Below are 47,843 nucleotides of genomic sequence, written 5' to 3' on the forward strand. Positions count from 1 at the left end.
CTACTCGAACAAGCCGGCCACTCCGACGCCGCCCACGACGCTTACCTCCGCGCCGCCCGGACCACCGCCAGCCTGCCCGAACAGCGCTACCTCACCCGCCGCGCCGCCCAACTTCGGAAGATCTTTCGCGCTAGGGCGGCGTGTCCCTAGATCACTGCCTGAAGTTGTTTTCCGGCCGGCTGGAAACTACGGGCGGTCCTAACCGTCCTACGACAACGTTCATGGACGATGTGAGAAGTAGATTGTCAGCTCCGTCGTAACGGCGCGCGAATGCCACGCTCAACTCGCTGACCGCCCCTGCCCGACCCAGGGCAGGACCCGATGCAGCTTGGCGGTCGGGGTCACCGGGTGGCGACGGCTCCGTGCATTGGCGATCGAGTCGGGGTCGAGGCATAAGGGTCGGGGTCGCTCAGTTCCGGGCGCCAGTCGCTGAGCGGCACCAGGCCGGGAGGCATCAGCGTCATATCGCCGAACAGCGCCATGATTTCCTCGTCGGTTCGGGCGGTGACTTCGGTGGCGGCCTGCGTCCGGTAGATGCCCTTCGCCGCGGACACGCTCAACTCGCCGAAAAGGTCGGTCACGTCCGCGCTTGCATGAGAGATGACTATGGCGCTTCCCGGCACGAGCCGATCCCTTATCGGTGCAACGACATCGGTGACGCGGTCGGGGATCATGTGGAGCACCGAGCAGTAGATCAGCGCCGTGGGCTGGTCCAGGTCGATCACCGTAGCGAGGTCGCTGTCGGTGAGCGCGTCGAGGATCAGCTGTGGGTGAGTGAGGTCCGCCTGGACGGCGTGGCAGTGTGGGTTGTCGATCAGAATCTCGTTGGAGGCGACGACCGCCACAGGGTCGATGTCGACGTACAGCACCCGGCTGTCGGGGGCGATCGACTGGGCGGTCTCGTGCACGTTGCCCTGGGTGGGGATACCGGAGCCCAGATCGAGGAACTGCCGGATTCCCGCTTCGGCGAGTACACGTACCGCGCGCTGCAGGAACAGCCGGTTTGACACAGCCATGTCGGCGGCTTGAGGAAGGGCCTGCAGGAGCTGTCGAGCGGCCTCGCGGTCGGCGGGGAAGTTCTGTTTGCCGCCGAGGAGGTAGTCGTAGATCCGGGCGGTGGTGGCCCGTCCGCTATCGGCTGTGCCGGTCACGTCTATACCTCATCGTGGACGACTTTTCCCCGCATTAGCGCCCCGAGGTCCGCGCCCTGCTGCGCTGCGATGACTGGTGCAGACTGACACCGAGCAGTTGGACCATTATGTCGAACCGGTCGGTCGGCGCCAGCACGCGGCCGCTGAGATACAGGCCGATGGCCGAGGGACCAGCCCGTCTTGGCGGCAAGTTTTCGATAGGCCAGTGGCGAGTCACCTCGTCTGCGCGCCTCTCGCCGGCGCAGCTGACGCAACACGCTGGCCAGCTCGGTGATGGTACGCGGAGCGACGCTGTCCGGGCCGATGATCACGTCCTCATTGGATTGGCCTGCCATGACTACCCCGCGCCCCTCGGTAGGTCCTGAAGTGATTCTCACACGTCCCGCATGTCCAGTCGCGTCCAGCGGTGTCCAGGAACGCCGTCATCAGCGGAACCATCGGCGCATCCTCATCCGCGTCAGCTTCGCCAGCCGTCCCACCGGCGACTCGGCTGGTCAGGCAAGCGGGAGGAGAGTGCCCGTCGTGAACGAAAGATCGGAAGAAACGATGCACGATTCACAATGGCGCAGGCGTGACCTGGGCCGGCTGGTTGGCGCGGCGGGTATCAGCGCGTTGGCCGGCGGCGCCTTCGGGGGCGTGAGCTCGCCACGGCCGGCACGGTCGGTGCCGCCCGTGTTCCAGGCGACCGGTCTCTCGGTGGCGGCACTGCGAAGCTTCGACGACACCATGGAAAGCTTCATGAAAGCTCGGCAGATCAGCGGCGGTCAGCTAGCGGTGACCTATCAAGGCCGACTGGTGTTGGCCCGCGGCTACAGCTACGGCACCGCAGGTGCGCTGACGGTGCGCCCCACCTCCCTGTTCCGGGTGGCCAGCGTATCCAAGCCGATCACCGCAGCGGCGCTCGCCCTCGCGGCCGGGGACCTGCTCGACTCGCCCGTCACCTCCACCACCTCGGTACTGTCGGTGAACCCGCCGTTGGGCCAGACCCGTGACCCCCGGATGTTCCAGGTGACGCTGAAGGATCTGTTGCTGCACACCGGCGGCTGGGACCGCGATATCTCGGGCGACCCGATGTTCAAAGACCACGAGATCGCCCGGGCGTTCGGGGCGTCGCTGCCGATCACCAACAATCAGATCATCAAGTACATGGTCGGCCGCCCGCTGGACTTCAACCCCGGCAGCCGGTACGCGTACAGCAACTACGGCTACATGCTTGCCGGCAGGGCGATCGAGGACCTGAGCGGCATGTCGTACCAGTCGTACGTGCAGCGTAACCTCTTCGATCCGCTCGGCATCACCCGGATGAGGCTGGCTGACACCCTCACCCCGCGCGCCGACGAGGTGCCGTACCGCTCCCAATACACCGGCGTTACGGTCATGGACAACTCGGGTGCCACCGTGCCGCAGCCGTACGGCTACTTCAACATCAACAACATGGCGGCCCATGGCGGGTGGCTCGCCTCGGCGGTGGATCTGGTCCGCTTTGCCACGCTGTTCGACTCCGCCAACGGCGTACTGAGCCAGGCGAACCTGGATCGGATCTTCGCAATACCGAGACTGGGCACGTCGGATGGGGTCTACTACGGCCTGGGCTGGCAGGTCCGCTTGGTGAACGGCGGCGCGGCGGGTCGGAACACGTGGCACAACGGCAGCCTGCCCGGGACGCACTCGTTGCTGGTCCGGACGTACCACGGGATGAGCTGGGCGGTGCTCTTCAACCGGCGGGACGACGCCTCGGGACTGAGCTACGACGCAATTGACCCGGCGTTATGGAACGCGGCCGGGGCGGTGACCAGCTGGCCGAGCCACGACCTCTTCCCCGCCCACTTCTGAACGGGGGCATGATTCCGCTTCTGCCACGGGTCCCCGGGTCGCGGTCGCGGCCCGGGGACCCGGGCTGGACGCCGACCGGTCGGGTGGGAAGCGTGTACGACCCTGTTGCCAATTCTGGTCGCATCTTCATATCAGCGAGACCTGCGACAACATTCCCAACGTCAGCGGAGACGACGGTAGACAACCGCCGAACCTGATCACCAACGTGGTCACCACCCACGCCGCTGTCGCGGACTCCGCCATGACCATCCCGATCCACCACGACCTGGCCGACCGGGAGTTGCTGCCCGCCGAGCATCCGATGGACGCCGGCCACGCCTCCGCCCCGCACATCCTCGCCTGCCGAAACGAACACGGGGTGCGGCTGGTGACCCCGGTCCGCGCCCACCCTTCCCAGCAGGCCCGCGCCCGGACCGGCTCCCACCGCGACGCGTTCACCATCGACTTCGACCGCGAACAGGCCATCTGCCCAGGCAACAGGGTCGTACAGATGTTGCTGTCGTGCTCATGAGTGATGCGGGGCGCGATCCAGTACTCCCCATTCCCCTCGGCTGCGCCGGGCGGCGCGGACCAGCCGTTCGCGGACCCGCTCCGCGTCGGGATGGTCGAGGTCGTCGAGGATGCGCAGGGCGCGCTGCCAGGTGCGCGTGGCGCCCGCCCGGTCGCCCAACGAGTATCGGCTGTCACCGAGCCGGCGACGCCTTCCTCGGCAGCCTCGCCCTCGACCTCGCCCGCCAGACCCCGCTACCCGAAGCCCTCACCACCGCCGTCCACGCCGGCTCCCACGCCGTCCAACACAGCCGCGCCCACACCGCGACACGCCAAACCCCCTGATCGGGACACTCGTTCGAGGCGGGAAGGGCACCAACAACGCATGCGTAGCCACGACCTTACCCCAGGACGGATGATCAGTGTGGTCTTCGACCACGGCGACGACTTCTTCACCGCCCTCGCTGACGCCTGCCACGCCCACGGCATCAAACAGGGCTACATCCCCATGTTCATCGCCGGCCTGTCCACAGCCAAGATCGTCGGCACGTGCCGACGCCTCGACAACCCCGACGCCCCCGTCTGGACACACGTCGACCTCACCAACGTCGAAGCCCTCGGCGGCGGCACCATCGCCTGGGACGACACCAACCAGAAGATTCTCCCCCACATCCACCTCACGGCCGGACTCAAGGAACACAGCGCCACCGCCCACACCAGCCACCTGCTGGACGCCACCGTCCAATTCCTCACCGAAATGCTGATCATCGAGGTCAGCTCACCGGCCATGCACCGGCTACCGAACACCGACCTGTACGACGTACCGCAACTCCACTTCGGCTAACAATCCCGAACGTGGCCCACGGAGGAGGGCACAGATGCCCCGCCACCCCGACACCGTCATCACGCCCAACAGCCTGCTCATCCAGGCCCGCCAGCGCCTGGCGTCCCCGCGACGGCCCGGCCAGCACTTGTCCCGAGCCGAACTGGCCGACGCCATCAACGCCGCCCTCGACCGCCTCTATACCGGGCGAAGCCTCACCGCCCACTACGTCGACCACCGCTGGGTCGGCAAACTCGAACGCGGAGAACACCGCTGGCCCAGCCACGAACGCCGCGCTGCCCTCCGCCAGGTGCTCGGCGCCACCACCGACACCGAACTCGGCCTCTACAGCCCGCGACGCACTCCGGACGCCATCCGATCTGGCCACGTCCAGGACCAACCGGCTACGCGCCGGCTACCCCACGTCCACGTCAGTGGCAAACTTCTCGACGGCGATCCAGAGGCATGGCTACATGCACTCGACGAGTTCACGAACCAACCTATGCGTACCTGGCCTCAACTCAGAGGCCGTGTGCAGGAGCACCTCGAAGTCCTCGATCATCTCCAGGGCGGCCACGTTCGCCCGCACCTTGCACGGGTCGATGCCCGCTGGTCGGAGTTCATGAGTTGGATCGCCGACAACACCGCCCCGCCCGAAGGTTGGGCGTGGCTTGACCGATCGCACTGCCGCGCGATCGAGGCTGACGACTCATCGCTTGTCGCCTACACGCTCATGCGACAGAGTCAACGCGCCCTCGACAACGGCGACGTCCGCGCCGCGATTGTCTTCTCGCGCCGCTCCCTGGCACCCAGTTCGGTACCCGCCCGCACTCGCGCGCTGTGCCTTACTCGCGTGGCCGAAGCACTGGCTGCCAGCGGCGACGACGAGGCACGTACCGCAATCATCGCAGCCCGACGTGAGCTGCCCGACGCAGGCGCCAACGCGGTCGATGAAGACGACTTCGCCCGACACTGCGACCCGCGCTACGTTGCCGCAGTTGACGCCCGCTGCCGGCACTTGCTCGGTGACCCGGCATCCGCCACCGCGATCTTCGAGGAACTCCTCAGCGACCAAGCCGCCATCACACCAATCGACGCCGGGCTCTGGCACGCCCACCTCGCCGAGTGCTACCTGCACCACGACCCAGAACGCGCTGTCGACCACGGAATGCGCGCGCTGCGACTCTCGGACGAGACCGCCTCCTACCGTGTCATTCGCGCTACCCACCCTCTCGCGATAGCGCTGCGCCGGCACAGCGCCCTGCCCTCAGCCCGGGCCTTCATTGACAGGCACCGCACCGCGGTGACAACCCAGTGACAAGATGACCGCATGGACCTGCTGCCGCTCATAACCAGCACCGACGTCGCCGCGAGCGCACCCGAGGTAGCCGTCCTGCCCGTCGGCAGCTTCGAACAGCACGGTTCGTTTCTGCCGCTGACCACCGACACGATCGTCGCCACCGCAATCGCTGCAGCCATCGCGCGACGGCACAACGTCCTGGTCCTGCCGCCGATCACCCTGTCTTGCTCGCACGAGCACGCCGGCTGGGCCGGTACCGTCAGCATCAGCCACCAAACCCTCTCGGCGATCATCGAGGACATCCGATCCTCGCTCGCCGCGAGCGGAATCACCCGGCTGGCCATCGTCAACGGCCACGGCGGCAACTACGTTCTATCCAACATCGTCCAGACCGCCAATGCCGTGACGCCCGGCTCGATGACGCTGTTCCCGACCCGCACCGACTGGGCAAAGGCCCGGCAAGACGCGCGCTTGGACAGCGACGCCCACCACGATATGCACGCCGGTGAGCTGGAAGTGTCCATCCTGCTGCACGTACATCCCCACGCGGTCGGCGAGGACTTCACCACCGGCGACCACACCGCAGACGACCGACCGATGCTGCTACTCCACGGGATGAGCGCGTACACGAAGACGGGCGTCATCGGCCGGCCCTCAGCAGGCACCGCAGCCAAGGGCCAAGCCCTGCTGGCAAGCCTCGCGCAGTCGTTCGACGACCATCTCGCCGCCCTGCTGAGCCAGGGGTGACGGAACAGTCCGACACGACCCCCGCGAAGGAGGCGAGAATGCCGCGCCGCCCGCCACCTGTCGGTGCAGATCCGAGTGCAGAGGCTGGTTACGGCCGCAAGTGCAACCCCGGTGCCGAGTTCGGTATGCGTCCGGCGAGTCGCTGCCTACTCTGGCGACGGCCCAAGTCCGTGACGTTGCGTAACGGGATGTTGCTGAGTCGCCCGTTCTCTCGACATGCGGATCTGCCGATGTGCGCTCACCTGATCATTCGGACGTGGTCGCATCGAGACAGTCGTGTCGCCGATCACCGTCGGACCCCAGCCTGACCCAGCGCGACGCCAACAACCGGTACCACCGGATGAACGGCGGCCGCGAGCCAGTAGCCGACGTGCGCGCTCTTCGGGACGTTGCGATAGCGGCGTTGCCCGGCGGTGCAGTGGCCGTTCGTGCTTCCTCCGGCCACCGGAGAGTGTGGCTTGTTCGGGTCTGCCGGTCGCGGGGCGTGGCTCGGGACCGCAAGCGGGCGATGTAAGCGCCCGGGCCGGCGCGGCACCAGCACCGTTGCACCATAGTCAGACAATCTTTATATTGGCGGTCATGTCGAAGGCCATGCGAGAACCGACGTTCTGGATCCTGACCGCGCTGGTCGATCAACCACGGCACGGGTACGGCGTGATCCAGACGGCCGAGGCACTCTCCGAAGGCCAGGTCAGGTTGCAGGCCGGCACCCTCTACGCGGCGCTGGACCGGTTAGCCGCCCAAGGACTGGTCGCGATCGACCGAGAGGAGACCGTTGAAGGGCGTCCTCGGCGCTACTACCGCCTCACCGACGGCGGCGCGGCGGCACTCGCTGAGGAGACAGCGCGACTGGCCCGCAACGTTCGCACCGCATCGCGGCTGCTGAACGCCTCACGGCCTGGCCCGGCGTTCGCATGAGCCGCCGCCTCGCCACCCCATATCGCCTGCTGCTGCGCGTCTACCCGAAGGGCTCACGTCGCGGAGAACTGGCAGACACGCTGCTCATGGCTGCCGAGGCCGGACACGTCCGGCCCGGCCCCATTGAGACGCTCAACTTGCTTCGGCAAGGCATGCGGGCCCGACTCGGTCGTCCACTCAGCAGAGGCGTGGTCGTGCTGGCAATCTTCGCCTCAATCTTCTCCGGCTTTCTGAGCGCGTCGCTGGCGAACCGTATTGGTTGGGAGGCTGCGCCGGCGCTCCCAACCGGCGCAGCGCGGACTCAGCTGGCCGAGATGCTCACCCCAGGCTTATCGGCACAATGGTACGAAAGGTCGGACGACCCCTTCCACAACAACGGCGGTGAGACCGATGCGGCGTCGGTCAGCTACAGCACCGATCGAACGCCTGCAACCGAGGACGTCGACGCCTATCTAGCCGGCCTGCAGCAACGCCTGGAGGCGGCCGGCTGGACCGTCACCGACACCTACTCGACCAGCCCGACCGACATCGAAACCGGCGCCCGGCGCAACAACTCGCAGGCGTTGACCGCACGCAACGACGCACTCGTGCTGTCGTTCGAGGACTACTTCGACGCAGCGTACGCCGAAGGCGGGCTCAGAGTCTCGATCTACCGGGCGGAACCGCGCTGGCTCACTGGTTCGACGCTCGCCGTCGGCCTGCTCGGCATGCTGGCCGGATGGCTGCTAGCCGGCTGGGCCAGCCGCCGTCTCGAGCACCGTCCGTTGGCTGCTCCTCTCGCGGCCACCGCCGCCATTGGCGGTCTCGTCTTGCTGATCCCCGCCTGGCTGCTCGGTAGTCTGCAATTCCTGGGCACACTGTCCGACACGGCCGTGCCTGACTCGCCGTTCTGGCGTGGCCTGGTGCCCACCGACGAGTTTGGCGGCATGGCCTACCCCGCCGGGGCGGCGATAACAGCAGCCATCGCCGTGGCCGTGCTCTGCCCGCCCCGGCCCGCACCCGCCACCGACCCCGGCTCAGCCAGTTATCTGACCCACGAGGCCAACCTCGACCAAGATCAGAAGTAGCCGCCGAACGGGCGCGGCGTCGCGCCAGGACGCCGATCACCATCTGCGGCGGCCCGCTGACGCAGCCGGGCGGCCAAGCGGGATCGTTGCCGTAGGCCTCGTCGCCGGTCGCCCACCGGCACTGCATCGCAGCGGCTACCGCCGTGTCCACCCACATCCGACAGCCGCTTCCGCTAATGCAGACGGCGCCGGTGTTGAACTCGTACGGCACCGACCAGCAACGGATCGGTCCGGCGATCGCGGCAGTCGGACGAGCAGTGGCTCCCTGACTGCCTTTTCCGATTCGGCGCAGCCACACTGGGTGATCGCAGCGCGACTCGACAGCCTCTGGCAGTCCCGGAGAGGAAGCCACAACCCCGGCCGTCGGGTGTACGGTCGCAGATGTGTCGCGCCGGCGCGGTGCTGACCGCTCTGGTTCTGGGCGGGCAGTCGCTGCGATGCTACGTTCGATTGAGCTCGACGGCATACTGGCTGCTCATGGAGGGCTCACCGTTGATCTGGCGTAGGGTGTCGCCGCTGCAGGCGTAGCGCTCGTCGGACAGGTCCGCGGTGAGGGGGTCCTCCCCCCTGACGGAGCCGTTGACCTTGATGGTGACGGTGCCTGCGCGGGCCACCTTCTCGTCGTCGTAGCGGATGACGCCGTTGTCGGTGTGATAGCGGGCGGTGATGCTGCCCGTGGTGATGACCTCCACGAGGTGCCCGCCGACGATCGCCGTTTCGGTCACCCCGGTGCCGGTGTCCAATGTGGCGACGCCCTCGGCGGTAAAGGTCTGGATGGTGCCGCTGCTGGTGAAGCGGGCGGGATCGAACCCGATCGCGGTGTCGGTGCGATGGGAGGTCTCACGCCAGGTGCCGATCAGGCACGGGTCGATTGTGGGAGCGCTGGGCGGTTGTCCAGGATCCGGTGGCGCGACGGCGACGCTGGGAGCCGCACCCGGTGTCCAGTCATCGATGTTGTCCGGCACTGCTACCGCGGCGGCGGCGATGACGAGCGTGCCAAGTGCGCCGAGCACCCCTGCGGCGAGCCGTCGCCGGTGGTGACGGTCGGTTACGGGGGCGGTTGGCGGAGTAGGCCGAAGGCGCCGCCACAGTGCGGCGATCCCGGCGCTGATCAGTGCCACGGGGATGGCCGCAGCGGCCCCCCAGACGAGGATGAAGTGCAGGTGGACGTCGACATGTTCGTCGGGGAGAAAAAGCATCGGGCGACAGGAGTTCGTCTTCGACGACGCCACGAGGTTGATGCAGCTCGATACCGCCCAGCTGACGTAGAGCCCGGCGGTGGACAGGACCGCGGTGGTCGTGACGGTCAGCGGAACGAGGACGGGGCGCAGCCGGGTGGCCATTGCCGCGACCACGGCGGCGGCGACGGCTTGGAGCAGGGCCGCGACGGCCAGGTAGGTACCCATGTGAACGAACGGGAAGTGCAGGAGCACCTCATCGTTGATCTCGTCCGGGATTCGTCGCACGTCGGTGGGCAGGACGGCCTGGGCCGCATAAGGAATCGCGATCGCGGCTATGACCGCCACCAGTCCCGCGATCGCGCCGACGGCCGCAGCGCGGCGGAAACAGACGGATTGCCGGCTGTCGCGGTGTCGTCGGCTCAGCAGGACGGCGGGTACGGCCCACAGCAGGACCATGCCGAGCGACGCGAGCGGTGTCTGCCTGGTCCTCAGCAGGGGTTGGTAGACGTAGAGGCCGCCGATCGTGTCGGCGAGGGTGCTGTACCACTCGATCGCCCAGCCGGTCGCCGGCCAGCCCTGGCCGTGGAACGTCATGAACAGGTTGGTGCCGTAGCCGTAGAAATACCAGAGTGCGAACATCGGGGCGCCCACGGCCACGGCGGTCGCGGTGACCACCCTGGCGGAAACTGCGCGGTGTCCGCCGGTGCTCGACTCGTCGAGCGACCTTCCTACCGAACGTGTCCACGCCGAGATCAGCAGGAACCCGGTGACGAGGAGCGTGGTGTTCACCGCGAACGCGACCGGACCGGCGGCGAACCCGCCCAGATTGGTGTCGGCGGCCAACAGCGACAGCGGCCCGCCGGTGGCGAACCCGGCCGCGACGGCGATCGGCAGGAGCACCGCGTCACGCCGGGACGGCCCCTGACCACGGTGGGGTGCGTCGACCTGGCGCAGCGCGCTGACGAGCGCGCCGACCAGCAGCGCGCCGGCCGGTAGCGCGAGCAGCACCAGACCAATCACGAGGTACCTCCCCATGAGGTTTCCCACGAAGAGGCTGATGTTGTTCAGCACCAGCGCGGTGACCAGCCCTAGACCGGCCAGTTCCCATCCGCTGGTGCGGGCCAGACGGTCGGGGTCGTCCATCGCCGCGACCCGGCGCCGGGGGTCCGGGTGGGTGCCGAGGTGGGCGCCGTAGCCGCGCCATCGCCGCGGCACCGGGAAGCGGCTGACCTGCGGCGGCCAGGGCAGGGACCTCACCACGCGGCGTAGCGCACCGTCGGTGCTCTCCCAGCCGGCGGCGACCACATCGGCGTGGAGTTCACGGCTACGAAGGATGGCGTTGCGGGCCAGGTACACCACGGCGGTCAGGAACAGCAGGGCGACAAGGCGGTGGAGCAGCTCCCTCGACGAGGCGGGGTCACCTGACCACGACCATTGTTGCGGTCGGCGCAGCACGTCCGGGTTCAGCGACAGGGCGATCAACGGCGCCACGAGCGATGCCACGAACGACCACCAGATCGCGATGGTGAGATAGGTGCGGTCGACGTCACGATTGTGCAGGTGCCCCAGCTCGTGCCGGATGACGGCGCGAAACCCGGCCCGGTCGGTGTCATATCGCAGCAGAAGTCCGACGTCAAGACACACCCGACGACGTCGGGGCAGGCCGAAGGCCTGCCCACCGTGGGTGCCCGCGTACGGGGCCAGCAGCCACAGCGGCGGCCGGGGCAGGCCGGCCTGGCGGGCCAAACCGTCAAGCTCCGCCAGCACGTCGGCGTTGCCGGCACTGGCCAGACGGGTCAGTCTGCGGCGACGGCCCAGCCACCACGGGTGCAACGCGTACAGCATCCCGGCCAGGACGAGCTGCGCCAACAGCCCGAGACCCACCCACTTCGCCTGCTGGTGGAAGAACGGCTCCATGCACTGATTGGTCAACCATCCCCGCACCAGCACGCTGTCCGAGAAGGTGAGCCGAAGAGGTGCGACGGCGGCGGTGATCCCGTCCAGACACGGATCGACCCGCTCACGGTTCAACCGCTCCAGCGAGGGCGTCGCCACGTGGATGACGCTCAGCGCGACGACGCTGGACGCGAGCACGGCAGCGATCAGGGTGGCGAAGCGGATGTCCGTCCAGGGCCGCAACGAACGCGCCGAGGCGGATCTCCGCACCGCCCGACGCCGACCGACGTCCTCATCGGCGGTGGCAGTCACTGCGGCGGTACTCCGGTGATGCCATCTCCCACCACCGCGGCGGCGATCAGGTCGGCGCGTTGCGGTGACATCTTCGCGTACCGCACCAGCGCCTGCGCCACGATGCTGCGGACCTGCGCCCACTGCTCACCAGTCAGCTGCGGCACCGCCGGGTCATCCGCCACCGCATCCGGCTCTTCCGCTGGCCGCCCGTCCGGCTCCATCGGCAGGCCGAGCAGTCGACGCACACCCCTGCGGGAGGCCGCCGAACACCGGTCGACCACGTACGCCACCACTTCGGCCGACGCGGCGAGGAACACCGGAGTGAGCAGCTCCTCCACCCCCGGCAGGCCGAACTTTAGCTGATCACCACCGCCGTCTGCACCGGAAAGCGCCCGGTGCGGGTCGGCGAAGTACGCCGCACGCAGCACGTCGAAGACCCGTCGCTCCGCCATCACCTGCGCCGGCTCCACCGCGGCGGCCCGCTGCAACATGGCGTACGCCACCTCGGCGACCAGGTGCTGATCCGTCGACTGTCGCGCTTTCACGCCACGCCATCCCATCGATCGATCATTGACCTGGTACCAACGCGGCCGGGAAAACAGATGTCCTCGCTCAGCATCGCCACACCGTAAATGCCTACAGTCACCATCCGCACCCGCCGCCCCTGTCGGCTTACCGACCCCATGCATCGACGAGCCGACCGAACGGCTACCCGCCGGGTGCGACCCTTCGGGTAAGGAGCGATCCGGTAACAGCACGAAGGCCCCTTCACCTCACCGGGGCTTGATTGGGGCGGTGTTCTCCGCCCGCGTCGCGATCAACTGGGCCGGCTGACCTCGAAGATGTCGCAGCGCGGCGAGCACCGGCAGCGAAAGCCGCTCCGGAGCCTGGGTGACCAGTCGCCAGATTTGCACCGCCGACAGCGTGATCCCGCGCTCGGCCAGCAGCGGGACCAAGTCGGAGGCGCCGAACAGCCCGTGCGCGGCCATGACCTCGCGCAGCCGCTACTGGTAGAACACCTGCCGCTCAAAACTCCTAACGAATTGATGTTGGGCGTAACCGGCTGGACGTGAGGCTCGTTCTGTCTGAACGTGAGGAGGGGTGAGCGGCCGCCGTGGGTCGTCTCGGACGATCTGTGGGCCGAGATCGCGCCGCTGCTGCCACCCCGTCCCCCTCGCCGGCAGCGGTTTCCGGGCCGTAAGCCGCTGGATGATCGCAAGGTGTTGTGCGGGATCCTGTTCGTGCTCTACACCGCGAACAGCCGAGGATCCAACCGACCCGATGCCACCAGCGGCAACGCATCGGCCGGAATCACCCTCTGACGCCCCCCGGCCGACCGTGTGACGAACCGCATCTTGGCCCGGCCACGCCCGGGCTCGACCGTCACGCGCCCGCCACCGGAGACCGTAACCCTGTCGCCGGTCACAAGCGTCACCACACGCGCCGAGCCCGCAGTGCTCACCGCAGCAGACGGCAATAATGTGGCCGCAGCCGGCTGAACCGCCCAACCTAACGGCAGCCCGAGAGCGACCGCCATAAGGCAACCACCCAGCTTTGTCCTGAAACGCATGAATCTCCCACCACTCGTCGGGGTTCCCTCACCTCCTTTGTGTCGCCGATCTCCGAATGCTTACCGGTAGTGAGCCGCCAACCTGTTCAGCCATCAGGACTCTTCGACGTCGAGCGGGGCTTGGGCGGGGCCGACCCGAGCGTGAAGGGCTGGCAGATCATCGGGGCTGACCGCTCGCTCACCAGCCTGGCGCGATCAGATCCAGGCGGCGCCGCTCCCGCGGCACCCGGAAGAAGACCCGCGCGCCGACCTGCTTCCACCAGGCGTTGCTCGTGCTCGTCTCGTTCCGCAAGCAGGAAGACCTGACCCTGCTGGGCGCCGGTTTCGGGATCTCCCGAACGACCGCGTACCGCTTCCGCGACGAAGGCGTCGCGGTGCTCGCCGCCCAAGCCCAGGATCTGCACACGGCGCTGCGGCGGGTCGCCGCCGACGGCTGGTCGTACGTCATTGTCGACGGCAAGCTGTTCGACTGCGACCGGCTCACCGAGACCACCCTGTCGGGCAAGGGCGAAACGATCGACGCCGGGTACTCCGGAAACCACCGCGACTTCGGCGCGAACATTCAAGCGATGCGCCCCGACGGGCTACCGATCTGGACGTCGCCAGCGATGCCCGGGTACCTGCACGACACCAGCTGCGCACGCGAACTGGGGATAACCGCCGTGCTGAACTGGTCCGCCGAGATTTACCTGCCGGCACTGGCCGACTCCGGCTACGAAAGTGCAGTTCACGGCATCAAGACACCGATCAAACAGCCTGCTGACGGTAGCCAGCTCGCGCCCGACAAGCGCGCCTACAACCGCCTGCTGCGCGGCCTGCGCTGGCAGGGCGAACGGGGCTTCGCCATCCTCATCGGCCACTGGAAAGTGCTGCGCCACGCCACGGTCAGCCCACGCCGGATCGGTGACATCGTCGTCGCCGTGCCGGGCCTCGGCCATCTGAGAGCCCTTCGAATAACCTGGGGAGTCGGTAGGCTGGAGACACCGGTCGATCTTTGTGCGGGCGCGGGCGGCGTGTCGCGCTGACGTGAGGCGGGGCCGTCAGGTACGAGAACTGGCGACCAAACCGTCATCCCCGACCCCAACGACCCCGCTATGAGTTTTTACCTTGTCGCCGGCGCCGGCGCATCCACCGCCGCCATGCCGGCTGGCCGGCACCTGCCCACGCGGCGCCCGCGCCGCTACCCGTCGGATACCACCGACACCGAGTGGGACATCATTGCCGGCTATCTCCAGCCGGCGGCACCACGGCCCGAGGCGGCCGGCCTGTGTGCTACCCGCGCCGGGACATCGTCGACGCCATCCGCTACATAGATCGCACCAGCTGCCAGTGGCCGGCGCTGCCGGCGGACTTTCCGCCCTGGCCGACCGTCTACCACTACTTCCGCACCTGGACCCGCGACGGCACCTTGACCCGGCTGCACAACGGACTGCGCACCGAACTACGCCAGGCCGAGGGCCGCAACGCCGATCCCACCGCCGCAGCGGCGGACTCCCAGAGCGTGCGGGCGGCCGAGATGGTCACCCGGTCCGGCCGGGGTTACGACGCGGGCAAGAACGTCAACGGCCGCAAGCGACACATCGTGGTCGACACCACCGGTCTACTGCTCGTCGTGCTGGTCACCGCCGCCAACATCCAGGACCGCGACGCCGCCCGCCTCCTGCTGGCCGCCGTGCGGACCTGCTTTCCCCGCATCCGCAAGCTGTGGTGCGACGGCGGCTACAGCGGACAGCTTGTCACCTGGGCACAGACGACCCTCGGCCTCACCGTGGACATCGTCCGCAAACTCGCTGGCCAGGTCGGATTCCAGATCCGACCACGCCGATGGGTAGCCGAGCGGACCTTTGCCTGGATCAACCGCTGCCGGCGCACCGTGCGCGACTACGAAGCCCTGCCCGAACACCACGCCGCCATGGTCCAGTGGGCCATGGTCATCATCATGACCAGACGCCTGGCCCGCTACCGAACCCGGCCCCGCCAACCCTCCCGACGAGCAGCATGACCGGTTATTCAAAGGGCTCTAAGTGCCGGACGGCGTCCCCACCCGGCCCGAGTTCTCGGCTGTGGACTCCTCGCCCGCCGGATCCCGGGTCAGGGCCGCGACACGCTGCCGTAACTGGGTCGTGAGACCGGTATCCCGAACCAGAACGGTGATGCCGCCGCCGATGAACGCCACCCCAAGGCCGATGCCTGCTGCGCCCATTAGCAGGTTGATGGCGGTGTCGGTGGTGTTGGTAGTGAGGACAGCGGCGATGGTCAGGGCGGCGGCGGTCAGGGTGGTGTAGGCGGCCCAGGCGGCCGGGCCGACGGCGGCGGCGATCGCGGCGAGCAGGGCCAGGGCGAGCAGGGTGCGGGCGGTGTGGCGGACCAGGGACGCCCGTGGGGGAAGCCGGCGCAGTGAGGCGGCGGCGGACAGGATCGCGCCCGCGGCGGTCGCGGCGGCCACGCCCCGGTAGCCGACGTCGTTGCTCAGGACGTTGATGCCCATGCCGCTGGCAGCGCTGAGCAGTACCACGGACAGTCGGCTCCGCCAGTCCGGGCCGGTGCGTGGCGCGTCGGGTTCGCCGTTGGTGCTCACCCTGTCAGCATGACGTAAGCGATCGAGCACGACCGCACTGCGACCACAGGCCCCCGCTTGCCGAACGAGTCCGCGCCCGGATTGTGGCTTTCGGGACACACCGGGATGGTTCTACTGGTGCAACTGCCCCGGGCGGCCGCCGGCACCCGCTCACAGCGACTCACAGCCCAGGTCAACCCGCATGTCGTCTGCCAGTTGATGTGGGGCATTGCCAGCGTGTCTGAGGCATGGCGCGGTTTCTGCCATTTAAGTTGAGGCACTCTGATGGAGCGCGTCGGCGAGGCAGGTGGCGGTGCAGGCTGCGTGGGCGGTTTCGCCTGCGAGGTCGAGTGGTGGTTCGAGCTGTCCTATGTCGATCCGGCTGGCGTACGTCGTCGGGAGTCGTTGAGTTCCTGCTGGAGCGCCGCGTTCGAGCGTGCTGGCGCGGTGCGCCGGTTCACGTCGCGGCTGGGTCAGCGCAGCTTCTCCGGCTTGTGGTTCTTCGCTTCCAGCGGCGAGCATGTCGGGTTCGAGTCGTGGCTGGAGCGTGACCGGCTGATGGCGCTGGACGCGAGGCCCGGCACTCGCACGTTTCACCAGCGAGATCCGGCGCACCGTCAACCCCCACTACGAGTGGCACGCCTGGCCGCACTACAACAAGTTCCCACCCATCACCCAATGGATCATGGACCAGATCGAGGCCGTCCGAAACCCCGGGGACCACCGGCTCCAGCGCAGACAGACGCCGCCCGAGCACTACCAGCCCACCGTTGAGGTCCCGAGGCCCCGCCGAGCCTCCCGCTACACTGATGCTTCGCCAGCGGGGCAACGATGAAGGCGCTCAGCCACATGAGGCGTCCGGTCGGGACGGGTGCGAAACGCCGATCACGCGACGAGTTCCTTGAGGAAATACACCAAGCTCCACGTCCAGTCCGGCTGCACGATCGCGCCACGCATCGGCCTGCCGCAACTGCCGGTGGTGATCTGGCCCGAACCATCCAACAACGACGAGCAGGACGAGCGCAACGGGCTGCACTGGAAGACCCGCGCCCTCGTCGACTGGGCAGACGGCCGCCCGTTCGCCTGGATCGACGACGAAATCACCGACATCGACCGGACGTGGGTGTCGGCACATCACCCCGGACACGCCCTGCTGCATCGAGTCCACCCCCGCCAGGGCCTCACCGACGCGGACTACACCGCTGTCACAGACTGGCTGCACCAGCCCCGCGACACACCGCCACACGCTGAGGCTTCAGCCTGCCGCAAGCCAGGGACGGAGAGTCAGGAGCGAAGAACTGAGTATGCCGTTGAGCGATTAACTAACCTCCGGCCGACGCTGGAGGCCGCAGCCGCGTTGGCGTTGAGGTATCGCGGTGCTGGGGTGTCGGGTTCTCTACCGCAACGCTGACCCATGGAGCCACAGCTGGTATCGACGGGAGTGTCGGGAGTGTGGAGGGGGCAGGGTGGACACGGACTGGCTGGTGCAGTTGGCTACCTCGGGGGCAACGACGTTGGTCGGCGCGGCGGCCACCGACGCCTGGCAGCAGGCCCGCCTCGGGTTCGCGCGGCTGTTGGGCCGCGGTGACGCCGGGCGGCAGGAGCTGGTCACCGCGCGACTGGACAGACTGGCGAGCGCGGTGGAGCAGGCGGATGCCGCCGAGCGTGACCTGGTCCGTCAGCAGCTCTTGCCGGCCTGGCAGGCCCGACTGGCCGATCTGCTGGAGGAGGACCCTGCAGCCGCCGCCACGCTGAGCGGGCTGCGCGACGAGTTACAGTCCCAGTTGCCGGCGGTGCAGCGGCAGTGGGTGCAGCACATCACCGCATCGGCAGCGGGGGCTACCGCTCAGGGAGTGATGTTTGGCAACATCATCAACCAGCCCGCCCCACCGGCCGCCGACCGGCCCAGACCCCGGCGGTGATCACCCTGCAGAGTCCAGCAATCCAGAACGTTACCGCCGTTGCCGGGTTCGCCTACGGGGCGATCGGCGCCGACATTCACGTCTTCGGCGACGGCAGCCCGGTCTATCTGCTGGAGACACACCAACCGCCACCGATGCTGGACCGGGTCTGGCTTCGGGAGTTGCCAAGCCGGATGCTCAACGCGCGTTCACAGGTGGTGACGTTCACGGGCCGGCGACGCGAGCGCGACGAACTGGCCGTGTGGCGCGAGGGTGGGCCGCGGTTGGCGGTACGGTGGCTGCACGCTGCGGGCGGGCAGGGCAAGACCCGCCTGGCCGACCGCGTCGCGGCGGACGCCGCCGAGCAGGGGTGGAAGGTCATTGTCGCGGCCCACGGAGTCGGTGCTGTTCAGCCCTCCCCAGGTAGCCAGGACCTTCGCATCAGCGGGCACCGGGGCGTGTTGCTGGTCGTCGACTACGCCGACCGGTGGACCACCAGCGCCCTGACCTGGCTGCTGCGCAACACCGTGCTACACCAGCCCGACGTGCCGGCGCGGGTGCTGCTGGTGGCGCGCACCACGACAGGCTGGCCGGCCCTGCGCGCCGCGCTGCAAGACCCACGGGTACAGGCGGGCACCTCCGAACAGCCACTGGCCATCCTGGCCAGCGGCAACGCTCGGCAGGCGATGTTCGCCGCGGCCCGGAACAGCTTCGCCGCCGTTTACGACCTCGACGACCCCGTCGCGATCGCCGCACCCGCCGACCTGGCCCGACCAGAGTTTGGTCTGGCCCTGGCCGTGCAGGTCGCCGCGCTCGTCGCCGTCGACACCCACGCCACCGGCGCATCACCTCCCAACAGCCCGAGCCAGTTGACCGAATATCTGCTCGATCGCGAACAGCAGCACTGGGACCGCCTCTACGAGGGCCGAACCCGTGGCCTGGACCACCACACCCCGCCCAGCGTCATGGCTCGTACGGCGTTCACCGCCGCGCTGACCGGCCCGCTGCCGCATCCTGATGCCGTCGCCCTGCTCGACAGGGTGGAGAAAGAGCTGCCCGCCGAGCGGATCCTCACCGACCACACCCGCTGCTACCCCCCGGTCGGCCGCAGCCGCGACAGCGTGCTGGAACCGTTGTTCCCCGACCGGCTCGCCGAAGACTTTCTCGCCCTCACCCTGCTCGGCCACCCGACAAGCCAGCCCGGCCACAGCTGGGCCACCACCCGCCTCAACCAACTGCTGCCGGCCCCACCGGTACGGCAGGGCAGGACTGGCGCACCCGAGGACCCCGCCTACCTCGCCCGGACCATCACGTTCCTCACCGCCGCCGCGGCCAACTGGCCACACCTCAGAGCCGCCCACCTCTACCCGCTGCTGCGTGCCCGACCCGAACTGGCCCTCGCCGCCGGCGGCGCCACCCTCGCCACCCTCGCCACGCTCGCCGACGTTGACCTCGCCGTCCTCGAAGCCGTCGAGGCGCTCCTGCCCACCGAACGGCACATCGACCTCGACATCGCCGCCGCCGCGATCAGCACCACCCTCACCGCACACCGCCTCGACGCCACCGACGATCCCGCAGCCCACGCCCGCCTGCACGCCGCCCACGCCATGCGCCTGGCCAACGCCGGTCTGCGGGAGGAGGCGTTGGCCTCGGCCGAGAAATCCACCGCCATCTACCGGCATCTGGCCGAGGCCGACCCTGCCGCCCACCTGCCCGGCCTCGCCAGTTCCCTGGGCAACCTCGGCGTCTTCCTGTCGCTACTCGGAAGGTACGAGCAGGCGCTGGATCCGGCGAGGCAAGCCACCGACATCTACCGTCAACTGGCATTGATGAACCCGGCGGGCTGGCCCGGCCTCGCCGGATCGTTGAGCAACCTCTGCGTTCGGCTAGCGGAACTTGGCAGGTTCACGGAGGCGCTCGGCCCGGCGAGGCAAGCCACCGACATCTACCGTCAGCTGGCGCTGGCGGACCCGGAACGCCATCGTCCCGGTCTCGCCAGAGCCTTGAACAACCTCGGGGTCCGGTTGTCAGAACTCGGAGGATTCGCAGAGGCGGTGCTCCCGACGAAGGAGTCGATCTACATCTGCCGGGCTCTGACCGAGGTCAACCCAGACGCCTACCTGCCCGATCTTGGTGATGCGGTTACCAACCTCGGCGTGTATCTGGCGCAGCTGGGACGGCCGGAGAGGGCACTACGGCATGCCGAGGAAGCCGTCGCCATCTTCCGGCAACTGGCAGAGCGCAACCCACAGGCATATCGGCCCAACCTGGCAAAGGCACTGCGCAATCTGGGTATCACCCAGGCTGGCCGAGGAAGCCGGGATCATGCCTTGAGCCGTGCTGCGGAAGCCGTCGGCCTGTACCGCGAGTTGGTCAAGGCCGATCGGACCGCCTGGTTGCCCGACCTCGCCATGTCATTGGGTGCGTACGCATGGGTGTGTGTGACCGTAGGAGCCGAAGACGCCGAGCTCAAGCAGGCGTTGGAGGCCATCACCGAAGCGGTGGAGCTCTTCGGCCTGCTCGCCGAGCACCTGCCACGGGCGTTTGAGGGACAGGTCCTCTCGGCGTGCCGGACGCGTGCCGACGTGCTCGACAAGCTCCGCCGTACCGACGAGGCGACCGAGTTGCGCCGTCAATTCGGTCGGGGTCGATGAGGACAACCGGTCGGTGGTGTTCATGCCGCGCGGGCGCGGATCGCTCGACCTGGCCGCCCCGCTCGAAGCTGGCGTACGTCCTCTCCGGCCGATACAGGTCCTGGACATCGCTCGTCGCGGCAGCGGTAGAGCCGGTACCTGCCCATGTCGATGCAGAGCTGGGCGGACGATCCGTCACACGGAGCGGCTATCGATCGATGCGGACGAGGCGCCAGCGGTTGTCGGCGCTGCCGTTGTCGGATTAATACTCCAGCCGCATCTGGTGGAGTTGGCGTCTTCGCTGGTAGTGGGCGGTTTTGGCGCGGTGTTGGTGTCGGCGTCGCCATCGTGACCATCGATGGATGTAGTCGAAGGTTCGCGTCGTGGTGATCAGGTGTGCCAGGAGACGGCGGACCTCGCCGAGGGTGAGGGGAATGAGGCCGTCATCGGATTCGGTGCCCCCTTTTTGGCGTGGGCGGCGGTGACGGCGAGGTAGGCGTGGGCGCACAGAACGAGTGTTATGTGCCGGTACCAGGCGTGTACCGGCACACCTGGTAGTGGTCGAGGCCGACTTCGGTTTTGGCGGTTTGGAAGCACTCCTCGATCGCCCACCGGGATCCGGCGATGCGGATGAGGTCCTCGTCGGGTGTGCCGGCGGGGCCGAAGCACAGGTAGTAGGCCAGGTCGGTGGGGTCGGTGATGCTGCGGCGGATCAGCAGCCAGTGACCGTAGCTGTTGGTGGTGCCGGGCAGGGAGGCCACGGCCCAGTCGTAGAGTCGTGGTCCTTTGGCGCCGTCGCCGCAGCTGCGGCGCTTCCACGCCAGGGCCGGCGCGTTCGCGGCCAGGACGTCCGGGCGGGAGTTGCCGACCGTGGTCGGGATCCGCTGGTTGCGGGGCACGGCGACGACGTAGCCGACGCGCTGCTGCTGCAACCACGTCCGGAACTTGGAGTCCTGCCCGTAGGCCTCGTCCGCGGTGATCCACCGCGCGGGCAGGCCGGCGGCGATGGCGCGTTGAATCATCCGTAGGCCCAGCGCGGGCTTCGTGGCGAACTCGACGCTCATCGCGACGCCGGCTTCGGCGCGGCGGGCGGGGTCGTCGCACCAGCCGCCGGGCAGATACAACTCCCGGTCGATTAACGTCCGACCGGCCGGGCTGGCGTAGGCGAGGAACACCCCGAGCTGGCAGTTCTCCGTCCGCCCGGCCGTGCCGGAGTACTGACGCTGCACCCCGGCCGACTTGACCCCCTTCTTCAGGAAGCCGGTCTCGTCGACGATCAACACCCCGTCGTCGTGACCGAGGTGCTCGCTCACGTAGGCGAACAGGTCGTCGCGAACAGCGTCCGGGTCCCACGCGGACCTGTTGAGCAGCCGTTGCATCCGATCCGGGGTGCTGTCGCCGGCGGCCTCGGCCAGGGTCCAGCCGTTCTTGGTCGCCAGGGGCGACAACAACCCGACCAGATAGGTCAACGCCTGCCGGCGCGGCTCCGCCCGCCCGAAACGATGCGCGAACCGCGCCAATGATCATCCAACCCTGCCCGCCAGCCCACGATCTCATCGATCAACACAAGCACGGGAGCCTGCCCGCCCCCTGACCGACCACAACAGACAGACAGTGCGACCATGCAACCCATCCGCCGAATAACATCGACATCTGCAGCTACATGGCCGACGCAACACGAATGCCGATCATGCCGATGAGCTGCCAAAACTTCAGACCAGGCAAGTGCTGCTGGAGTACTAACCCCAGTAACCGACGGCCTGCCGGCCCAGTGCCTGTTGGCCGGCAGTGTTGGCGTGGCAGCCGTCGGCGACCTCGCTGTTGCGCAGCGTGAACACCCCGGGATAGCGGACGTTCTGGCTCGAGTCGGCGGCGGCCTGCTTGGCAAGACGGTCGGTCAACTCGGGGCCGCCCGAGCCGGACAGCTGGCACACGTTGCCCTGCGGGTAGAGCGGCTGGCCGGAGATGTAGATGGTGGCGCCGGGGGCGGCATGCTGGCGGGCGTTGGCGATGAGTCGCTTGACCTCCTCGTAGGTAGCGCCGCTCTGGGCGAAGATGCAGATCTGCACCCACACCGCCGTCGGCCGACCGAACCGGGCTGCCTGCTGGTCGAAGCGCTGCCAGGCGCTGGAGTTGGGGTTGGTCCAGGACTGCACCACCAGGCCGCCGGTCCCGTACGGGCCCCACATGCGCCGGCCGCCGACAGCGACGTACCCCTGCGCGACGTTCTCCGCCATCGAGCAGCCGATGAACCCCATCGAGTTCGCCCCGCCGGTGGGCGGCGGGCTCGTCGGCGGTGCGGACGTCGGTGGCGGGCTCGTCGGCGGCGTACTGGTGGGCGGCGCGGAGGTGGGAGTGACGCCGCCGGTGCACACCGTGCCGTTGAGCGAGAAGCTGGACGGTGTCGGGTTGTTGCTGTTGTTCCACGAGCCGTTGAAGCCGAAGCTCGTGCTGGCGTTGGTGGCCAGGTTTCCGTTCCAGCCGGCGTTCCGGGCGGTCACCTGCGTCCCACTCTGGCTGACCGTGGCGTTCCACGCCTGCGTCACCTGCTGCCCAGCGCTGAACGACCAGGTCAGCGTCCAGCCGCTGAGCGGATCACCAAGGTTGGTCACGGTGACGTTGCCGGTGAACCCGCCGGGCCACTGTGAGCCGACCGAGTAGCTGACCCGGCAACCGGCGGCCGCGGCCGCCCCGGTCACCGAGACCGCACCGACCGCGGCGATCACCGCTAGCGGCACCGCGACGGCGACAAGAGAACGGAATCGAGATAAGCGCATTTTTCCCCTCCTCAACTGCGTACTTCCGGACGTGAGATGAGATGTGAGCGCTGGCACGACAACGCTGGGCGTGAGTGGCGACTCACCCAGCAGGTCGATGTGCTCCTGTTGCCTCCGACGTCACCCGTTGAGCATCGAAAGCCCGACCCGGCCGCGTCGAGCACCGTCCCAACCTGTCTCGCGCAACCCAGGATTCCATCGAAGACTGTCACTGAACAGTACGACGCCATACCGGCGGCAGTCAACGAGACTGTCGAATGACATGCCTTCCGTGCGCGCACCAGTCGGCGCTTCCCCTGGGATCTTCGAACAGTGGCTGGCGAGCAGGTTGCTCGTTGCCGCGGCGTACCGCCGCCCTGCCGTCGAACGTCATGCCCTAGCTGCGGCAACAGCCGACGCCGCTGTCCGCATGGCGAACGGCGGTTTAGAATGCGTTGATGACTCAAGCCCGCACCGATGAATCGACGCACCCGCACGAACGTGGGCATGCCTGAGCTACCCGAGATCACGACCCCGGCCGCTGCGGAGCGGTTCGGAAACGCCTCTGAAGAGAGGTTCGCCTTCTCCCGCCGGTACGCGGCCGGCACTGGCGGGGTCCGCGGTCTGTTGATCACGGTGCTGGGCGACCACGTGCGGCCAGCCCGACAGCCCGCACCCACGTCGGCATTCATCGATGCATTGGGCCGTCTCGGCGTTGAAGAGAACGCCTGCCGGCAGGCGCTGCTGCGCGCGTCCGCGGACGGCTGGCTCGTCGCCCGGCGGGCCGGCCGGTATACCTGGTGGCAGCTCAGCCCGGCGTTCGAGCAGTTCCTCGACCTCGGCGCTTCGCGCATCTTCGGGTTCACCGCCACCCAACCACGCTGGGACCGCCGCTGGCTGGTGACGCTGGCCCGCGTACCAGAGTCCAACCGCGCCGGCCGCCACCTGCTGTACACACGGATGCGCTGGGCCGGATTCGGCCGGCCAGCACCCGGCGTGTGGATCTCCACCCACACCGACCGCATCCCGGAGGCCGAACACGTCCTGCGGGAAGCCGGTGCCCAGGCCCAGATCTTCCTCTCCGAGTACATCGCCGGCGACGACCTGCCCACTCTCGTCCGTCAGGCGTGGGACCTCGACGAGCTGGAACAGCGCTACGAGCAGTTCATCGACGAGTTCACCCGCGCACCCTCCGACGACCCGATCGTGCGGGTCACCCGGCTCGTGCATGCCTGGCGCCTGCTCGCCCTCGTCGACCCCGCCCTCCCCGAAGAACTCCTCCCCAAGAACTGGAGCGGTACCCGCGCCGCCAAGCTATTCCATCGCCAGCACGCCAAATGGGAGCCGGCCGCCACCCGCGAGTGGGGACGAATGAGCCGACGGGCAGGCCACAAACCCTGAAAGTGGAGTGCCAAGGTCTCGATCAGCACTTCCGACGCGGCCAACCTCGAGGCGATGGACACAACGACGCGTCGGCCCTGGGCCCTGTCTCAGGCCGCGTTGAAGTGTCTGTACCTGGTGACCCGATCCCTGAACCCCACCGGAGCAGGCAGAACCCGATGGACGATGCGCGGGAAACCCGCGTTGAAGGCCTTCGCCATCACCTTCAGCAACCGCTTCACCGCCGCTGAAACCTACTAACCAAGATCGCCGGAAACACCAACTTGTTGGATTGGTGGCGGAGATCAGGGTCTGCAGCCATGATCCCCGAGGTTGTGGTCGGGGTCGCTCGGGAAACACCTGCCGCCCACGGGCTGGCCCTCGAACGGCCTGCGCCCCGGCCACAACCGCCGGCGAGAGTGGCTCGAGAGAGGTCTGTTAAGCCCAAAGTTGGTCTGCCCTCCTCGCCGGATCCTCCCTTTCCGGTCCTGCAAGGAGAACCCGTGCCCGCCGCAACATCACCAACGCCCCGGGTCGTCATCGCGATCGATCCTCACAAGGCGTCCTGGACCGCCGTCGCGGTCGACAACCGCCTTCAGCCACTGGCCGCGATCCGCGTCGAGGTCAACCGCGACGGCTACCGGCAATGACGTCGCTTCGCCGGCCGCTGGTCACATGCCGTCGGGGCGGTCGAAGGCGCCACCGGCCTCGGCGCCACGTTGACCTCTCGTCTGGCAGCCGACGGTGTCGACGTGGTTGATGTGCCCGCGAAGCTCGCCCGCCGCGTTCGGATGCTCTCCACCGGGCACGGCCGCGCCGACGACGTTTGGCACGTCGATGTCAGCGACCACCGCAACGCCATCGCCGCCTACCGTGACGCTCTCGGCTACGTGAAGCTCAGTCCGTGACCGCCGACGACACGCCCGGCGGACGGCTACGCCACCTGGCCGACTACCTGAACCTCGACTGGCACTGGCTGCAAAGCCGCTGCGCCGACCTCGGCCAGTACGGCTTGGCCGGCCTCGCCGAGCCCTGCAGCCGGCTGCTCTCACTCGGAACCAGACACTGGTCCGGGTCCAGATCAACAGGACGAAGCGCCAAAGCTCCGCCACGGCGACACGCCGTCTCGGTATGCAACCGCGAGAGCAGGCTATCGAGCGCCGGATCGTCGCCTGTACTGGCCGCCACAGCGTTGATCTCCGCCAGCCGAACGTCCGCCACCGCCCGCCGCGTGCTCGGCAAACGACGCGGCTTCGCCACCTTCAACGCAGGATTGTCCGACGCCGCGATGAAACCATCAGCGACCGCCCTCCTGTAGAGACAACGCAGCGCGGCAACCAGGTGCTCCGCTGCGCTTCGACCTCCGCGGGCATTCCGACGAGCCACCACATGCGTCTTGACATACTCCGCCAAACGCTCAATCTCCGACGGTGTGGGCTCGTTCAGCCTCCGCTGTCCCCAGTGCTCCACCACGCGTTTCCAGTAGGAGCCGTAGGCTCGCCGCGTACCCCGCACTGACCGCCGCTGCCACGACCGGAACGTATTCGACGAATGTCGGCGCCAACGGGCGCTTCGCCGACGCTTCGATGAGGTCGGCCGCCGAGATGCCCATTCTTGCGAGCAGCAGTCGAGCGGCATCCAACTCAGCCGAGCCTGCCGTGCTCTGACTCATCCCTGGCCCCCACCAAGAGCCGCAGTGTGCGCCTGGACGATCATCCGGTCCAGGGCAGCCGGTGGGTGCACAACAAGAACCCCGGCGGTGGGATCCGCCGCCAGCAGCACCCGCTCACCTGCCTTCAGACCGCACCACCTCCGGACAGCCGCGGGCAGGTGCAGATGGCACTGACCAGTGAGGGTGAAGACACCCTGCGAGCTCACCCGCACGACGATGAGCCCGGCGTCCTCATGAATATGAAGACGGGTACCCGACGTCCAGCCGAGCGCGCGGACGATCACCCGGTCGGCGATTCGACCGCTGATGTCGACGGCTGCCAAGCCATACACCATGACACCCACGCGTGGCATCGGAAGATCTGGCAGCGGCAACGGCGCACGACGTAGCGAGCCGTCTGGTCGCCGGCCGCCCCCACGGATTCGCCCCGGCCGCGCAGGAGGCACCAACGCGGCGACAGTCGCGTCAGGCATGGCGATCAACCCCACCGCAAACAGTCCCGATGGAGACCGCCACAAGGGCAGCGAACCCGTAATCAAGCGAGCTTGACCACGGGTTCGTCAGATACAGCAGGGATGCTTCAAATCTGTGTCCGAGGGGGGATTCGAACTCTTGGGCGCATCATTTGTGCACCATTCTGAGTGCTCATGCTCATAGGTTACGGTACGGCCAGGATTGGTTCAATCCCAAACTCCACATCACCGTGCGTGAGCATGGATGGCAGCTCAGACTAATTAGGCAAAATGCCTTGCGCAGCGGCTCGCTCCGCCATCGACCGGCCAAGATGAATGTGCAGCTATCCCCTATGGCCGCTCAATCAGGCGTCCGCGAGCCGCCGCTAAACATTTCTGCCTTTGGTGCTCTTCAGCCGGCCGACGTGCCTACAGCCGTAGCCCTCGGATTCTTCGCGCTGGGTGCACGAGGTTCACCGCCCATGTTCGAGGTCTGCGCTGGTCAACCGGCCGACAAGCGGTGGGGCCTGCTGGCGTACGGATCTCTTGAGGCATGTCGAGTACTCGAGCGGCCAACCTTAGCCTCGGTGTCATGTTGCGGTGGCCGCCAAGTCGTTCAGGGCCGCGTTGATCACGGGCCAGCACATGCTGAGGGTATCTCGGTCTGGAGCGTGGCCGATCTTCACCTGGGCGTTGGGATGCACGAGGTTGCGGTATTCGCGGAGTTTTCCAGCGAAGCCGCGGACGTCGGCTTGTATCCACTTTTCTCGGTGGGCGGTCTCGATCAGCTCGTGCAGGGTCCACTTGTCGAGAGGTTTTTGTGTGTTGGGCGTGCGGGCCTTGACGGCGTCGAGGAGAACGCCTTCCAGAAGGCTGCCAAGCATGATGATCGCGCTGGCGTAGGCACCGTTGCGGTCGCAGATACGTGCCTCGTTGAGCCGACTTTCAAGGACGATCGCGAGGTCGGCGTCGCGGACGATGTCTGCCATGGCCACGTGGAGCATGACGTCTGGCGACTGTTGCTCTTGGTCCTCTGGCTGCTTGTAGGGCCGAATGACAGGTCGTCCCTGGCTGTGTGCGATCTCGAAGCCTTCGATGGCGAGGATGTTGTTGAGTAGCTCGGTGACCTCGGCGGCGGCCAAGGGCTCGTTGCGATGAACGTACTCACGTCGGTCAGCAAGGCGGCAGACGAGCGCGTCGATGGCCCCGGGTGTGTCTCGACGTTGACGGAGCTGGTTGGTGAGCCAGCTTCGGCGCTGTTCGCCGTTGTAGGGCGCGACGTTCTCCCAGCCGGCTTGTTGGAGAAGCTTGGGCAGCTCGGCCCCACGTCGATACACGGGGTAGTCGTCGCCACCACAAGCGATTCGGGCGATCTCATCGAGGGTGTTGTCGTCGATACTCTCGAGCACGCGGGTCTCCTAGAGGTCGTCTTCGTCATCGGACAGCGTTGTGGGTCTCCAACGTGGCTGCTGGCGTGGTGCTGCGGGCAGTGAACGGGGTTCGATGCCTCGTTGCTGTAGTTGCTGCCAGAGTGGTTCGAGGGCGGCAGCGGGGTCGTGCAGGTATTCGCTGTCCCGGATGCGAATGAACTGCCAACCGGCTCGGCGTAGTTCTCGCTCGCGGTGTAGTTCCTGCTGGACCTGCTCGGGTTGTCGGTACCGCGAGGGTGTGTCGCACTCGACGGCCAGCCGGCCGTTGTCGCCGACGACGACAAGATCGATGGCTCGGTGGTCGACGGGGTAGTGCGGGACTACGGCGTAGCCGCGGCGCCGCAGCTCCAGGAAGACGCGTTGCTGCAGCAGGCAGGCGAAGGGTTCGGTGCGGGTGTCGGGGGTGACGTCATCGAGCTCGGGATCGACCGTGAAGGTCGCCGGAGGGTGGAGCATGTAGGTCAGCAGGGAGTGGCGAAGGTCGGTGGGGTTCAGGCTGTTAGGGGGTACCGAGGTGAACAGCCAGAGTTGGTCACGGGCGCGACTGGCGGCGACGTTGTACCGACGCTGCTCGGTGCGGCCGGTGAGAGCCGTTCTGGCCTTCGTCACGACCATGGACAGCAGAACGATGTCGCGTTCGTCGCCTTGGAAGTCGGGTGGTTGGCCAACTCGAATTTGTCGGTGGCGTATGTCGGCCATGTCGATGCGCTCGTAGAGCAGCTTCTCAAGGATCTGAGTCTGTTTGCCGCTCTGCAGCGCGATGATACCGATGGTCTTGTTGCGGCATATCGGGTCGTCGATGATCTTTTGAACGTGATCGATGATGGCGCTGGCTTCGACCTGATTGCGCAGGGTTGCCCGTTATCCCTCTTCCATGGCGTCGTTGACCTGCACGACTCTGAGAGGGTCGAGGCGGTCGGCCCCGAACTGACGGAGTGGGATAAGTCTGCCGTCGTAGAACTGCGCAGAGGACCATCCGATGATTTCGGGCATGCATCGGAAGTGTTCGGAGAGTCGAACGACATCGGAAAAGCGGGTGGCTAGGAGTTCGTAGAGATTCGAGGTGGGGAGGAAACCGTTGCGCAGGTTCAAGGCCATGTCGGCTAGGTGCCGGTCTAGGCTCTCTTGCACGGCCTCGGAGTCGTTGTTTCGGTAGTTGGCACCGGGTGCGCACTGCTTCTCGTCGCCGACGACGATGACTCGTGGTGCCAGCCACAGAAGGAAGAGGTTGTCGACGCTGGCTTGGCTGGCTTCATCGACGATGACGACGTCAAAGGCGTTGGGTCGTGGCGTGATGGTGTCGATCACGGCTGATAGGGGCATGACCCAGGCGGGGACGGCCTGCTGGGCGTTCTTCATCGCTTCGAACGCTGCGGTGAGGTACCGGTCCTTGTTCTTGCCCTGCCCTCGGCCGTAGGCGCCCATGTTGGTCTTGTAGGACTGGAGAGCTTGACGCTGTTCTTCCGTTATATGTTCCAGGCAGTGTTGCAGAGCCTGTTTACCAGCTAGCTCTGCAGTCACGCGGTTAAGTTCTAGTTCAACATCGCCGATGCGCTGCTCGTGGATCTGCTCGGTATCTGTTGGCCGGATCATCTGGTGGTAGGCCGCTGCTGCGCCCCAGGCCCACGACGCTTCGAGGTCGTTGAGGCGGTGTCCCCAGGTTGGATCGTCGAGGTTCTCGCTTATCTGGGTGGCGAGCGCCGGGTGGGCGGCGGAGAGTCTCTGAAGCAGTTGTTCGCAACGCTGTTGTGAGTCCTTGTCGCTCCTGGCCAGATCAAGCTGTCGGCGGGCGGCAGCGTAACGGTCGATGTCGCCGCAGCCGAGAGCGACGCTGAACTCGGCGGCTTCGGGGGCGACGTCTGGGTTACGGCGCCATGTCTGCATTGTGTTGGTGAGCTCAGTCATGGCCTCGGACGCTTGCCGTGCCCCGGTGACAGTCGTTCGGTTATGGCCAATGCGGACGAGGAGGTCCCAATCTTGCGGGCTGCGGACTGCGAAGCGGATTCCGTGGCTGCGTAGCAGGCGCTCCACTGTGTCCCGCGCTGCGGCGAGCGTGCGCAGGGCCGAGGCGTTGTGTGAAATGTCGTGGAGGTGTGCCACTCGACGGCGGAGCGGCCCGTGGAACGTCGGAACGCCGACCTGGGCCCATGCTTCCAGAGCCGTGGTGACGGCTGTTTCGGCCTGAAGGAAGGTGGACAGCGCGGTCAGCTCTGAGGTGGTGGCGGGCGGGGCGCCGTCAACCGTGCAACTTTGCAGCAGGTCGGTGGCGTCGAGCTGGGCGCGTGGGGGCAGGTAGCGGCGTAGGCGTCGGCCATTGACCAGGTGCCGTCGCAGACGCTTGGCCTGGCCCGAGAGGCGGCTGAGGTGGGCTGCGGTCAGGGGTGTGGTGCCCAGATCGATGTCGCAGTCGTTGAGCGCCGTAAGGGCACGTACGTGGGGCTCCACCTCTCGCAGTTCGGCGAATAGGGCCTCCCAGTAGGCCGGGCTTTGCCGGGTTAGGAGCGCTTCGGCGGCTCTGCGTCGCCAGTCTGCGGGGTCCCAGTCAGTGATCGCGTCGGGTAGGCCGCAGGATGCCAGGGCATCGGTGGCAACCGCGACGTGGCGCTGAATTTCAGCAAGGGTGGCGTCGTCGAGGGTGGTGAGTGACCAGGCGGTGGCGGTGTGGTCGGCGCCGAGGATCCGCTCAGCGTGAGCGATGGTGGCGATCGTGGCGGCGACGTCCGCGGCGTGTGGAACCTGGTCGGGGTCGGGAATGAACTGCTGGGCTCGTGCGGCGCGTTCTGGTGTGGCGGAGGTGAGAAGCTGCCACAACTGTTGGGCCTGGTCGTTCGACAGGGGCGCATCCCCGCAGGCGCCGGTGGGTAGGGGTTCGATCCAGCCGTGCTGATCGCGGCCGGCGTTGATTTGTTCGACGATTTGCGCGAGCGTGCCGCCATAGCCAGCGGCGATCGGCGGGTGAATCGTGTACTCCTGTTCGCGGATCACGCCCAAACCCCGGATCGTCTGCTCGAGCTGAGCGCTCAGGCTGGCGCGCTGTTGCCGAAGTTGGGTGATGTCGCTACGTAGCTCGTCGACGGTGATCGTGGAGGACAGCTCCGACAGCGCGGTGATGCTGCGGTCGAGTTCGTCTGTTCCTGTCCGTTGCATGCCCGTCATGAGTACACACAGTTGCCGCACCGACTCGGGTAACTTCTCGCGGAGCACGCGCAGCGCTTGGTCCTTCTGGCTCGTGATGAGCAGCCTCTGGCCGTCGGCGAGCAGCGCGCAGATGAGGTTGGCGATCGTGTGTGTCTTGCCCGTGCCTGGTGGGCCCTGCACGACGACGGTCGTGTCGTCGCTGAGCTTGGCCAGCACCCTGCGCTGCTCTCGGTTACTGGCGAGAGGAAACAGCGGGTCGTCGCTGTTGACCGGGCGATCCCGTCCCGCGCCCTTGAGCCAATTGCAGCGTTCCGTTGCCTCGATCGGGGTCACGAGTTGCGCCAGCCCGAGGGGGGTAGGAGATTCCGCGTCCTCAAGGCTGTCAGCGATGGTGCGGTAGACCCGCTCCAGTCCCTTGCGGTCACGGCGGCGGAGGAACAGGGCTGGGGCGAGGGTCAGCCGTGTCGTGTCGGCCTCGTCGAGGAGCGGAGGTTCCCACCGGTCGTCAGCAAGGTGGAGAGCACGGTCCCAGCAACGGCGCCGCCAGAGTTGCAGTAGGCGCACCACCTCCGGCGAAAAGGGGTGCAGCTGCGCTCCCGTATCGAACCAAGGAGATTCGAAGGGTTTGGCGCGGTATCCGTCTTGAGACGTGAGAAAGTCTTGGTCCTCGATCTTCATCCGCTGGTCGAGGGACAAGGCGACCTGCAGGCTGTCGGTCGTCGGGTCCTCAACGATGGCGGCGTTCCAGACCAGCAGGTGCCGCCGAACGGCCCAGCGGCCAGCGGCGCTGGAGGTAAGAAGACCGACACCGAGCACAAGCTCCTCGGCATCGCCGCGTTGCTGTGCCAGGCGCTGAAGTCGCTCCAGGTAGGTGTAGGTCGCGCGCTGCTCCCCCACGCGGCGCTCCTGCTCGGCCCACTTCGTCCACACGGCGAGCCAGTCCTCGTACTCCCGCCGAAGGGAATCGGAGATTGCCGGACCTGTTGCTGCACGCCCACTGTCGTTCGTCACGAGCTGGAGTGGCGGGCCTTCGGCATCGCCGTACTCCGTACCGTCTAGCAGGTCACGAAGCGCTGTTGGGGGTACAGGTGGTTCCGGTGGCGGAGGATAGGCGACCTGCATGATGACCGGTCCGCGGGAACGCGCGTTGTCTTGCGGCAGCCTACGAAACCAGTAGGTGTTGGCCTCGTCGATCGCGTCGCGATTCGGCCGCTCGCTGCTCTTGACCTGCGCGAGCAGGTGCGCCACGAGACCTTGGGTCAGACGTCTGACGGTAGGACTTGTCGGGGACACGGGGTCCGGCACTATGCCTCCTCGGGCTCGCCCAGCCCAACAGGATGCACGCAATCAACTACTGAAGGCAACCATCTGCCGGAAGTGAGACATCTGGCGACTCAACCCAGTAACAGGGCGCAAGTCTTCCCCGGCGGTGCCGCACTTTGCCCCGACAGGGCCACCGCCCGGAACCCGCCACCGGCCTGCCGCACCGCTCTGCGGGGCACAACTAACACGAGGTCTCGCCCAACCGCGCAGGAAGGCGGGGTTCGCATCATAGGCGCTTCCAAGCCATACTGAGGACATGCGTGCCACACGGCGGCGTCGACCACTGAGAAGATCTCTTACGAGTCCTCCCGCGAACGTCGAGCTTGCCCAGCTCGCCGGGAACGTCCGATATGTGGGCAGCAGCGAGCACAAGAGTTACCCCTCGTTCGCCGGACAGCCACGGCTACGCGCAGATGCGAGCAAGTGCGATCCGCGCCTAGCAGACCCAGAGGAGCTGACCGCGTGGCTGCAGGCCGCCATAGCGGCAGGCAATGTCGGCGAGCCTTGGGAAGGTAACTACCCCCGCTATGTCTGGCATCGCCAGTCCGAGGTTGTCTACGAGGGTAGGCTGGTAAACCAGGAGCTCGGCCAGTACAAAGGCTACCCCCTCGAGCCGGATCAGTACCCAGAGGGGCTGAAATGAGTGAGTATCAAGATATAGAAATAAGGTGGGAGTGGCTGGCGGCGCCGAGTGTCAAGGCCGCCGAGCTAAGAGCAACGTGGGCTCGTCTTGAGATTCATGTCGGCGGCGAAACGCTGACTTTGGTCGAAGACAAGGAGTCTGGCAGCTCCCGCAGGTCAATCTACTGCTCCTTGTACCCTCTGGCTGAGTGGATCGCCTTCAACTGGTGGTTCCTAAGAGCCCACTCCAGGCCGGCGTCCACCCTGTCGAAGAGCCGCTCTTATGTAGGGTCGGCCTCAGATCACTATCTTCAGCGACAGCGACACAACGTCCGGAGCGCAGGCGACGGATTCCTCTGGCCCAATCTATTCATCCTTCCCGAAGGGGGTACGACACGCCTCGTTTGGCGTGCCGACCCCCCGGACGCCGCTAGCCAAGTGATTCGATTCCTTACCAGCGGCGAAGTCGTTATTGAAAGCTCTCTGTTACAGCAACGCCTTACCGACTTCGTTGAGGTGGTGGTCTCGCGGCTTACCGAGACGGGAATCCGGGACACACAACTGCAAGTTGAATGGGCGGCCATTCAGAGCACGGAACCGCAAGAAGCAGCCTTCTGCCTAACTTCCGCGCGCCTAGGCCTTGACCCCTATTCGGAAGCGGAGAAGTATGAGGCAGATATTCTCCGAGCAGCAGATCAACTGGATGATCAGTTGCTTGACGACTTCATGGATGTGGTGCAGCCAGACAAAATTTCGGTAGCCCTAGAGTGGGTAGCTGCCGCGCAAGAGGAAATTCGGCGGCTTACCGCCCCAGCCGCCGATCAAGTAGAGGCGCTCAGATCCGAGTTGTCCCCGAGCCCCGAATGGTCCCACCTTCGCCCTTGGGAGAGAGGGTGGGCGCAAGCGCGTCGGGTGCGAGGAACTCTTGGGATCGATGCGGCGGATCCGTTTGAGCTACAAGGTATTCTCCGGGCCTCCGCTATTGCAGTGCCCCCGAGAGGGCTGCAGGCACTTGGTGGCAAGGACCCCGACACGCCTGCGTTGGTCATCGTAGGCAATCATCAGCCCGAGGCAGCAAGGCGATTCACCATCGCGAGAGCGCTGTGGCATCTACTTTGGCAAAATGAATCCCGGTTCTTGGTTACAACGGCCTACACGGACCTGCAGAAGGTGGAGCGGGCGTTCGCGGCCGAACTGCTCGCGCCTGCCGAGGGAATCGCCGGACAACTTTCCGTTGAATCCATTCACCTAGGGGCCGAGGAGCGTGAGATAGAGGAACTTGCGAGGAAGTATCAGGTTTCGCCGATGATTGTGCAACATCAGCTTGACAACCAAATCTTGCGGTGACCGCTTGCCATCGGCAACAGCTTCCACACGTCTCCGAACTCAAGTTCCCGATGATCGGTGTTCGTTAGGTGCTCGCGTCGGGCACTGGCTCGCCACCTCACCGAGCCTGAGTTGAGCCTCCTCCGACAATATCTGCATCCGACCATGGTGGTCCGTCGCTGCGCCAACCGCTCGGCGTCAACAGATGCTCATCGACCTGCACGCCCACCTCCGCAGCGAACCGCACGCTCACCTGCTCCCGATAGTGATCCAACAGCACCCCCGCCGCTAACATCCGCCCCTACGGCATGTTCATGGCTGGTACGCGCACCGGCCGGTTCTTCCTTTAGCACGACAACGGCAAGGGAGATCTGCCTCGGGTGCTGCGCGAGCTGGCGCCTACGAACTTGTGCCAGAACGCCACCGCGAGGCCATGGACTTGAATGTCAACAATCAAGCGGCTCGCCGGCCTTGAGCCGGAGGACCCGCCGGCGGCCGTCAGCCTGATCTTCCGGCGTTCGACGACCTCGCGGCAAAGTGGGACGCCCGGTATCCGGCGGTGATCCGCGGCGGGTGTCGTTCGTGCCGGCCAGCCTGGCCAGAGCGTCCGCCCGGTGCTGCGTCTTCAGTTCGTCTCTGGGGGTCAGCGCCTCCCCCAGCGCCCGAATCTCCTTCCGCCTGACGGAGATTGCCAGCCAGGTCAGCTCTGGTTCAACTGACATGGGGTGGTGTCCGAGGTTGAACGCCCTAGCCGGCGGATCAAGTCAGCTGGCGGCGACGCCGAGGCCATCCTTGGTTCGGGCGCCAATCGCCGTCTTTCTAGGATGGATGCGCAACGCGGAGCGGAGGGGCTGTTGACCATCGGTGCAGTCGAACGCCACGTCCAAGGCGCGGACGAGGAGCACACGCCGCTGGACGGCGACGGCTTTCTCGACATCGGCGCTGCCGCCAGCATCACGCCGGCCGGGGACCTCGCCGGACGTCCGGGAAGCTTCGTCCTGCTCGCGCCAGGCGGCGTCGGAAAGTCGGTCTTACTCGATGGTCTGCGGCGGCAAGAGGACGGCCTCGAGGTCGACCTCGTCGGGCTCCGGGGCGCCGATATCGGCCGAGCGATCGGTGCGGCGATCGCGTGCGGGAAACCGATTTACCTCGATTCCTTGGACGAGGCCCTGCTTACCGAGCCGGCCCTTGTCCGGCTGGTCAACCGGGCGATGTCCAGACCCGGGACCGATGGGGTCAAGTGGCGGCTCGCGTGCCGCCCTTCGGCCTGGACGAGTGCTTTTGTCGACGGCGTTAAGAGTGTCGAGAGACTGCGCCTGCTGCCGATGACGCGTGATGCGGCCCGTCGCCTGCTCGCCTGCCTTGATGTCGACGAGGGCTTTCTGGATGCCCTAGCGGCGGCGGGCCGGAGCCGGTTGAGCGCCTCGCTGTTGCATTTCATTGCGGCGGCCCGGCAGTGGCAGGAGACGGGTCGTCTTCCGGGCCGGCGCGTGGATGCCCTGGAGTCGGAGGTTCAGCGGCTGCTGACCGAGCGGGAGGATCTTCGGCAGCCGTTGCGGACGGGCGCGGACGTGCGGCGCCGGACCGCCGGCCGGCTGGCTGTCTTCGCTGCGTTCGGTGGGGTCGGCCGGTTCGCGTTCCGCACCGGCGCGGGTCAGGCCGCCGTCGCGGTCGCCGAGTTACCGACTAGGCCGGAGCCGGACCGCCCCGACGTCACGGTTGGGGGCGAGGTCTACGCGGAGGTGCTGGGCAGCGCGTTGTTCGACACCGCGCCGCAGGACACCGTCGCCTTCCGGCACCAAGAGTACGTTGACTACCTCGCCGCCAGGTACGTGGTGGACCGCGCGCCCACGCGGTCCCAGGTCACGGCCCTGCTATGCCTGACCGATGGGGTACTGCCGCGCTCGATGGTCGCGGTCGCGGCGTGGATGCTGGCGCTGCGCCCGGAGATCGCCGACGTCGTCGCACCCGCTAACGCAGCGGCCTTGGTCGAGTCCGAAGTTGACCTGCCGCCGGCCGCACGGGCGGCGGTCGTGGACGCGCTGCTCGCGGACGCGCGGGAGCACGAGGCGCCGCCGCGGTGGTCCCTGGACCTGTCGGTCGTCGTCCACCCCGACCTGGCACGGCAGCTCACCGACCGGCTGGCAGCCGGGGTCGACCAGCCCTTCGAGGCGTGGTGGATCTGTCGGCTCGCCCTGGCCGGACGAATCTCGGCGGTCGCCCCTGCGGCGCTGGCGATCGCGCTCGACGACCGGCTTCCGTCGTGGGTCCGCAGGCCTGCGATCGATGTGGTGACCGACCTAGGCTCAGCGCCCGAGCGGGCGGCTCTGCTCGACGGCCTGAAACTCAACCCGGACGCAGACCCAGACGACGAGCTGCGGGCCGGACTACTTGACGGGCTCTACCCGCAGCACCTGACCACCACCCGGCTGCTGCCTTTCCTCACCCGGCCGCGGCGTGCCAATTTCATCGGCGCATATCGAAAATTCCTCTGGGAGTTCCCGGCCAGGATTCCGAACGCCGATCTGCCCGAGATTCTCGCCTGGGCGCGTGCAAGCCTCGAGCCTTATGGATCCGCCGAGGCCCGTCGATGGACGAGCGATGTGCCGGTTCGGATCGCACAACGAGCCGTAGCCGCATCCGATGACCCCGCAGTGCTGAGACCCTTGGCCGAGCTCGTCATCGACCTGACCGGACACATGCGCGTCGACGCGCACTGGGCACTAGACACCGCCCAGCGTCGACATCTCACCCTCGCCGTCGCGGCGCGACTCGACGAACACCGATGGACCGTCCTGCTCCAACTCGGTCTCGTCACCGCCGACGACACCGACTGGCTGACGGACGCAGTCAACGAGGAACGAGCCACCGGCCACGACGTCCTGGCTCGATGCCTTCAGCGGCTAATTGCCCCGCCTGCCCCAACAGAAGACGAGCAAGAACACGACGAGCAGGAAGCCGAGGACCGGCCCGACGCTACCGCACTCCGAGCGGCCATCTCGGCTGCCCGTCAAGACCTCGCCGCGTGGGCCGCCATCCCGATGGCTCTGGTGCTGGGCGACAAGTTGGAGCCGTTGTTCTTCTGCGACCTCGGCGCTCGCCAGGGCTGGTCGCTGCTGACGAACGACGAGCAGCGAGAGGTCCTTGACCGGGGCCTCGAATACCTCGTTGAGCATCCACCCAACCCGGACCTGTGGTTGGGCAAAGCCGAGATCGGACTCGATGCCATCCGCGACTGGTCCGGGGTCTACCTGCTGACGACGCTAGCCCGCCATGCGCCGGAGCGCCTCGGCGACCTCCCGCAGACGACGTGGGCGAGGTGGGCGCCCGCCATAGCGAACGCCTGGGCCTTCGCCGACATCGACCTGCTCGGGGACCTTGTCGACCTCGCGCCCGCCGAGGCGAAGGCCGAAATCCGTATCGCGGTGCGAACTTCGCTCGACAGCCGCACCGAATGGCGGCGCACACCCCTCTACAAGTACTTCGCCCAGGACCTGGTGCCCGACCTGACCGCCATCCTGCCGCAGCGCCGCTATCCCGACGACCAGAACGCCGACGTTCTCGCCTTCCTGATCGAACATGACCCGCACTTGGCCGCTGTCGCGGCCCGGTCGGTGGCGAACGGAGATGACTCCCAGCTGTCCCGCGCCGCGAACCGGCACCTCGCCCACATCGACACTCGCGGCACGATCGACCGTCTGTTGAGCGAGTCGACGCCGCCCGGCGGATTCCTGGAACTCGTTGAGACTCTGCCATTGGACACGGTCGACGACGACCGGCTGGCCGGCCTGGCCCGCCTCCTGCTCGGTCGGCTGCCGTTCACCAACACGCGGGAAGATGAGGGTTCGTTCGACAGCCCGGCGCAGCGGGAAGCCCGCATGTGCAACTACGCAGTCGAGATGCTGGCCATGCGCGGCCTCGCTGCGGAACTCAAGGTGCTAGCCGACGGGCAGCCGCGGCAAGCGCAGGCGCTCATCCAGCACCACCTGCGTCAGGCCCGCCAGATCGCGGCCGACAATGCCCAGGCCCACCTCGACCCGACCGGCCTGCTCGACCTGCTCGGCCGCTCGGACCTACGGCTCATCCGCAACTCCGGCGACCTAATCCTCGCCCTGCTGAACCACCTCGACGACCTGCAGCATGAAATCTCGCGCAACAACGGCTTCCGCGACCTGTGGTCACCGAACGGCAAAAACCTCGGCAGCGAGGACGACATCACCGACTGGTTGCGACGCCGCCTGACCGACCAACTCGGCCGAAACCGCGTCCTCCTCACCCGGGAGCCCCAAGTCGAACGCATCGCGGTCAAGGGCTCCGGCACACGGATCGACCTGACCGCAGGAGCCCCGACCAACACAACACCCGTTGAAGTCGCCGAAGCGATCATCGAGGCGAAGCTGGTCACCAACGACGAGGTGCCCACCGCACTACAAGATCAGCTCGTGCGGCGATACCTCGCAGCGACCAGCCAACGGCACGGCATCTACCTCGTGTACTGGCTTCCTCCCGAACAACGGACCTCCGGATCGCGAAAGTATGCCGACAAGCAGAAGCTCCTCGACGACATGCGGCGCTGGGCCGCGGAGGTGGCGCCGCAGTTCGACGTGAGCGTCTACGTGCTCGACGTCAGTTGGCCGAAGCGCCAGTGATGGCGAGGCTCGACGGACTTGGAAGCTCTGACGGCCGCTGCTGGAGCACGTCAACGCACGACTGGGTGGCCTGACGGGGGTAGTGAGCGTCGCGGACGCGTTGCATGCGCAGGTCGCTCCCGCCCGCGCTGTGGCCGCTGCCGGCAGGGACGCGTACGTGTCGCGGTCAAGGCCAACCAGCCGAGCTTTGTACGCCCAGGACTCAGGCGCAAATCATGCACTGGTTCCCCGGACGCCGTCGATTCCTCACTCGCGCATCGGGGTGATCAGCCGTCCGCTCGCAGGATCATCGTCTCCTTGACGATCTGACGGATCTGAGCGCTGCAGTCCGCCTGCAGCTGCGCAGCCAACTGGTCCCGCAGAGCGGCGTCGTACTGCCCGATCCGGCCAAGCGCATTCGCCAACTGCCTACGTACCTCGGAGGAGGCGTCAGCCGCGAGGTCTGCACCGAGATTGCGGTTCACCGGATTACGCGACCAAAGGACGGCCGCCATCTGCCGCGCTGCCGGGCTCTCGTGCTGTGCCAGGACACGGATCGCGTCGGTGCCGCCAGGATCGATGTCGATGAAGTGGCGCAGACCCTGGACGCCGTTCCGTTTCGCTAGGCGACTGAGAGCCAAGGCGTGGACGCGTTGGACCTGGTCCTGCCTGACAGCCAACTGTCCTACCGCCCCAAACACGGCATCCTCAAGTCGACCACGGAAGATGCCCAGGTCCAGATCGCCGGGGGCCAGCCCGCCGATCAACAGCCACGCCTTGTCGAAAACCTCCTGCCGCTTGCCTTCGTCAAGTGCAGGAGCAAGATCTGTCACCGCAATCATGGCCGCCGCGCGGTGGTCTTCTGCGGTGAAACCGTCCGAAGCGATCTCGATGAGCTTGTCGGCGAGCCTGTCCCGGTCCTCCACTGACAGGGCATGACCGAAGTGGCCGCTGGATTCGTGCGTCGTCCCACCGGACTCGTCGGTCGTGACGCGAGGGCCGGTAGGAGCCTGATGCACCTCCTCGACGGCGCGCACCGCCTGCTCGTTCACAGCGGGGTGAGATATCTGCATCCGAGCAAGGAGCTCAACGGCGCCAGCCCGAACGGTTTGATTGGGGTCGCTGGCCTGAACCTCCAAGACGTCTCTCAACCGGTGCAGGGCGGGCCCGGCTTCCCACAGGAGCGCGGTATGGCCCGGTTCTGGCATGTCCCGAATGGCGGCGGTTAGCGCCTGCGAGGGCGCAGGGTGCCCAGGGTTCGCCCGCAGCATCCTGGCAATGGTTTTGATCGCTCGACGCATTGACAGCTGGGACACCAGATGGTTGAGGTACGGAGTGAGCGCGTCCGTCACCTCCGCGATGTTGTCACCTCGAAGCGCGAAAGCCAGGTTGGACAGGGCACCGATGGCGGTCTCGCGAATGCCGTTGTCGGTCCAACCGGAGGCGGGCGCGACCTCAAGCCGGGTGAGTATCCACGGTACATACGAGCCGGACCTGTCCGCAGGCACGATATCGGCGACGACACTGAACGCTGCCAGCGCTGCCCTGATCGCCCATGGGGCCAGCGGCGGATCATTCAGGCAGCCCGCCGCGTCGGCACCGAGCTCCCTGGCTGCCGCGATCGCCATCTCGACCTCGCCGGCTGCTACGGCGTGGCGCAGCGCATCAGCGAATTCGGAGGTGGTCCTGTGGAAGTCGGCCAGGTTGGTGTGCGCCTCCTGCTCTCCCGCCAGGTCACCTCGCACCCATGATTCGAGCAGTTGCTGACGAAGGGCGTGGCGAACGACTCTGGCCCCCGGGCGAAAGCGGCGGATCGGATGCTGGAAGGCGCGCAACTGCTGCAGGGCGTTCGTCTCGGTTCGGGAGCCCACGAAGAGCGCCCGGCCTTCGCGGGCGACGGCCCTTGCGCGCTGCCCGTACTCCATGACCTCGAAGGTGAGTCCGTTGCCGAAGCTGGCGTGCAGCCCCCGCAATGCCCACAGGTAGTCCTGAACGTCTTCTCCGAGCTGGGCGAGACCGGCGCCTTTGACCGCCTCAAGCCATTGAGCGTTGGCCTCGTTCGGTTTGCTCAGCCACATCAGCCATCGCGCGTACCGGGCGTGCACGACCGCGCTCAACTGCGGGGTAATGGTTCCTGATCGCGCTTCCGTTACAAGGTCGTCGTACTGGCCGGTCACATCCGCCACCGCGAGGCGCAGCCGCACGCGGTCCTCCGCATCGACGGCGTCGGCCGCGGGCAGCAAGCGTGGCAGAACCTGCTGAGCCATCCGTACGACCCGTCCCAGCACCATGGTGTCGGCGTTGATGAGCGCGATCTCTGCCAGCCTCCGCAGTGCGGCGACTGCTGCGCTAGTCGGGCCCCCGTCGGACATGACGAGCAGTTCGGTGGCCTCGGCTGCCCTCGTCAGCGCCTCGCCCGGCTCGTCGAGGGCGGCGTCGAGGGCCAAGAAGGCTATGGATCGCTGAATACGTGGATCGGTCACTGCCCATATCGGTGACGGGCTGGACGGTGCGCTGGCGGCGTGGCGAGCGAAAGGTGCCCGAAGCTGCCCTGCCGTCAGGACGGAGCGGGCCGACAGCATTAGGTTGAGGTCCGGGGATGATGAGGACGCGTGGCCAGAGTCAATGTGGTGCTCCAGCGACACCAAGCACTCTTCGTATACGGCTGCCACGTCGCTGGCGGCAAGCAGGAGTGAACGAGCCTCCGTAAGGTACTGCGCGGCGTGTGGTGCGAAGCCCTTCGCCGCCAACCGCTGGGCGATATCCCTCAACATGGCGGCGGCCTCGCGCGGACTCGTGTTCCTCAGGCGTTCGGCGGCGTTGACTCGCTGCGTCAGGTACATGCCCTCCAGAGGCCCGCGAAGGAATGCGTCCGTGTCCTGGGCCGCGATCAGCGTCGGAGCGTGAGGGTGGGCGCCGTACACGGCCGCGACGACGTGTTCGCCAAACCATCGCAGAGTAACGTCCCGGTGCTGAATCAGATCACTGGTGAACTTGCGTCGGTCCCGCAGTGAAATTGTGCGGCCTGGGTAGGCGGCGCGAAGGGCCGCCAACTCTTTATCCACGGCGACGTCGTTCACGTCGCCGGCCCAGCACAACTCGAAGTGGCACGCGTCGAACGGCGGCTCGTCCTGATCAAAGTAGTCCCGAACGGCTTTGCGTAGCTTGGCGGCCGTAAGTCTCTCGTCGCGGCATCGCATTTGATAAACAGCGCGGGTGCCATCGTGGCGAGTGCCGTACACGTCGACCCCATCCTGGGTGTCCCCCGAGCCGCCATAGATCCGGGCGTCGCGGAGCGCGTCCAGCCGTTCGACGGCCTCCAGCCCGAATCCCTCGAACCCGGTCCCCCCGCGGTCCAGTAACGGCAGATACTTGCCGTTGACGCCGGTGGGCGGCAGCGGAAAAGACGCTGGCGGACGGACGATCTGTTCGCGGGCGATCTCACGCCCCGGGGCACCCGGGACAGCATCGCTACGGTGCGCGGCCACCTGCACACTCTAGGGTCGCTCGCGGTGGAACCGATCCCTGGCCCGCCCGGGTGCGAGTCAAGCAGCTTGATGCGTGGCCCGAACGCACCCGCGTCACCAACGCGACCGCCCGGCATGCGGCACGACAGTTCCTGACCAGCGGCGGGCAACGACCCCACGCGCTGGCCTGGGAAACCGCCGAATAGCTCCAAGCGTGGACGGCTCACAGGGCAGCTGCCGCGACCAGGGTAGGGCGTCAGTCGCGGGGCCGCGCCGCGTGCGGTGCGCCCCGGAGCCGCCTCACCCGGAGCACCGCACGCGGCTACCCGCTCCTTACTCGGGCGTCGGTGAGACGGCGCCGCTCGCCTGCGACCACCGGTCGGCGTGGTCCGCTAGGCGGGCCAGCGGATGAGGTTGACCGGTCATGGCCGACAGCGCGTTGGCCACGTTGTGCAGGTCAGCTTTGATGTAGGTGGTGGTGGAGGATCCGGGGCTGTCGGTATGGCCGGCGTAGGCGCGGGCGATGCCGTAGCCGAAGTGGCGTTCCACCCAGGTGAGCGTGGTGTGGCGTAGCCAGTGTGTGGATACGCCGTGCACGGCGACCCACGGCAGGCGCTCGCCGAGGCGTTTCCACAGGTGGTCGTAGCGGCGGCTCGTGATCGGTTGGCCGGCACGGTTGCGCAGCAGTGGGTCGGTGAGCAGGACCGCGCCGCGGGCGCGGGCGTGCTCGTACAGGTGTTCGGCGAGGTCGAGGGTGATCGGTTGCCACCGGATGGTGGCGCCTTTCTCGGTCAGGCGGACGAGTCCGTTGATGGTGTCCAGGTCGACCAGGCGCAGGGCCAGTGCGCCGCCGCGGCGGCAGGCGGTTTCGGTGTGCAGGCGTAGGACCAGTGCGTCGAGGATGACGTCGTTGCCGCTGGTACGAGCCTCGATATTGATTTCTTCCAGCTCGTGTGGGGTCAGGGCGCGGCGGGTGCTGGGCAGGCGGCGGGGTTTCGCGACCCGGTGGGCGGGGCGGGCGGAGGCGTCGATCAGGCCATCGGCGATGGCCCGGGTGTAGAAGGCGCGGGCGGCGGCGACGACGTGCTCGCCGGCGTGCCGGCCGTTGCGGCTGTTGCGCCGCGATACCGCGCTGGCCATCATCAGTTGTTTCAAGGCCTCGATGTCGCTGGCGGCGACGCCGTCCAACGGTCGGTCGGGCCACATAGCGGCCATTCGTTCCCAGTAGGTGCCGTACGTGCGGCGTGCTCCAGGCCCGGCTGCGGCGAGAACGCGCGGTAGGTACTCCGCGACCGTGGGTAAGGCGGCCCGGGCGCTGGGGTGGGCTTGGAGGTCGGCCACGGTGACGCCCAGGTGGGCCAGAACCTGGTGTGCGGCGGCGACAGCAGACGGGTCAGCGGTCACTGTCGCCTCCTGAGATCTGGTGGTGCAGGTCGGTAAGGAGGCGGGCGACGGTGCTGACGGGATGCACGACGAGCAAGTCATGCGTGATGAAGGCGGCCAGGAGCACAGGCTGGCCGGGCTCGATCCGGCACATCTGCCGGGCGCTCGCCGGCAAGGGCAGTTCGCCTCGGCTGCCCACCTGGTACCAGTCGTCCCGCCCGGAGGTGATGACGAGCATGCCGTGGCACAGCTGGATGTCGAGGCGATGTCCCGGCACCCAGCCCATCTCGTGCAGGAGGTGCTGGGCGCTCACCCGGCCGCAGCGAGCGGGGAGAGCCATCCACAGCAGCAGCCCGGAGGCGTCGGTGATTGCCGGCGGGTAAACGGGGGCGGGTAGCGCTGGCATCGGCATCGGGCGTGGGCTCGACCGCGCGGGCGAGGTAGCAGGGATGAGCGGACGAACGAGTTGCTCAAGGACTCGGGTAGGTCGTGTCATGACGACACAACGTCGCGACTGCCCACACGCCTACGGCCTGCACGTCAGTGGCTTGGATTGGCGATGGGCGCTTGAGACGATGAGTTGCTGTTGCTCAACGTCGATGCCACCGCCGCGTACCGCGACGACGAAAGGTGGGGCTTCCACCTGGCTAACGAGATGGCCCGACGGCTCCGGGCCTCCTTCGGCGCTGACGAGGTGACGCGGATGCTGGAGCGAGCCGCAGTGTTTGCTCCTCCTGAGGGCCTGCACTTCGTGTACGAGGAAAATGTGCGGCTCTTTGCGGGACGACGAGGGCGAGGTCCCCTGCATGTCGCCTGGGACACCAGTCCGTTGATCGATTACTTCACGTGCGGGCATCGACTCTGGGCGGACGACAACGTCGTTAATCTTGTGTCCGGCGAGGATTACGCGACAGACCTGGAATCGCTGCAACTTGTTCTTGCCCTGTGGGCAGTTCGGGACATTCGCTTCATCATGCTCGCGGCGTCCGTCGACGATGCGAAGAAGACCTGTCCCAGGAGCGTCGTGGGCAGCGGCTGCTTGCCTTCGAGGAGTTCACCGCCGCGCTACACCTCTTGGGATGGGGGGACCTGGAGGAGCGCCCCTCCCGCGAAGTGCTGCTGATCCTGCCCGATCGGGAGATGAGGCGTGCCTTGACGGCTGTTCCATCCGGGAACGACCGCCGGCTGGTGCACGATGCGCTCCAGGTCGGCGCGAACGTCTTCTTGACGCGCGACGTCGGGATCCTCAAAGCCACGGACGCGTTGCAGCCGTTTGGTCTGCTTGTCGCGACGCCAGCTGACCTGTTCGATGAGCTGTTGACCTGCGGCGCTTTCCATTGCTTCCTCGGTCCGCGCTACCTGTACTGGCCGGCACCCGACCAGCAAAGGATCGGACATCTCATCCACGCCCTCGATCCCGACAAACGGCCGTAGCGCGACCGCATCTGCGTCGACAGCCCCACCCGGGGCTGCTGCTGTCTGGCAGGATGCCTCCGTTACTGGTACATCTGTCCGATACACCTCCTGACGTGAGGGATGCTGGCATGCATGAAGGGCTACACGGACCGAACGTCATCACGGTCGGAACGTCGCAGCTTCTCCTCGCCCAGGTCAGTGGAGGTGAGGCCGTTCACCTCGTACGCCGTAACAACCCGCCTGAAGCAGGCCGCGGCGCCCTGTCCGACGCACACTTCTACCAGGCGGACAATGACTGGGAACTGGTCAAGCGACGATACGACCTCGCCGCGCTTCAGGAACCGGTCTGGGCGCAGACGACGATGTGCGGTCGGGCTTGGTTGGTGATGGCCGGCGGTGACGGCGGACCCGTCAGCCGGTACCGCCAGCCGGCGTTCGTGCCAACGTGTCGACGGTGTCTGGCGCTGATGGACCGTCTGTTCCCGGCTCCCGCGGTCGACGAGCGGGTGCCAGTCGTGGCGCAACTGGTCGTCGACCTGGTGCGGCAGCACGGGTACGCAGAGGTGCCGCAGGTGCCCGGCGACCAACTTTCTGCACTGCGCAAAGCCATTCGATTACTGATCAAGCAGCAGATAGGCCAGCCGTGTCGGACCTTCGTACACGACGACCGGCTGATGGTGGCGTGCGAGTCACTCGGCGACCGCGAGGCTGAACAGCGGGTAGCCGTCGAAGCTGTCGAAACAGTGCTCCTGGGGCGAGAACAACCGCCCGCAGTCCGGCCGGTACGGGAATGGGTTGTCTCGTGGACCGCCTGGAAGCAAGGGTGACGCCCTCGCTGCGCACCTCCTCCTCTCCCTGGTGCCTGTGCCCGGCTTGCCCATGCTTCTCATCGTGAGCACCGAGGCGCATAGGAAGGTAACCGATATTGGCGTTCAGGTCCTCAGCTGTTATGAGTCACGCGAGCCGCTGTCTAGATGGCTAGCGTCCCCGCAGGCGACGCGCCGTAAATTTGGCTTGGTCGGCAGAGCGATCGGCCACTAGGGTCGCGGCCATGATGGGCAGGGTGTTCGAAGATCCGCGTATCACTCGAGAGCGTGGAATCAGCCCGGCGGAGCCGACGGTGAATTGGTTCTTGGAGTGCACCCGGCCGGAGGCCGCACACGGGCGGCGCATCATCAACGAGATGTACTCGCGCTTCCCGGACCGTGATGGACGGCTGCACGCCGAGCTGCGGGCGCCGGACGACACGCGGCTATACAGCGCGCTCGACGAGCTGCTCGTGCACGACCTGCTGTCTCGCCGGTACCAGGTGAGCTACGAGGAGGGCACAGGTACGCGTCCCGACTTTCGCCTTTACACGTCCGACGGCTCGTACGTGGGGGCGGTGGAGGTCCTGACACTGACGCTGCGCGAGGACTGGACCGCGGAACAGCGCCGCCACGCCGTGCTGGTCGATGACCTGAACGCCCGACTGACGCTTACCACTCACTCGATCATGGTGGAGATCCGCCGGTGGGACCGCGCCCTGCGGATGCGCCCGCTCGTCGCCTGGATCGACAAGACGATCGCCCAGCTGCGCGGAGACCCGGCCGCGTTGCCCGTCGAGCATGGTGTGCCCGGGACGATGTACCGCAGCGCAGCCGTCGACATCGACGTCCGTTTCCTTGCGCTGCCCGCCGGCTACCGCATCTGCGCCGACGACGACATCGTGGTCAATGGCGCGGCAATCGGTGGTCTTGTCGATTCCGCAGCCAGGCTACGGGGTCGGCTCGAGCACAAGGCCGTGAAGTACGAGCTACGCGACAAACCGTTCGCGCTCGTGGCTGGCATCCGTGACAGCATGTGCGACATCCGGGAGGTTCACGAGGCCTTGACCGGCACGTCAGCAATCCAGATCTCGAGCGGAGCCATGATCCGTAAGGGTGACGGGTTCTTCGGCACCGGCCGGGACCGCACCGCCGGCAAGCACCAGCGGGTCTCGGCTGTCTTCTCGGTGCACGAGTGGTTCCCCGGCGGCCCCTACCGGCCGCGAATCACCCGGTTCGACAACCCCCTGGCGTCGCACGTCTTCCCCGCAGACACGATGCCCTACGGCGGTCACTGGGGCGTCACCGAGCAGACCCAGCAACACATACGCGCCGACTGGCTGACGCCGGCACAGGCCATGCTGCCCGCCTGAGTCCTCCACGGTCCTTGACGGTTTCGCCATGGCGCGTCTGTCGCGACAGTGCGTCGATCTGCTTACGACCTTGTGCGCAGTAGTTGATGGGTTGAGTCTGCGTGTTTCACCAGGTCAGACCGGCCGACTTGTCGGAAACGAGGCTGGCGATGGCGGCGATGGTTTCGGGCAGCAACTCGCGGCGACCGGTGAAGCGTTGCAGGACGCGCCACCATTTCAGCTCTGCGATGGTGTGCTCGACCGCGATCCGTTGCGAGGACTGGCGTTTACGGTCCTGTTCCCACGCGCTGTGTTGTTCGGGCGGTGCTGAGG

Annotated in this window: 35 protein-coding genes and 5 pseudogenes; 25 read left to right on the top strand and 15 right to left on the bottom strand. The window is 67.0% G+C overall.

Translation table 11 applies throughout. From position 1 onward, the window contains the following. Window positions 1–341 precede the first annotated feature (341 nt). Window positions 342–1,151 (bottom strand): SAM-dependent methyltransferase, encoded by an 810-nt coding sequence (locus tag E1182_RS06490; RefSeq protein WP_243706064.1) that lies wholly within the window; start codon window positions 1,149–1,151, stop codon window positions 342–344. Between the two features lie 546 nt (window positions 1,152–1,697). Here E1182_RS06490 and E1182_RS06495 point away from each other — a divergent pair. The 7 genes from E1182_RS06495 (at window position 1,698) to E1182_RS06530 (ending at window position 8,328) form a co-directional block, all read left to right on the top strand. After that, the gene (locus E1182_RS06495) at window positions 1,698–2,984 is read left to right on the top strand and encodes a serine hydrolase (protein ID WP_132262008.1); all 1,287 of its coding nucleotides are present in this window, start codon (window positions 1,698–1,700) and stop codon (window positions 2,982–2,984) included. Between the two features lie 241 nt (window positions 2,985–3,225). Then, window positions 3,226–3,495, top strand: coding sequence for a hypothetical protein (locus E1182_RS06500; RefSeq protein WP_132261955.1), 270 nt, complete (start codon window positions 3,226–3,228; stop codon window positions 3,493–3,495). A gap of 363 nt (window positions 3,496–3,858) precedes the next feature. Next, window positions 3,859–4,317, top strand: a complete 459-nt coding sequence (locus tag E1182_RS06510) for a PPC domain-containing DNA-binding protein (protein WP_132261957.1) — start codon at window positions 3,859–3,861, stop codon at window positions 4,315–4,317. A gap of 34 nt (window positions 4,318–4,351) precedes the next feature. After that, window positions 4,352–5,614: a hypothetical protein gene (locus E1182_RS06515; protein ID WP_132261958.1), complete on the top strand. Its 1,263-nt coding sequence runs from the start codon at window positions 4,352–4,354 to the stop codon at window positions 5,612–5,614. Window positions 5,615–5,626: 12 nt separating this feature from the next. Beyond that, complete coding sequence (locus E1182_RS06520; protein ID WP_132261960.1) at window positions 5,627–6,343, top strand: creatininase family protein; 717 nt, start codon at window positions 5,627–5,629, stop codon at window positions 6,341–6,343. A gap of 579 nt (window positions 6,344–6,922) precedes the next feature. Beyond that, complete coding sequence (locus tag E1182_RS06525) at window positions 6,923–7,261, top strand: PadR family transcriptional regulator (RefSeq protein WP_243706065.1); 339 nt, start codon at window positions 6,923–6,925, stop codon at window positions 7,259–7,261. A gap of 194 nt (window positions 7,262–7,455) precedes the next feature. Continuing rightward, entirely contained in the window at window positions 7,456–8,328 is an 873-nt protein-coding gene (locus E1182_RS06530) for a hypothetical protein (RefSeq protein WP_132261962.1), read from the top strand. 440 nt (window positions 8,329–8,768) lie between these two features. Here the strand turns inward: E1182_RS06530 and E1182_RS06535 are convergent, their stop codons facing one another. From E1182_RS06535 to E1182_RS06545, 3 genes are all read right to left on the bottom strand, one after another. Then, window positions 8,769–11,717 (bottom strand): M48 family metallopeptidase, encoded by a 2,949-nt coding sequence (locus tag E1182_RS06535; RefSeq protein WP_165942530.1) that lies wholly within the window; start codon window positions 11,715–11,717, stop codon window positions 8,769–8,771. Then, window positions 11,714–12,244, bottom strand: a complete 531-nt coding sequence (locus E1182_RS06540) for a hypothetical protein (RefSeq protein ID WP_132261966.1) — start codon at window positions 12,242–12,244, stop codon at window positions 11,714–11,716. Before E1182_RS06540 ends, E1182_RS06535 begins: the two co-directional genes overlap by 4 nt. A gap of 228 nt (window positions 12,245–12,472) precedes the next feature. Further along, window positions 12,473–12,700 carry a helix-turn-helix domain-containing protein gene (locus E1182_RS06545; protein WP_305792120.1) on the bottom strand — a complete coding sequence of 76 codons (228 nt, stop codon included), beginning with the start codon at window positions 12,698–12,700 and terminating at the stop codon, window positions 12,473–12,475. 90 nt (window positions 12,701–12,790) lie between these two features. Between E1182_RS06545 and E1182_RS06550 the strand changes: the two are divergent. From E1182_RS06550 to E1182_RS06560, 3 genes and pseudogenes are all read left to right on the top strand, one after another. Beyond that, window positions 12,791–12,946 (top strand): annotated as a pseudogene (locus E1182_RS06550) (transposase); the annotation flags it as partial. Between the two features lie 595 nt (window positions 12,947–13,541). Beyond that, the gene (locus E1182_RS06555; protein ID WP_243706066.1) at window positions 13,542–14,294 is read left to right on the top strand and encodes a transposase family protein; all 753 of its coding nucleotides are present in this window, start codon (window positions 13,542–13,544) and stop codon (window positions 14,292–14,294) included. Window positions 14,295–14,408: 114 nt separating this feature from the next. Further along, window positions 14,409–15,271: pseudogene (locus E1182_RS06560) on the top strand (IS5 family transposase). An 18-nt stretch (window positions 15,272–15,289) separates the two neighbouring features. Here the strand turns inward: E1182_RS06560 and E1182_RS06565 are convergent. Continuing rightward, window positions 15,290–15,847, bottom strand: coding sequence for a hypothetical protein (locus E1182_RS06565; RefSeq protein ID WP_132261970.1), 558 nt, complete (start codon window positions 15,845–15,847; stop codon window positions 15,290–15,292). Between the two features lie 880 nt (window positions 15,848–16,727). Between E1182_RS06565 and E1182_RS31585 the strand changes: the two genes are divergently transcribed. The 3 genes from E1182_RS31585 to E1182_RS06580 are packed head-to-tail and all read left to right on the top strand — an operon-like array spanning window position 16,728 to window position 20,381. Further along, the gene (locus E1182_RS31585) at window positions 16,728–17,237 is read left to right on the top strand and encodes a hypothetical protein (protein WP_207921291.1); all 510 of its coding nucleotides are present in this window, start codon (window positions 16,728–16,730) and stop codon (window positions 17,235–17,237) included. Window positions 17,238–17,292: 55 nt separating this feature from the next. Further along, a complete protein-coding gene (locus tag E1182_RS06575; protein ID WP_132261972.1) occupies window positions 17,293–17,748 on the top strand; it encodes a hypothetical protein in 456 nt (151 codons plus the stop codon). Beyond that, a complete protein-coding gene (locus E1182_RS06580) occupies window positions 17,745–20,381 on the top strand; it encodes a tetratricopeptide repeat protein (protein ID WP_132261975.1) in 2,637 nt (878 codons plus the stop codon). Before E1182_RS06575 ends, E1182_RS06580 begins: the two co-directional genes overlap by 4 nt. 369 nt (window positions 20,382–20,750) lie before the next feature. On the opposite strand, the pseudogene E1182_RS06585 reads toward E1182_RS06580, so the two are convergent. Together E1182_RS06585 and E1182_RS32920 are read right to left on the bottom strand one after the other, a co-directional pair. Continuing rightward, window positions 20,751–21,924, bottom strand: a pseudogene (locus E1182_RS06585) (IS701 family transposase). A 175-nt stretch (window positions 21,925–22,099) separates the two neighbouring features. After that, a complete protein-coding gene (locus E1182_RS32920) occupies window positions 22,100–23,137 on the bottom strand; it encodes a cellulose-binding domain-containing protein (RefSeq protein WP_132261977.1) in 1,038 nt (345 codons plus the stop codon). 486 nt (window positions 23,138–23,623) lie between these two features. Here E1182_RS32920 and E1182_RS06595 point away from each other — a divergent pair, with 486 nt between their 5' ends. The 5 genes and pseudogenes from E1182_RS06595 to E1182_RS30905 all read left to right on the top strand — a co-directional run bounded on the left by E1182_RS06595 (window position 23,624) and on the right by E1182_RS30905 (window position 25,814). Beyond that, complete coding sequence (locus E1182_RS06595; RefSeq protein ID WP_165942531.1) at window positions 23,624–24,517, top strand: PaaX family transcriptional regulator C-terminal domain-containing protein; 894 nt, start codon at window positions 23,624–23,626, stop codon at window positions 24,515–24,517. Between the two features lie 90 nt (window positions 24,518–24,607). Next, window positions 24,608–24,757, top strand: a pseudogene (locus E1182_RS06600) (IS256 family transposase); the annotation flags it as partial. 242 nt (window positions 24,758–24,999) lie between these two features. Then, complete coding sequence (locus E1182_RS31590) at window positions 25,000–25,146, top strand: hypothetical protein (RefSeq protein ID WP_207921292.1); 147 nt, start codon at window positions 25,000–25,002, stop codon at window positions 25,144–25,146. Window positions 25,147–25,248: 102 nt separating this feature from the next. After that, window positions 25,249–25,404 carry a hypothetical protein gene (locus tag E1182_RS31595; RefSeq protein WP_207921293.1) on the top strand — a complete coding sequence of 52 codons (156 nt, stop codon included), beginning with the start codon at window positions 25,249–25,251 and terminating at the stop codon, window positions 25,402–25,404. Next, entirely contained in the window at window positions 25,401–25,814 is a 414-nt protein-coding gene (locus E1182_RS30905; RefSeq protein ID WP_165942532.1) for a hypothetical protein, read from the top strand. The genes E1182_RS31595 and E1182_RS30905 overlap by 4 nt, the downstream gene beginning before the upstream one ends. A gap of 350 nt (window positions 25,815–26,164) precedes the next feature. Here the strand turns inward: E1182_RS30905 and E1182_RS06620 are convergent, their stop codons facing one another. The 4 genes from E1182_RS06620 to E1182_RS06635 form a co-directional block, all read right to left on the bottom strand. After that, window positions 26,165–26,512 (bottom strand): AbrB/MazE/SpoVT family DNA-binding domain-containing protein, encoded by a 348-nt coding sequence (locus E1182_RS06620; protein WP_371687520.1) that lies wholly within the window; start codon window positions 26,510–26,512, stop codon window positions 26,165–26,167. Window positions 26,513–27,210: 698 nt separating this feature from the next. Next, complete coding sequence (locus E1182_RS06625) at window positions 27,211–28,029, bottom strand: hypothetical protein (RefSeq protein ID WP_132261981.1); 819 nt, start codon at window positions 28,027–28,029, stop codon at window positions 27,211–27,213. A gap of 9 nt (window positions 28,030–28,038) precedes the next feature. Further along, window positions 28,039–28,902, bottom strand: coding sequence for an AAA domain-containing protein (locus E1182_RS06630; RefSeq protein WP_256370819.1), 864 nt, complete (start codon window positions 28,900–28,902; stop codon window positions 28,039–28,041). A 9-nt stretch (window positions 28,903–28,911) separates the two neighbouring features. Then, window positions 28,912–32,436, bottom strand: coding sequence for an AAA domain-containing protein (locus tag E1182_RS06635; protein WP_132261985.1), 3,525 nt, complete (start codon window positions 32,434–32,436; stop codon window positions 28,912–28,914). A gap of 331 nt (window positions 32,437–32,767) precedes the next feature. On the opposite strand from E1182_RS06635, the gene E1182_RS06640 reads away from it, so the two are divergent. The 3 genes from E1182_RS06640 to E1182_RS06650 all read left to right on the top strand — a co-directional run bounded on the left by E1182_RS06640 (window position 32,768) and on the right by E1182_RS06650 (window position 39,107). Then, window positions 32,768–33,154, top strand: coding sequence for a hypothetical protein (locus E1182_RS06640; protein WP_132261987.1), 387 nt, complete (start codon window positions 32,768–32,770; stop codon window positions 33,152–33,154). 416 nt (window positions 33,155–33,570) lie between these two features. Then, on the top strand, window positions 33,571–34,479 hold the full coding sequence (locus tag E1182_RS06645) for an ImmA/IrrE family metallo-endopeptidase (protein WP_165942533.1): 909 nt from the start codon (window positions 33,571–33,573) through the stop codon (window positions 34,477–34,479). Between the two features lie 707 nt (window positions 34,480–35,186). Beyond that, window positions 35,187–39,107, top strand: coding sequence for a hypothetical protein (locus tag E1182_RS06650; protein WP_132261991.1), 3,921 nt, complete (start codon window positions 35,187–35,189; stop codon window positions 39,105–39,107). 266 nt (window positions 39,108–39,373) lie between these two features. Here the strand turns inward: E1182_RS06650 and E1182_RS30910 are convergent, their stop codons facing one another. The 3 genes from E1182_RS30910 to E1182_RS06670 form a co-directional block, all read right to left on the bottom strand. Beyond that, window positions 39,374–42,574 carry a hypothetical protein gene (locus E1182_RS30910; protein WP_165942534.1) on the bottom strand — a complete coding sequence of 1,067 codons (3,201 nt, stop codon included), beginning with the start codon at window positions 42,572–42,574 and terminating at the stop codon, window positions 39,374–39,376. A gap of 312 nt (window positions 42,575–42,886) precedes the next feature. Then, window positions 42,887–43,957 (bottom strand): site-specific integrase, encoded by a 1,071-nt coding sequence (locus tag E1182_RS06665; protein WP_243706067.1) that lies wholly within the window; start codon window positions 43,955–43,957, stop codon window positions 42,887–42,889. After that, window positions 43,947–44,249: a hypothetical protein gene (locus tag E1182_RS06670; RefSeq protein WP_243706068.1), complete on the bottom strand. Its 303-nt coding sequence runs from the start codon at window positions 44,247–44,249 to the stop codon at window positions 43,947–43,949. The genes E1182_RS06665 and E1182_RS06670 overlap by 11 nt, the downstream gene beginning before the upstream one ends. 267 nt (window positions 44,250–44,516) lie before the next feature. On the opposite strand from E1182_RS06670, the gene E1182_RS06675 reads away from it, so the two are divergent. The 4 genes from E1182_RS06675 (at window position 44,517) to E1182_RS06690 (ending at window position 47,531) form a co-directional block, all read left to right on the top strand. Continuing rightward, on the top strand, window positions 44,517–45,059 hold the full coding sequence (locus tag E1182_RS06675) for a hypothetical protein (protein ID WP_207921294.1): 543 nt from the start codon (window positions 44,517–44,519) through the stop codon (window positions 45,057–45,059). After that, window positions 45,050–45,370 (top strand): hypothetical protein, encoded by a 321-nt coding sequence (locus tag E1182_RS06680; protein ID WP_132262001.1) that lies wholly within the window; start codon window positions 45,050–45,052, stop codon window positions 45,368–45,370. The genes E1182_RS06675 and E1182_RS06680 overlap by 10 nt, the downstream gene beginning before the upstream one ends. Window positions 45,371–45,480: 110 nt before the next feature. Beyond that, window positions 45,481–46,179, top strand: coding sequence for a hypothetical protein (locus tag E1182_RS06685; protein ID WP_132262003.1), 699 nt, complete (start codon window positions 45,481–45,483; stop codon window positions 46,177–46,179). Window positions 46,180–46,403: 224 nt separating this feature from the next. Beyond that, on the top strand, window positions 46,404–47,531 hold the full coding sequence (locus tag E1182_RS06690) for a hypothetical protein (protein ID WP_132262005.1): 1,128 nt from the start codon (window positions 46,404–46,406) through the stop codon (window positions 47,529–47,531). A 106-nt stretch (window positions 47,532–47,637) separates the two neighbouring features. Here E1182_RS06690 and E1182_RS30915 read toward each other — a convergent pair. Continuing rightward, window positions 47,638–47,843 (bottom strand): annotated as a pseudogene (locus E1182_RS30915) (hypothetical protein); the annotation flags it as partial.

The organism is Micromonospora sp. KC721 (assembly GCF_004348355.1).
Taxonomy (GTDB): domain Bacteria; phylum Actinomycetota; class Actinomycetes; order Mycobacteriales; family Micromonosporaceae; genus Micromonospora.

Coding starts and splice junctions, on each gene's coding strand:
- E1182_RS06510 (WP_132261957.1), top strand. CDS start 3,859: ATGCGTAGCCACGACCTTACCCCAGGACGGATGATCAGTGTGGTCTTC.
- E1182_RS06525 (WP_243706065.1), top strand. CDS start 6,923: ATGTCGAAGGCCATGCGAGAACCGACGTTCTGGATCCTGACCGCGCTG.
- E1182_RS06520 (WP_132261960.1), top strand. CDS start 5,627: ATGGACCTGCTGCCGCTCATAACCAGCACCGACGTCGCCGCGAGCGCA.
- E1182_RS06495 (WP_132262008.1), top strand. CDS start 1,698: ATGCACGATTCACAATGGCGCAGGCGTGACCTGGGCCGGCTGGTTGGC.
- E1182_RS06640 (WP_132261987.1), top strand. CDS start 32,768: ATGCGTGCCACACGGCGGCGTCGACCACTGAGAAGATCTCTTACGAGT.
- E1182_RS06515 (WP_132261958.1), top strand. CDS start 4,352: ATGCCCCGCCACCCCGACACCGTCATCACGCCCAACAGCCTGCTCATC.
- E1182_RS32920 (WP_132261977.1), bottom strand. CDS start 23,137: ATGCGCTTATCTCGATTCCGTTCTCTTGTCGCCGTCGCGGTGCCGCTA.
- E1182_RS06690 (WP_132262005.1), top strand. CDS start 46,404: ATGATGGGCAGGGTGTTCGAAGATCCGCGTATCACTCGAGAGCGTGGA.
- E1182_RS06500 (WP_132261955.1), top strand. CDS start 3,226: ATGACCATCCCGATCCACCACGACCTGGCCGACCGGGAGTTGCTGCCC.
- E1182_RS06595 (WP_165942531.1), top strand. CDS start 23,624: ATGCCTGAGCTACCCGAGATCACGACCCCGGCCGCTGCGGAGCGGTTC.
- E1182_RS06685 (WP_132262003.1), top strand. CDS start 45,481: ATGCATGAAGGGCTACACGGACCGAACGTCATCACGGTCGGAACGTCG.